Here is a 57,671-nt window from a genome sequence, read left to right as displayed (position 1 = left end):
CAGCATCTTGCCGCGGTTTTTCTCCGTGGCAGCTTCCGCGATCGTGGCCAGCGACACCGGCAGGTCCGATCCGACGCCCAGACCCAGCAAAGCGATGCCAGCAAGCAGGGCCGTGAAATCCGTGGAGAAGGTGGGAGCGAGGCTGCCGATCGCTATGACCGCCATCGTCACGATAAAGACCTTGCGGCGGCCGTAGAGGTCGCCCAGACGACCGCCGAACAGCGCCCCGACCGCCAATCCTGCTGTCACGACGGCCGTAAGTAGGCCTACTTGATCGGCAGTAAGTCCAATCGTCTGCTGGTAAATCACCAGTGCAATGCCGTTGACGGTTAGCGCTGCACCGTCGACGTACGACGCGAGGCCGGCAATGACCGCCACCCGCCAGGGGTGTCTGTATGAGCCCATTTGAGCGCCGGGGGCCGGCGGCAACCCCTTTGCTGCAGGGGTAATCGGACTGGACATCTAATCCTCCTTGATTAATCGTGTCAACCACTCTGATACCAAAGTTATGCGGTAGGCTTAATCGTGTCAAGCACTAGGAGGAAAATGAGTTCCACTGCGTTGACCGTCAGCGACGTCGCGAGAGAAGCCGGCGTCTCCAGGGCGACGGTGAGCTATGTTCTTAATAACCGCCGCGACGTGCGTGTCAGCGAGCCGACCCGCCAGCGTGTCATGGATACTGCCCGCCGGCTGGGTTACGTGGGCTCGCCTGCTGCCCGTGCGCTGCGCAGCGGCCGGGGTGATGTAGTCCTCCTCCTGATCCCTGACTGGGAAGTGTCGGGCCAGCTCGAGCTTCTGTTGGAGGAAATCGGCCGCTTTGTCGCAGCCTATGAATTGGTATGCCTTCGCTACGAAGGCGAGCACTGGCAAGGATCTCTTCATAAACTGCTCTCACGCATCCCGTGTGCATGCGTTGTTACCTTCGACCCGTTGAATGCCGATGATGCCCAAGCTCTCGAATCCGCCGGCGTGCCGGATATATCAGCACGTCTACTCGACTATCCCGGAATGCCGCACAACACCGCGATCGGACAAGACGCCATTGTGGCCGCGCAGGTGGACCACCTGCTTGCGCAAGGGTACAGGCGCCTCGCCTACCTCGCTATTGAAGAGCCGAGGGGTCGCGCTTTCACGCAAGCACGTGTCGCCGCGTTTCACGACATCTGCACTGGGCGCGGCATCAGAGGCGCTGTTTCAGCCACCATTGCCAGCAGTTTGGACGGAATCTCCAGAACCGTGCAGGCATGGTTCGCGCATTCAACTGAACCACTAGGGATCGCCGCTTGGAATGATCTGGCTGCTTTGGGTATCGTCAGCGCGGCGGCATGCCAGCAAATTCCGGTTCCTCAACGACTGGGCGTTGTCGGGGGCGATAACAGTCCCATCGCGGTCCTCGCGCATCCACCCATCAGCAGCGTCAAGTTCAACTTGCAGTCGGAAGCCGAAGCAATAGCAAACCGTATCGCGGACGCCCTTGGGTGCGTCCGGACCGATACCACTGAAAGGCTTGTTGCCGCGGTGGAAGTCGTCGCCCGGCTCTCGTCATCCGGTCCAGGCTGACTGAGCGGTCGGTTACCCGGTCCTAGTTGGGTTGCGCACGAATCTTGAGTTGTTGTTTCTTGAAACGTATACGAAGTGGCGACCGGGTGGGGTTGATGAAGCGACAGTGCGCGGGCAACCGAAGGTGGCCCGAGTGTGAAGCATAACGTTCGGTTGGGGAGCGGGGGCGGGGCGTCCTCAGGACGTCTTCGTGGCTCTAATTCCCTTATTGTTCCTTCAAGCGCTTGACGGATTTCAGTACGACCCAACCGTAAGAAGACGCCGACCCGCAGATCAGCCGCCCGTTCTAACGGGCGGCTGATCATGTTTCTGTGGAGGGTTGGGAAGGCACTCTCAGGGCTTGGGTATGGCAGAGTCGCCCGGAATACGTCAGGCCCTGTGAGGCAGGCTCAACGCCGTACGAGTCGAGCTACAGTCGTGATGGTGCCTTCAGCGGTTCCATCCCGGTTGGCCGCCCGGAGAGTGGCGCTGAGCTCGCCGCTTGTAGTCAGGGTTTGATTCGCCTTTGATGTCAGGCGCAATTGCAGTTGAGCTCTTGCCCCAGGTTGCAGAGCGTAGCTGATTGTGTCGGAGGTGGCATCGCTGCTCAGGGAACCGGTACAGCTGGGGGCGGCGCCGAAGTGCATCTGCGGGCAGCTGATCGTTGCGACCAGGCGGTTGGCGTCAACAGAGACGTCTTCGGCAATGATGGTCGCTCGTGCCCTCCGCGGGCCTGGTGCCGGCAGCGGCGGCTGGACAACTGATGAGCCGGTGAAGAAGGCGTCCTCGGTGCTGCCGCCGTAAGCCTTGTGTTGGATGTCATCTCTGGGGGTCAGGTGCGGGCTGGGTACGGGATCCTGGAGGGCTCCCAGAACCATGTCAAAGAACTGGCGCCGGGTTTCTTGGGAGGTAGGCGTCGCCGTGGCATCGTCTCCGCCGGCCCGCACCACCATGAGATCCTGGGTGGGAAAGACGGTGACGAATTGGCCCGCGGCTCCTTGGAACTCCCACATGTCCGAGGGCAGTCCCAAAAATGGTCCCGGTGCTGCGGTAGTTCCAAACGCTCCGTTGCATTCGGAAAGGGCGGGGCGCCATATGAGCGCGGCCGAGCAGGGGTACGGGGCCGAGGGGTTTATCGCGTACCGGATGTATTCCTGTGACAGGAGCCGTTGGCCCTTCCAGACGCCATCTCGACGAAGGAGCTCACCGAAACGTCCATAATCGTCCACTGTCATTGAGAGTCCGTAATAGCCAGCCGTGTGTCCCTGGCTGTCCCTGAGCCAGCTCCATCGTTCGCGGGGAATCCCAATCGGCCGAACAGCTCGGTTTGTGCGTAGTCTTGGACATCCTGCCCGACAGCCCGGGTAACAGCTTCGGCAAGCAGCGAGACCCCACTTTGCCAGTAGTTGTAGTACTGGCCCGGCTCGTGGATAAGTGGAATGGTTAGGGCGTCACGAATGCGATCGGGCATCGCAACGTTAAAATCATGCGTGAGCGTCTGTTCATTCCCGGAGGTCATGGTGGCAAGGTTGTCAACATTGATTTTGCCGTGTGCATAATCGGCTTCAGGGAACAGCGAGCCCACAGGATCGGCAGGAGATATCAGCCCTTGCGTCCATGCCCTTCCCATCAGCATTGAAGTAATGGATTTGGCCACAGAGTTTGACGGAGTGGGAAGCGCCCGGCCCTCCGGTAAGACCGCATCCTCGGCTACGAGACATCCAAATCTGTACACACGCACGGCGGCAGATCCGCTAAGAGTGGCGTAATTAACCGCTTCCTGGAGCTTCCGAGCATCGAATCCAGCCTCAGATGGGGCCGCTCGCTCCCATGTGCTGCCAGGCTCCCCGCATTGCGTCGTGCTGGCGTCCGCTGCAACAGAGCCGAGGAGCTCGGTCGTGGCAGCAGCCGGCGCCTCGGAGATCAGGTACGACGCTCCCGCAGGTGGAGCGGCAAGAGAAAGAAGAAACGTTGCAGCAACCATTGACGCGCCGGCGCGGAGCAACTTCATTTGGCGCTCTGGAAAGGAGGCACCAGTCATTTTGCTGGGGACGTGTTCACTGGACTGGCGTTGGTCACAGCGTTCAAGCGATTTCTTGAGATGCATGTCGCTCTCGACTCCTTCGTGGATATTCTCTGTGATCACAATCAATTAGGGTTTGGATAGTTGCCACATAGGCTGGACAATCGGGGCCAATTTCGTGGCAGCTTGTCAGCGCAGGAAGCTGACGACGCTGGTGCGCAGGGTGGTTGTGGCGCCGAGGGTGTATTGCTGGTGCTGGTTGGGCTGGCCGAGGTCCACAGTGACGGTGATGCGGCCGGTATTATCGGGCCTCAGGGTCGTGGGCACGCCGTTGACCAGGACTGTGAGGGGTTTGTTCCCGTGGAAGATCGCCGGCGTGGTGATGCGGGTCGCGCCGCTGCCGGTAATGGTGAACCCGGTGTTGGACACGCTGCGCAGGCTCAGGAATTCTGCAGCCCGGTCCGGATCAGCGGTGACGGACCAGTCAAATCGACTGAACTCCGGGTCGGTGGAGCGGTAGTCGAAGGTGGCCGGCGCCGGCGTGTTTCTGGCGAAGACTTCGGTGAAGCGGGGGAGGCTCTCGGCAATTTGCTGCTGGAACATCGCCGGGCTGTGGCAGCCCCAACTGTAAGCGGAGTACTTGTGCGGGATGCCCTGCCCGACGAGTGCGTTATGCAGGCTCTGTGTCTCCGGCAGGATAATGCCGGCCTCAAGCGGGCAGCCAGTCGACGCGGTGGGCTCGCTGATTTCACTTGCACCCAGGATTCCATTGCCGGTGTAGAACTGGAGGTCCACGGTGCGCAGGTTGGCGGCGAGGTCCACGGGGTTGTGTCCGCGCCAGTTGACCTCATTCGTTATCCGGGGACCGTAAATCGAGTCCGGAATCGCCGTGTCCAGGACCGGGCTGATACTGTGCACGGCGGCGCCCGGAAGCCAGTTAGTGTCCACAGCCCCGGAAAGGCTGGACGCTGCCACGAACAGGTCCGGGTTACGGGCCGCAAGCATCAGCGCGCCGTAGCCTCCCGTTGAATCCCCAAGGATGGCGCGATAGGCGCGGTCGTTCAACGTTCGGAAGTTCGCATCAATCAGCGGTATGAGCTGCTTGGTCACAAACGTCTCGTACATAGGCGGACCGCCGGCGCCGTTGTTGTACCAATCACTCCAGTACCCGGCGTCGCCTCTGGAGGCAACAAGGAGCGAAGGATACGACGATGTCAGCGCTTCTCCGTTATATGTGGTGCGGAATAGAGTCTGGTCGTGATTTGTCCCGTTCGTGTAGTACGTGACCGGCCAGCTGCGGGAGCTGTCCTCCCCGTACTCGGTGGGCAGTATCACCTCGACCTGGACCGGAGCGGTGAACGAGGGCGAGGCCACTGTGAACTCCAAGGTGCGCTGGGTGAGCCACCGCTGCCCAATAATCCTCGCTCCCGAGACAGCTGTACTGCCAGGTTCAGCAGGGAGGTCCTCAGCCACCGAAACCGGTGCAGCCACCAAGAGCCCGCTCAGGCCAAGGACAGCGCTGAACGCGACCGCCATTACACCCATCCGGGCACTGTAAACCGAAGTAAATTTCAAAGGCATAGTACTCTCCAAAACAACGCTGGAATGGACGAAGAATGTACTGCTCTCGGGTCCCCGCAATGCGAAACGGGCGACTTTACCCGGATAAATCCTTTTATCAAAGGTAGGGACGCGAACCTTCGCATGTCAAGAGTGGACGGGGGAGCGCCCCGCCAAAGCCAGGACTGGAACCGCCAGGGCCAGGAGCCGCCTTCTGCGCAAACTCTGGTGAAGCCGACATGCGCCGACCGCTACCCGCGGCCGAAGGAGTTGCTCTCTCGTCCGGACCGCGTTGTTCACCCGCCTCGCCGGGAAGGCCGCCGCAGCCGACTTCCCCAGTTTCGAAAATGAACTCTTCCCGCGAGTCTCTAGGAGCGCAACCCCCGGAGACCGCTCGAGGTGCCGCCGGACTGTTTCACCGTCAGGGTCACCACCCAGTTGTGTTAGCAGCGGAAACGGCACCTCTAAGCCGTACGAGCCCTACTGCCACGTTTTCCGGCGAACCTCCTGGATAGCTGGTGGTGCACTGTGGTATCTAAATCCATGTGCGCTGCACCCACAACGAGGATAGGGGTGAGTTTAATGCGTTGTCTCCCAGTAGTTGTGGTCGTGCCGGCCTGATGCGGCGGCTGCTCCACCACCCCTTTTTCTTGTTGCCGACGTTGGCCAAGTCGGAAGGGGTCTGGATTATAGGCATTTGAGGAGGGCCTGCGATAGCAGTTCCGCACGCGGGTCATTCTGGTTTCCTGCCTGGACGGTCTGGTAGGCGAATCCGAGCCGGTGTTGTCGACTGGCGAAGGCCAGCTGGCCACCGGCTCCGTCATGGCCGAAACTGCCGGGTCCGGCCATTCCACGGCGCCGGGAGTGGAGCATGAAGCCCGTGCCCCAGATGTTTCCCTCATCGGTCCAGTAGAACGGTCGGCCCTCGGACAACGGCTGGAGTGCCTCGAGGATGGAAGCGTCATTGAGCAGGCGGGTTCCGTCGATATAACTCACTGTCGCAGCATAGAGGCGCGCCAGATCGCGGGCCGAGGCGACGAGGTTTGCTCCGGGGCTTTCGCTACCGAGGAAGGTCTTGCCATTGGCGCCGTTAAAGAAGTCGGTGTCGTAGGCGCCGGACATGGTCATTGCTTTTTCCGCCACGACCTGAAGTTCGGGCGGGTAGGGCGTGATTTCTTCGGTGCCAGGCGGGAGGATGGGTGCGAAATCCGGGCTGTTCCCGTCGGCACCGAACGTAATGCTCAGGCCCAAGGGTTCAGCAATGTAGGTGGCGAGCCACTCCGAGGGCTTCTTGCCTGTCGTGCGACGCAACACCTCGCCAGCCAGAAAGCCCATAGTAAGGGGGTGGTAGGCGAAGGTTTCGTTGGGGGCCCACTGAGGGGCCTGGCCGGCTAAGGCATCTACAGTGGGCGTCCAGGTGCGAATGTCCGCTGGCGACAGGTGTACGTCGGGGTAAACGAGCCCGGCACGGTGGGCGAGCAGCTGACGGACCGTGATCTTGTCTTTGCCATAATTCCCAAATTCTGGCCAATAGCGCGCCACTGGCAGTTCAAGGTCGAAGTAGCCTCGTTCCGAGGCCATGATGAGGCAGATGGCGGTGATGCCTTTGCTGACAGAGAAGACAACGCTCCGCGTATCCCTTGACCAGGGCGTGTCGGGACGGGCATTTCCGGCGAAGAGGTCAACTACCGTTTTGCCGTCGATGACGACTGCGCACGCTGCGCCAACGTCGCCGTGCTTGTCAAAGTTGGTCTTGAAAGCTTCAGCAACAGGACCAAACTCTGCAGCTACATCCCCGGTGATGTTGAGCATAAGCACCTCTCCGTACAACGTTTTAGCTTAGAAGCTAAAAGGATTTAGCGGATCCTAGTTTCATGTTCAAACACGAATGTGTCAAGGCTTGTCTTCGAGGGAACGTATGACTGGTCACAAGAAAGCGACAGGTCCTCGGAGCACCTTGGCCGATGTGGCTGAGTTGGCAGGCGTTTCCCCGACCGCAGCGTCGTTGATTCTGAATGCCCGCGAAAATACCCGGCTCAGCGAGGATGCCAGGCACCGGGTCTTCGCGGCGGCCGAGACTCTGAACTACCGTCCCAACATGATGGCGCGTGGCTTGCGGATGGAGAAGTCTGCAACCATCGGATTTGTTTCTGATCTCATTGCAACTACGCGCTATGCCGGCCCCATGATCCGCGGAGCGCTGCGGGCTGCTCGGGGCGAAACCATACTCTCTTCGTCACCGAGACCGAAGGTGACCTCCAGGAGCAGGAACGGGCAATTGAAGCCCTGCTGGACCGCCAGGTCGATGCGCTGATTCTGGCCACCGTGACCGGACGAGTCATCGTGCCTCAACGCCGACTGCCTGTGCCGGTGGTGGTCCTCAATGGTAGCACCGGCGCAGGGGAGTACCTTTCGGTCTTGCCGGACGAAGGGAGGCGGGCAGCAAGCGGCCGAGCACCTCATACGTTGGGTCACCGCCGCGTACACATCCTCGGTACGTCCGAGCCGCAGCACTGGACCGTCGCGGTGCGTCGGCGTATCGAAAGTCTCCTTACGGAATTCTCGAAGGCAGGCGTGGACGCAGTCCACGTATCACTGAAGCGACCTTTATGGGACTTTGAGGCCGGGCGGGAGAAAGCTTTCGAAAGGAGTTCCGTCAAGCAGTTCAGCCTTGCGCTCTGAGGAGCAGAATCCATAGCAAGGTTTGCTGCTTCTCGTTGCGCCGGTTGAAAGAGATCCCCCGCACTGGCACGCCAAGTCCAGGACGAGCTGGTGCGCCGTCACGCCTGGCAGCCAATTCGTCGTTATTCTCTTGCCCCAACGGCGGGGCACAGGAGTCCGGTCCAGCTTCTAGCAGGCGGGAACTGGGCAAAGCGGACATAAATATCGGTGTCTTTTTCGATAATGCGCCGTGGAACTGCCCCGTTCTGTTGCAGCCAGAGCAGACCTCCGTCTTGCGTAGCGCAGTCCACCGTCCCGACGTCCACCAATAGCCCGCGATGGTGAATTTCCACTAGGGAGCCTGCCAGAGTACTCCAGTCGTCTGTCGGCCGCGAGCCATGGTGTCCTGCAACGGCACAAGTTTCGGTGACCGACCGGTTCACCGCGGCCGATTGGTCGAGTACCACCGTGATCCTGCCTCGCATTTCTCTTAGTTTCGGTATCTGGGTAGTGCTGTAGCTGCAGTGAAGATTTGCCAGCGGATCAGGGGTGTGTACCGGCTGCACTGTCCGACGCTGCGGCTGTGTGGACTTGGTAGTTCCGCGGCGTGGATAAGTTGGGCGAGGAATGGATTCCGCGCGGCTTGGTCTGGGTAGCTGGCAGTGTCTGCGACGCAGGTGGGGCACCAGTGGCCGGCTGTCAGGACCAGCCGGGGGCTGGCATCGAAGGCATGACCAAATGCGCACCGCCACTTGATGGGCTTGGTGAACTGTCCCGTGGCGATATCCTGGGTCAGCAGTTGTCCGCCTCTGAATTCGGCGGCAGAACGGTAGTCGGTTTCCGTCCATTCGGATGGTTTCTTGGCTTCGTTGTACCAGTGGTCCAGCAGCACTGGTGTCCGACCAGGCACAGGGGGCTGGAATGTGGACCAATCCCCGATCGAGTGCCAGTTTGCAAGGCACCCGAAGTGGGCGTTGATTTCCGTGGGGTTGCCCGACCTCATGGCGTGCATGGTCCCGCGTGGCTGGCGGGTAAGGGGTTTCATGACCAGGTGCTTGATGAGCCAGCCGGGCACTTTCCCGGCAGACTTTACGGCAGGGGGCAGGGAGGCGACGGCCCGGGACAAAGTTTCGGGGAAAGTGTTATGGCGGAAGGGTACTAGCGCTTGAAGGCGGTCGCTGTCGGTGTACCAGTGGCCGTGAAAGTTTCCGGTGGCGAACCAGTTGCGGTCATACCAGCGCCTGATGTCCTTTACTCCCAGCGCATCAGCGATCGCGGTTTGGAGTTCCCAGTTGGTCAACCGCCACGGCGCTCCGCCGCCAATGTTGTAGATTCCTCCGCAGAATTCCTCGGGGACTGTGGGTTCGCAGATGTTGGCAAGCAACCGGGCTGAGTCTTCTACTGATACCCATTCCATGACCCCGTCCAGGGTGGAGTGGGTCATGATGGGGTCGCGGATGGTGAGCATGTCGGGGTGGAATATTCCGGTTTGCCTTAGCCAGGCCCAGCGGGGGAGCCCGGAGTCGACCAGTTCCCGCTCTGCGATGACTTTCGTTTGCCCGTATTCATCGAAGGTGGACACCCGGATCGGGTCCCCGACCCGTGCCCAGTGGTGGGGGATAGCCCGGTTTCCGGTTTCGGCGACTGACCCGACGCCGACCACTTTGATCCGTGAGGGATCTGGCTGGTATTTGATGGCACGGATGATGTTGCGCATGCTCCCGATGTTGACCTTGCGGGCAAGTTCGGGGTGCCGGTCGGCGAGGGGGGATACCACGGCCCCGACGTGAAGGATGATGTCGGCTCCGGCGACGCATCGTTCCACGGCTGCCGGATCGGTCAGGTCGCCCCAGACCACGTCCAGGTTTTCCATGTCGCTGAATTGCTCCAGCGCGGCCCGGTCCCGTTCGGTGGGAAGCACGAGCGCTGTCACACTGATCCGGTCCCCGCGTTCCCTGAATTCCCTGAGCGTGGCCCGCCCCCAGTTCCCTGTGGCCCCGGTGAGGAATACACGGGTCCGGGCAGCCGTCCTGGAGCTGGTTCCCGTCTTGTCAGTGGCCATCAGGCTGCGGTTTCCTTCCTGCTGAGCTCCATCAATGACTGCAGGGCTTCAGGCGGGAAGGCTCCGTTGGTAAAGGCAAGGAATTGCTGCATGGGCATGGACTCGACCATTTTGAGTTGGTCGTTGTTCTCTTGGGCCTGCTTGGCCTGCTCTTCAGTCATGGAAGCGGTCAGTCCTACCATCAGCGCCGGGCCCACTGCAGGGTGCGCGAACCAGTCTCCAACGGTGGAATCCATGGTCAGCTCGCGGATGATGCTGTCCCCGGCGAGGGTCACTTCCTGTTCTGCCAGGACAGTGGATGCATCAGCGCAGACCTGGATGGTGTACCCGCCTGCCGGCACTACCCAACGGTCCAGTTCGATGTCCCAGTACGCGAAGGCTCGGCGGTCCAGTGTCAGGGCCACCTGTCTGCTTTCGCCTGCCTGCAGATCGATTTTAGTGAAGGCACGCAGTTCCCTGGCGGGCCGGCGGACCGGACCCGCTGCTGTTGCGACGTAGACCTGCACCACATGCTTGCCGGCACGGTCTCCGATGTTGGTGACGGTCGCGTGCACGGAATTCCTTAGGTGCGTCGGATCAGCGTCAGAAGGCGAATACTTTTAGGAATAACTGCACCTGCTGCCATAGCGCTCGTGTGAATGCGGATGCTCAATCAAGGTAGAGGTGGTCGCTACTGCTCGGGTCCTCCTTCTGCCTTCAATAGCCACGGAAGCAATACCAATAACGCTGGAAGGACGGCCAAAACATGACAAGTGGAAAGCCCAGGCAAAGAAATCCCTCCGAAGCGCCGTCGCACGTTTTTTCGCTCTGTGACTTACGATCCGTCGAGTTGGGACGCTGCCGCGAATTCACCCAAGGTTTGCATGGCTGGTAAAGATTCTATCCCTGAAAGGGTGCTGAACGCGTTTGAGTCCTTGCTCATAGAGTCGGGGGAGCGGGCCGCCACCCTGGACGCCGTCGCGAGGTTTGCAAGCGTATCGAAGGGTGGCATACTTCACTACTTTTCAAACAGGGAAGCATTGATTTCGGCGCAGCTCAAGCGGTTTGATGATCTGGTATCGGAGGATATCAACTCTATGAGGACAGCCCCGGACGGACCGGCCGCATACTTTATCCGTACATCCATTTGGAGCAACTCGCCGCTGGACAGAGCATTTGTCGCTTTACAGCGGCTCTCGCAGGTGGCGCATAGCGAGACGCAGCGAAGGTTGGTCGACGCCCAGAAAAAATGGCTAGTGGTTCTTGAAGCCGAAGTCGGCCCGGAGACAGCTTTGGCCATCCGCTATATAGGGGATGGCTTGTTCTTCAATGCAGTGTTTCACCAAAGCCAAGGAACAAACCAGAACTGCCGTGGAACGGAGGCTGCTGCCCTGATGAAAACTCTGCGCAAAGTCTCAATGTAATCCAGCGGTTAGGAGATTCCGGTTGGGAGCCCGCACGCAAAGACGGATAGGTGTACTGGATTCGTCTCCATGTGTACCTGGACATTGCTCGCAACGAGCCATCACACCGTCGAGCAGCCAAAAGCCTCACAGAGACGTCGGAACCGACTTGCTGGAAATGCGTCCCGGGTACTCGTGCCTTTTGGAGAACTCCACAGAACCAAAGATGCTGGGCGAATGACCTTTCGCGAACAGGCTTAGCCTGCCACAGGAGGGAACGAGGCTACATGGCGTTGGGTCCTGTGGCCTTACTCTCGATAGTTGACGCGGCGTTGGTGGAGTCCGGCTCTTGTATCTCCGGGTACAACCGGGCTGCTGTCATTCGGTAGCAGTCGGCCCCCGTCAGCAGTTGAGGCTCAACCCATGCTTCGTGATGCTGGGCCTTCTCGGAGACGGCGAGGGAAATTGGCGTCGGAGGCGAGCCAGAGTGCTGAGGTGTCAGGCATTGCTGCTTCGACCTTGCCGGTTCTAATGGTGACGGCATGTTGGCGTATCTCGATGGTTGCCCCAACGAGACGGTTCCAGCCCGTGTATTTGAGGTCATGGGCGCGAATCCGAAGACCGATAACGTGCAAATCTGGCTCTCGAGCGCCATATTGTCATGGCATGCCGAGTTGGTTCCGATATGCAGTGTTCTTGTTGGTGTTCCAGCCTGCGATGATGCCGGCTCCGAGCATGTGGTCGGTGAGGCGGGCGAAGCGGTAGCCGGGGTCGGTGTCGAGGGCGAGCTGGAGGTATTGGTGTGCTTTGGATCCTCGGCCTTCCCACCAGTTGATGTAGCCGATGGTGGTGAGGATGGGTGCTGCGTGTTCTGGGCCTGTGAGGGTGTAGGTGTGGGTGAGGAGTTGTTTGGCCCATTCGATGCGTGACCAGTTTGGAGCTCGGATGGTTTGGGCGAAGAGGATGCGGACTGATGGTTCGTCGATGCCGGGGATGTCTGCCATGAGCCGGTCGCGGATATGCGGGAATTGGTAGTAGGCGATGAGCTTCAGGACGCTGTCGTCAGTGGGGTAGTCCTTGGTCTCCAGCATGGTGGTCCAGAGTTCGTGGGCGTCTTGGGTGGCATTGGCTGGCGGCTGGCTAAGGATGGTTTGTTTGTAGTGTTCGACGGCGGCCGCATGCTCTTGTTTGTCCGTCGCTGTCGGGAGGGTGACTTGGCTGGTGGGTTCGATGGTGCTGCCGCGGTAGATGAATTCGGCGTTGACTTGGGAGTATTCGGTGCTGCTGATGGGTATGGCGATGTCGGGCCCGGGTGGGGTGTCGTAGGGGGAGTAGGTCTTGTCGGTGACGTAGATGCCGTCGCGGATGGTGATGCCTTCCTGGGCGAGGACTCCGGTGAGCGCTGCGATGGTGCTCCGGTATGGCCTTGCTTCGCCTGGTTCTGGGGCTTCTTTGGTGTAGAGGGCGAAGACGATGCAGTTGGCTCGTTCGTCAGTGGTGAGGTAGGCGGCGACGGTGCGGGCGAAGTGGATCTCGTGGCCTGGTTGTTTGGGGAGGTCGATGCGGAGGGTGGCGCCGACTCTGTCCTTATTGAGGGTGATGCAGACGAGGCTTTCTTGTGGCCAGAAGCCTAGGGTGTGGCCGATGAAGCTGAGCAGGTCTGCCGGGTCCTTGATGGTGAGCGCATTCATAGTCCTGTCTCCTCGTCGACTCTCGCTGTTCCTGAGGGGCCCCGTTCTGCTGAGGCTTAGCTATCTATGGACGTTTGACATTCCCTGCACCATGACGGGACCCCGCCGTCTTCGGGAAATCGTGCGCGGGCAAAAGGTTTGGCGTGCGGTTGCCGCGGATGCAGCGAATCGATTGAGCTGCAGTGCAGTCGGCGGTTTCCCTTGAGGGTTGCTTGGACGCGGTCGGTGGCACGGATGCGCCCAGAAGGTTGCCATCGAACGTCTCGCCCCGGTCCTTACCGGACAGCCAGGACCGCGGGAGTGGAGGATTCGAACATATGCGCCGTTATCGGCCGTCCAATTTCTTGGGTGGGCAAATTCGGCCATTCGGACGGCAGCCGGCCGGACGCGAGGCAACGCTGGTCCTGTGCTCTGAATGGCGGCCTGTTCGCTCTGACGTCACCGTTTTATGGGACGGTGTCCTTGAAAAAGGGCGTCTGAACGAAGCGGGACCAGCAGGGGACGATGTTGAGCCCTTGGGGCCAAGTTGACTTGCTCGTCGCCATAGATTGAACTGTGCCGACGCCGCATAGGATGAACAGATGACAAGCGAAGGCAATAGCGACTCTCATTCTACAACTGGCAAAAGCACCACGGAGGTTGATGCTAAAGCATGGTCGCTTCTTCGGGCTGTCATAGTTGGTTTGGGGTCATCGCTCGGCGCGCTAGGTCTTTCGTGCTGGTTCTTTTCATACCAAGCGACTATGGGCACGCCCGCCTGGGTGCTCGTTCCCCCTTTGAGTCAGAACGAAATGTTTGAGGTGCTGCGAAACGCAATAACCTTCGTCGCTGCTTTGGGTGTGGGCGTAACTCTCTTTCTCTCCTACAGGAAGCAACGTGCTACTGAAAGACAATTGGTGTTGACCCAAGAGGCAAACGAAAATGCCGCTGAAATGCTGAAAGTTGCAAGTGCTTCTTTGCAGGCAACGCTTGAACAGCATAGTGTCGACTATGAAGACCGCCTTCGTTCACGATACTCAACTGCTGCACAACAAATCGGAGATGCGAACGCCAGCCTAGCTGCGGCCGGCGTCATTGCCATGGCCGCAGTCGCCGATGAATGGCACAAACTAGGGCGCAAGAGAGATCGAGACGATTGTATCCGCATGCTAATTGCAGCCCTCCCTGCCGACACCCGATCCGCGGAAGACGTGGACGTGCTTCGCTCGACCTTGCAATCAACATTCCGGGGGCGGATGGGGGCTTCGGCTCCGGCAGAGATCGCTTGGTGGCGGGCTCCAATGGATTTCACCGCCACCCGCGCAAAGTTTGGAAGGGTTGATGGGTGGGTGCTCGAGCAGGGACGTGTTCGAATCAAGTGCTCTCAGCTTGCAACTTCCAATGAGACTCGTGTGATTCAGCGCGCTACTGTGGATGGAGGTCTGCTGGATGTCTCCGTGGACGAGGGGGAGTCATACCTGCTCCTCGTAAATGTGGCGCTGCAAGAAGGCGGAATCGATATCAGTTTTGATGGCTCTGTCGCTGAAACGACAAAGACAGTCTTTCGGAACTCGACGTTCTTTAAGGGTCGATTGAAGTTTGAGGAGCCAAACTTTCCGCCAATGAACCGTACCCTCGTCTTCGAAAGATGTCACTTTGAATCACCCTCAATTATCCTGCCGAATGAAAGCCAATATGACGTCACTTTTGAAAGCTGCGTGTTTGCATCTATCCCATTCATTCCCAGCAGAGGAAAGGTGGGTGAAGCAGCAACAGTCAACTTTACTGGCAGGAATGTCTTCACCGGCGGGATGCCAGATTTCTCGGCAGCCCCCCCACGAAATGCTCAGGTGGTCGCGGCCTCGGTGATGCCATCAAGGACTGGCAACTGATCGACACCATCACTGGCTGCACCTCTATCAAGCACAAAAGCTGACGGAGTGCGTTGCAGCGGGCAAACAGCCTCTTTGGACCTTGTGGTGCATTCAAGTCTGCTGAGTCACCCTGATCACGAGATTCGTTGGCACACTCTTGAACGTTCGACGCGCCATGTGGGTCGATGAGCTTACAACCCTCCTCGCCGACGCTATGGCATCCCGCAAGCAATGCTGCGAAACTCGTCAGCCTCCTGCGTCCCCGACGCGGGTGGCGGTACTATGCCAGCGAATATGCATACGTACCGACGTGGGTCATAGAGGCCAGCCCACCGACCCCGCCCCAGCACCTCGTATCCCGAGGTGCTGGCAGCCTAGTCAAAAATACCGGCCCGGTTCGATAATCGCTCGGCATCTCGGCCTGTGGGTGCATGTCCGCTGCCGTGCGCGCGATTGTGACTCTCGTGTCGGTGCCGGAGACCGCCCTGATCTTATTGGACTCGAATGGAGACGCCTGCGTTTGGACTGCTGTCCAGTACGCATTCAGCAACGCCACAGTCCGCCCCCTCGCTCCTGGCGCGGGACTGTCACCGGGTAGAGCCCGTTAGCAAGTGCTGAGAGACGAGACGATTACCCAAGCTGGTTGGCTCTGAAACTTTGGAGGCTCTTCACGGTTGATGGTGAAACGGGTTCCGTGTCTTGAAAGCTGAAGGGCTCGTAGCCCTGCTGTGATGGATGTTCTCTACGCATTCATCAAGTCAGGAGCTACGAGCCTTGATCGAGCCTACTTCCCCGCGCCTCGATGCTGCCACCGTCATCTTCAACCTGCCCGACTACCGCGTCACCGGCACCGAGGTCCTTGCCTTCGGGCAGCGGCGGATCCACGTGGTGGCCACCGCCGAAGCCGGCTGCCCGTCCTGCGGCGTAATCAGCGGCCGTGTTCATTCCCGCCGGTCACAACGCTTGCGTGACCTCCCTATCGCTGGGCCGGTCGAAGTGGTCTGGGCCAAGCGGCGGTTCTTCTGCGATGAGTACTTGTGCCCGCGCCAGACATTCACTGAGGAGACCGCTCAGGTCCCGCGCCGGGCGCGCTCGACCCGTCGGCTCCGCGACGCCCTCGTGGCCGCCGTGATCGGATCCGGCAGGGCGGCCGCCGAGGCTGCCTCCTCTTTCGGTGTCTCCTGGTGGCTCGTGCAGCGGGCCCTGGACTCCGCAGCGCTGACGCTGCCCGATGTTGATGCCCTGGCACCGCGGATGCTGGGTATTGATGAACACCGCTACCGGTCGGTGCGGTTCTTCCGCGACCCGGCCACCAGGGCCTGGAAACGCTACGAGCCCTGGATGACAACGATTGTCGATCTGGACACCGGACAAGTCCTTGGCATTGTGGACGGCCGCGACAGCGACGGCGTCGGGGACTGGCTCTTCGCCCGCCCTCTGGAATGGCGTCTGGGCGTGCAGGTCGTTGCCATCGATCCGTCAGCGGCGTTCCGGAAAGCCTTGCGGATGTGGCTGCCGCGCACCGCTGTTTCAGTCGACGCGTTCCACCTGGTCAAGCTCGGCAATGACATGCTCACCGAAGTCCGGCAGCGTCTCACCCAGCAGGTCCACGGCCGGCGAGGCCGATCCATCGACCCGGTCTGGGCCAACCGGAGGCTGCTCCTGCGCGCCGGCGACACGCTCTCGGACCGCGCCCGGGACAGACTCAAAATGGTGTTCGCCACCGACGATGCCACCGGAAAGCTGCAGGCCGCCTGGCAGGTCAAAGAGCAGCTCCGGACGCTGCTGGGCACCGGGTCCCTCGCCGACGCAGCGGATGCAAAAGACCGCCTGCAAGCACTGGTAGAAAAGGCTGCTCAGCCGGAAACAAACCGGCTCTGGCGCACGATCTGTCGGTGGTGGAAGGAGATCGAAGTCCTCATTGTCACCGGCGCGACAACAGCGAAAGTGGAAGCCAACAACACCGCGATCAAGCACATCAAAAGGACTGGCCGGGGATTCACCAACGTACGCAACTACAAAACGCGTATCCTGTTGCGCAGTGCCGCCAGAACAGCGGCATGAACATCCCTCATGGCAGAACATTCACCACGAACCGCGAAGAGCCACTTTGGACACGTGCCACACGCTTGGTTAGTCTATGCACAGAGTTCACATATGGGGGAGGTAGTCGAGGTTGATTCCCTCGTTTGTTGAAGGTGCAAAGGGGCACCAAGTACTTCCCGCTGGCGCCCACATCCTGACTTGGGCGGAGCTCGTGGATGCTTTTGCCCTAGGTAGGCCGGACGAAGAGTTGAGGCTGTCCCAGCTCGGAGACCTGCGTGACTACGTACGGTTGCTTACTGCGTATGGTCTGAGTGTGGCTAGTGTGATCATTGACGGTAGCTTCGCATCTGGCAAGACGGGCCCTGGGGACATAGATTGCTCTCCCATCATCGACGGCAGCGCCTCAGCACCGATAGCAGAAATCAGAAACAACATCACTGATAACTGGATCGCTCCCAAGGGCCGATACAAACGAACTCCTGTCCCAGGCTTGGGCAGAAATGTCGGTCTCGACATCTATGGTGTTGTAAGGATCCCAGTTGGGCATCCCAACTATGCCGTGGGTATCGAGAACGAGAAGCATTGGCGTAAGTGGTGGCAGTGCGAGGAAGGCTCCAAGGGCACTGTGACCAAAGGATACTTGGAGGTGTTAATCGATGACGCATTCTGACCCGGCTTTGAGCCGATTCCTGCGTGATGTCGAGGAAAACCTCGCTGATGCACGGCTCGTGCCAGGAGACTGGATGTCGGAGGCAACGCTTTCGAGTGTAGCCGCAATTCACGAACAAGTGCAGGACGCGTGGATCGCCCAGCGGAAGGGGCTGCGGACGAGATTTCACGCGGGAGCCGTCGTCGGTCATGCGGGTCCGGCCAATCATATTCTTAAGGCGGTGCTGTCGCTTAACGAACTTATCGTCCATACGGTGAATCGCTCGCTTGAGAGGCCCTACAAAGAGATAACGGATACCGTCCGGGAGCAGCTGGGTATGTGGGTCGTCCCAGCTACTCGTGGTTCGGTAGTACTCGAGCTGGTGTGTCCTCCGCCGGCAGCATCAACCGACGCCCACACGCACAATGCCGCGCCCGGTCAAACCACGTTCGCTGAACTAATCGATGTCTCCACTCCGGCCGACGCTGCAGTCGATACGGTGCTAGCTGTTCTTGACACGGTGGTTGCGACACGCGCTTCGGGGCCGGCGCCTCTCGAGGAGAAGCTGATCGAAATTGGGGCCGCGTCAACGACGCAGTTGAAAAAATTCGCTGAGCGATGCGTTGAGCTCGGCGTCGAAGTCGACGTCGATGATCGTCAGGGCAATCCCGTTGTTACGCTGACCGCGCAAGACAGCCGGTACCTACGCGACACCATTAGAGCTCTCGGCCTTGATCAAGTGACTATAACTCGCGAAGGCGAGTGGCGCACTGGCAGCTTTGAGCGAAACCTCTTCGATCTGAAACTTGAAGATGGCACGCTTATGTCAGGCACGTTGCCCAGGAGCCTTCGCGGACAGTCAGCAGCAGCGCTGGGACGGTTCGTCCAAGTCGAAGTAATCGAATACCATCGCGGAGGTACGGGAAGCTCGTCGATTCGAAGGGTTCTACAGAGCGTGCACGTTTTGGCATCGACTCCACCCCAAGGATGGGGTGAGACCGATAAAAACTCAGCTCAGTAATATGACAGCATTAGGCGTCGGAGGGCCGTAACAGCCTCGCGATGGTCCGTATTTCAGAAATGGATAATTCCATAGAGGTCCCAGAAGACTCGCCGCACCGGTGAGCTAGTCCGGGGGATGCTGGCAGTAGTTATCTCAGAACCGGTCGTGCGTATGCTCACGAGGGAGGCGCGTCACCGGACAGTGGTTGGGGCCTTCTCTAGGCACAGCGTCGGACCTGTCTGCTCGCCGAGCATTTGGCCAAGCCAGCAGTCCGCAATCGCTGCTGATTGCTTCGCTTGCAAACGCGACGGTCTTTCGCGCCTTCGGCTATCTTTATCGTTGGTTCTCATTGGGTTGGGGTGACGACCGGCGCGTCGGCACAAATGAATATTGGATATGATAACTCTATGCGCGGTCCAACAGCAGTCGTCTCCTCGTACATGCTCTTTCATAGTGACGTCCTCCTTGGCAACAACTTGGTGCCCGTACTGAAGCGTGCCGCCATTCTCTGTGACCGCATATTTCTCGACATCAGTGGTCTGGGTGAACCGGGAGGTGAGTACGAGAATTTATTCATTAACAAGTCTTTTGGTGGTAATGCTGAGCGGCACGACCTTGTCAAGGATAAGCAGTTCAAGAAGCTTTTGCTCCGGAAGGTAGACTTAAGTAAAGCCGAGCGTGCCGAGTTTCCACCGCCATCTGAGTACGGGCAAGATCCTATCTACTCACAGGCCCTAGAATTCGTCCGCGGTTTGGAGGACGACTTTTTTCAGCCCCTCGCTCGACCATGGCGTGGCGTTGACTATAAGGATCGTGGTTCGGTGGCGATGCAGATGTCCGAGGACTTGCTGTTTCCATCGCGTATGCGAACCCTTTTTCCGGAGGCTGTCGGGATTCTTTCACCTCTACATAAACAAATGCTAAACACCCTTCATCTGCCGTTCTTGGATGAAGCCGACCCGCTGGTTCAACTGGCAGCCATAGACGTGGTTGACTACGGAGCTTTGTCGTGGCGCGAAATTCTGGAGCTTCGTCGGAGTCCGTTCCTTTCAGAGTTTCGGAATAAGCTGGCTTTGGTCGAGGAGACCGAAGATGTGAATATGCAGCAACTGTTGTGGTCAGATCTTTGGGGTTTTGCTGCAGAAAACAAACCTTCGCCTGGCAAGACTATCCTTTCTGGGCTATTGGCAAACCTGCCCATCAGCCCTGTCAATCCTTTTTCTATAGGTGCGGCCCTAAGTGATACCGCAAAGGCTGACACTCAGAAACGCAAGTACGGTTGGCTCTACTTCGTAATGGAGGCCAACGCCAGTCTCGCCCCGAGAGAATACGAACCTGTGATCCAGATGGACGCTTCATAGTCCAGCACAGAGACCCTTCTTAGCGTGGTTTCGCGAAACCGGGGACAGTCGCCGCTGTAATGTCTACCTCGTGATGAACGAGGGCGCGGTCCATTCGAAGGCTGCTGATTGGTTGTTTCAAGCCGGCCGGGACACCGACGGCGACGTGCTGTTGGCCAGTCCGTTTCTGTCATACGAAATCTGCAAGAGACTGGCCCAAGCTGACATTCAGGCAGGTTCATCGCGTACGCTCTTTACCTGTCTAGATCCGAGTGCGGTAGCCAACGGGTACTTGAGCGTCGACGGTCTCTCGCAGCTCATTGAGTCAGGCTTCTCGGTCAGGCATGTGGACAGGTTGCATGCTAAGGCGTTCGTTCTTGGTTCCCGAGGATTCCTTGGATCAGCCAACCTGACTGGCGCTGGCTTGGGCAGCTCGGCTGCGGCCAACGTTGAACTTGGCGTCGAGTTGGGAGCTGCCCAGGCTGCCTCAGTACGGCAAATGATGGGCGAGTGGGCGTCTCGCACGGTGACACCTGCCGACTTGGACAACCTGATGCAGCGGGCCAGGAAACTGACGGTGGTGGACAGGCTGGCTGCGGAAGGTTTGGACAGTGAGTCGGTCCTTGCTTTGGTTGAGCAGCTCTTGGTGGATGCACGCGATAGTGACCGGACCTTGTGGCTGAAGTCCGAGTACGGTGAGCCGGCACTGGATCAATGGCGCAAGGCCTGGTTCTTTGGCAGTCCGGCCAAGGGGCGCCCCAGCATCAAGGAGGGTGACCTCGTGGTGATCTCGGCAAAGACCAGGGACTGCTACGCCGTTGTTGAGGTGACGTCGGAGCCGCTGCACATTCCGGATGACTACCGCGAAGAGAGGGGCGAGGAAGCCGATCGGTGGCCGTGGGTCAGCCGCACCAAGCCACGCTTCGTTCCGGACGAGCTGTTGGAGCTGAAGGCTCACGAGCTGGTCCGGAGTACAGGAGGCTTGCAAAATGGCCATATCAGGCTCAAGTTCGATCAGTTCACTTATGCGGTGCGTTCCTTGGCCAGGCTTGTAACAGACTGAAGTGTCTCCTCATCGGCTAATGCGTCGGCCCAGCACGTCGGGCGGCCTTAGGCGGCATTCTACGACTACTCGGTGACATCGAATGGCTCTGTGACTAGGGTCATAGCAAGAATACTGGTCGGTCATTGGCATGTCATTGGTGGAAGTCTGACACCATTCAGTTGTCGTAGAGCCTTCAACAACCAATTGGGTCCTGAGATCGACGCTCCGGGGCAGCAACTTGTTACTCGGATGCAGGGTCCTCATGGCTGTTGCTGGCATCTGGGTCACTGGCTGCCGCACAGTGACGAGGCCTGGTTTGTCCAAGCCGCAGCGTCATCAAAGCCAATGGCTGGCAGGTCTTCCGGGCGTCGTAGGCCGGTGGCCGCTACGACGCAGTGTCTTCCGATTGGCTGTGCGTCGTTGCGGAGAAGATGGCCGTTGGCGGATTTTTCAGCTTCAGCAGGGAGTTTGCGCCTTGGCAGCTCCGCCAATCTCCTTTGCTGACCCACAGTAGGCGATCCCGTCGCGATGATTGCTCTCGTCATGTCGCCCGTCGGTCGAATCTCTATGAACATGTGAAAGGAGGAAACTGGATGAAGGCTTCTTGGTCAGCTCTTATCGGTAGTTCCGGTAGCCGCGGTGTACTTGGCGTCGCTACCGTCGTACGTCGCGTTTCCGGGACCATGGGCAGCGACCCGGCGAGCACCGACAGGGGCAAAAATGAAGTGTGGACAATGTCCACACTTCCCGCCCCGAACTGGCCCGTACAGCCGCCGGACTGGGCCGAATTCGGCATGTTTCCGGGAGTTCCCAGCAATGACAAGGCCGGGAATCGCGTTCGAGTCCCACCTCGGGCACGGCATAACCCCTCGTCAGAGGGGTTTTTGCTTTTAAGTGTGTACAAAGCTTGACAAGTGCCTCTGCCTCATCGTCCCGGCTGGTGCCTGGCCGCCGGGTGCGGCCTGTTCGGTTTGGGTGTGGGAGCGGGCTCAGCGTCTTGGCTGGTGGGCGCTCCGCTTGCTGGGATCTGCGGTCAATTTGTGTCCTTTCCTGGGTGTTCCGGCGGCCCCTGTTGGCCGCTCAACACTTCATGGATTCTGGTTGTGGTGTCGACATGATTTGGAGGAGATTGCCTCGGGATTTGTTTGGTGTCTTGAGTGCGCGTCGGTGCCCGAGTCTGTCCGGTGGGCAGTTATGTCCTGCCAAACGGTGTGCACATTTTGTGCACACTTATATCGGTTTATAGTTTTCATGGTGTCCGCCCTGCCTTTGGGTACTTCGGGCTCACACCTTCATGGGCACGGACAAGCGCTCACGACATGAGCTGCGGCCGCTACTTCTGCTGCGCGGACTGGTCATGACTGCTGCGGGTCATTGGTCCTGCAGGCGTCGGCGACGCGCCTATGGCTTTCAGGGCCATAGTTTTGGGACGCATGTTTCGGATTCAGTCACGTGCGAGCGCATTCCCCCCCCGGGGGGTACAGACACGCAGTGCCGTCGAGGGCCAGAGGTGTGAAGCGAAAGGCAGCCCAGGTGGCAGGCGTGCTGCCACCTGCGGCGAGTACTGCTCGCAGCGCCACCTGTTGTCAGTATGCCGACGTAGTCAAAGAGATCGAAGGGCAGGGGACAGGGGTTTCTTTGAGAGTCGTTTTACAGTAGCGGATTGCAAGGGTTCAAAGCTCCCGGCTTTAGTAAGCTAGCGTGTTTTAATGTTGCTCCGCTATTAGGACACCGGGCATGGTTGCTACAACTGCCTTGTAGATGAGGACTATGAACAGGACGGTCTGCCAACAGCTTGGCAATCACCAGGTGACTCCGTGAACAGATCCCTAAACTCGAACTCAAACTATCAGCCGTCATCGGTTGCCATTCGGAAGCGAAGGTAGGACCTGACACCACTCTCACTAACACCATGATCGACGAATCGGATATGACTGCGCTCAACGAGGATACGAACCTTCGAAATCTCGCTCACTGCACGCAACGAACAAGTTGCAGCCGTGGCACGAGTCAACAGCCACCGGTTGACACAACTCGAGGGAGCCCGCCATGGCCAAGCCTGAGCACCATTTCATCCTCAGTGATGAAGACCTCATCAAAGTAAAAGATGCAGCCCGAGTTGTTGAGGAGCTTGAAGCAGCCCGCCCCGCGGAGATGGCCGAATTCTTCTACGCGGGCCATTACTGGGATCTGTGGGACTCCCTCCGCGACGTGCTGGAAATGCTTGACCTTGGAATTACGCCCGAACACGGCGACGGCTCGAACAAGCCATGACTGACTCCAGCTAGCGCCAATGCGAAATGGATCATCGTTTACCAGAGCACTTGTCCACGTCCCGAGCGCACAATGCTACGAGCCTGTCTCAAAAGCGGTAAACAGACTGTGGCACGTATGAACGAGTGCTGCTCGGCGGCACGATGTCGTATTGTCGAGCAGCTGAGCCAATTACCTCGGCTTTAGGTCCACAATTGGACCAGCAGGCGCCGGGGATGCCATAGGCTGACGTCTGAGGCTGATAGGCCGATAAGCACCTATTTGTCGCGCTGACCTCATAGCGTCAGGCTTGGATTCAAGAGCTTCTCCACCCGCTGTCCAGAAAGCCCCGCCTCCGGCCCTAATCTTGGCGAGCTTTCCGCCCCTGTCTGACGTCCGGTTGGAGTGTAGCCAGCTCCCATGTATTACGGGTTTAGCCGTGGGACTTTGCGGTCGTTCACCTCCCATGTGGGAACTTACCGCCACATCCACAGCATCTCGACCAGGACAACGAACCTCGTGCGGCGGCTGGCCCTCGCTGCGGGTCGGATGCCCACATGAATGCCATCTTGTCCTGGGGAAACTGCCAGCCTCAGTCGCACCTCATCGAGCTATGGTGCCGGGAGGAAGTCAGGCGTAGCGTCGATTTTAGCGACGAAGGACGAAGGCTTGAGCGGGACTCGAAGGTTCTCCGTTGGCACCCAACTGACCAGCCGTTGAAGGGACTGCACGTGGCTGGATGGAATGCCGATACATTGGCAGGTACGCCCGGATCCGGAGCCGTTACCTTGGTGGAGGGTTCGTCCTTCTGTATCTCTTCTCCGAATGGGGACATGGATCCGGCACTTCCGCACGGATTGTTTGTCCATGACACGCGGATCATCTCCTGCTGGAATCTCACGATTAACGGATTGGCTCTTGAGCCTCTGGCAGCGGGGGGAAAGGAACCCTATAGGGCCCAGTTTATTTGCCGTGTCCCTCGAACCGACGGCCATGCGGACAGCTCTCTGATTGTCGAACGACTGCGGGAGGTGAGTGAGGGAATGTTGGAGCAGATCACAGTGCGCAACTATTCGTCGGAGCCGTTCCATTGTGTCATTCGGTTTAGCGTAGAAGCGGATTTTGCTGATCTTTTCGAGGTTAAGGAGGCGCGGATTCAGCACCGCTGGGACAAAACCCACCAAGCGAACGAAAATTCACTTCAAATTCGGGCGGCTTGGGAAGAGGTCCGCAGGGGCGTTGACCTTAATACCGCCGGTGCTGTCGTCGAGCCTCGGAGTGTGACTTATCAGGCGGTCGTTTCACCGCGCGATTCCTGGACCACTGGACTGACCGTTGTCCCCGCAGTTGAGGGAAGGGAGTCAATACCGTTCAGAGGATCGGATGAAAAGGGCTTATCCCCCCAGGATCGCCGCCGACAGGAGTGGGTAGCCAAGATCCCGGCAATGCGTATGGGCAACAGTTCTGTTGAACGCACTTTACAGCGGAGCTATGACGATCTGGGCGCTCTGAGGATTGAAGATCCTGATCAACCGGAGCGGGTTGTTGTGGCGGCTGGCGCCCCTTGGTTCATGACGCTGTTTGGACGTGACTCGTTGTGGGCTTCTGAGATGGCGCTTCCTGTGGACCCCTCTCTCGCCCTTGGCACTTTGCAGACCCTTGCCGATCGCCAGGGCAAGGCTGTAGACCCGCTGACGGAGGAAGAACCTGGAAAGATTCTTCACGAAGTCAGGCTCGGTGTCTCAAGTGGATTGTCATTGGGTGGTAAATCCGTTTACTACGGCAGTGTGGACGCCACGCCCCTCTTCGTGAACACCATTGGGGCGCTTAGTCGTTGGGGCTTTGCCTCCGATACGGTAGCTGCCCTGCTGCCGCATGCGGATCGCGCGCTGTCCTGGATTCGCGATTACGGTGACAAAGACGGTGACGGCTTTGTTGAATATGAGCGCCTTAACGAGCGGGGACTGATCAATCAGGGCTGGAAGGACTCGTGGGACGGCATCAACTTCGCCGATGGGACTCTCGCGGAACCTCCCATAGCACTGTGCGAAGTCCAAGCCTACGTCTATATCGCATATCTTTCGCGTGCTTGGATGGCTTACGACGCCGGCGATGACTCTCTGGGGTCCGAGTTGGCGGAAAAGGCTGCGCGACTCAAGAAGCAGTTCAACGAACAGTTCTGGATGCCGGATCGCGGCTATTACGCGATTGCGCTGGATGCAAAGAAGCGGCAGGTTGACGCTTGCGCATCGAACATGGGCCACTGCCTGTGGATGGGGATCGTGGATAAGGATAAGGCGCCCCTCGTTGTCGACCGTCTGATGTCGCCAGAAATGTTCAGTGGCTGGGGGGTACGGACTTTGGCGAGTGACATGGGGGCCTTCAACCCGGCGAGTTACCACAATGGTTCCGTGTGGCCGCACGACAACGCGATCATAGCCACCGGCCTCGTGCGATATGGATTCGTGGCCGAGGCACAGCGTATAGCCGTAGCTCTGTTTGAGGCGGCTGAGTATTCGGATGGCCGTCTTCCGGAGCTGTTCTGCGGATTCGGTCGGGATGAATTTCCGCAGCCCATACCTTATCCCGCCGCTTGTTCGCCCCAGGCGTGGGCTGCCACGACGCCGATACACCTGGTCATGAGCCTGCTGCGCTACGACGCCCATGTTTCCCGAGGGGGCTTGTGGATGGACCCGGCTATTCCGGAGTCATTTGGCGATCTGCACATCATCAACGCACCGACGGGCAGAGGTCCCATCACTATTGACGTCATCGGTTCCCAGGCTACCGTTCAAGGCCTGCCTGAGGGTCTGACGTTTCGACAGGGCCATCGACCCTGGATGACGGAACTGGTCGAACAGGCCCGTCTTTTCGGGGAAGGTCAGCCACGAGGAGCAAGCTAGGGATTACGGGGCAGCTGGCTGGCGATCGCAGTAGCTGGGGCCTTTACCGGCGAAGCGCTGGTCGTTGTTGTGCAGCGCTTGGTGGGTAGGAAAGCCATGCTTGGTAGGCCAGCCAAAGGGCAGCGAAGTCTGCAGAGGTAGAGGTGTCCCGCCCCGTTGTCTCTTTTATTTTGGCAAGCCTGTAAGACAGTGTCTGTCGATGGATGCCCAGCTCAGCGGCAGTTTCGTTCCAGCGGCGGTCATTCTTCAGGAAGCTAAAGAGGGTCTCCCTTAGGGCCGTCGTTTTCGGGTCCAGGTCTGCAAGGCTTCCGAGTACCTGCCGGACAATACTGTCTGCTTCTTTCCTGGATCTTGCCAGAAGCGATACAGGTACGCCGGTGAAGTCGACCCAGTTGTCGTTCGTCCCGCCGGAGGACAGGACTTTGTGTGCTTCCTCGGCTGCGACTTTTGCATCTCGGATGTCCAGGTATGTCGAGGATGCTGCGGCGCGGATCCCGAGATCTTCGAGAAGTTTGCGTATATCCGGAAGGGCCGGTTCCGGCACCATTAGGAAATAGGAGTGCCGCCCTGTTCCCGCGAGTACAGGCAGGGCAGCAATCGAGACTGCCCTCGCTGTTTTCGGACCGTCTTCGGTCTTGATGGCTATTAGTTTGTATCCCTCCGCCATCGCATTCGGTTTGAGGACGTCGTCGATATTCTCAGGTATCCGTCCTTCCAGAATCGCCTCAAGCATGACCTTAGAGCGATCGGCCCTTTCCCGGATTGTGGTCAAAAGTTGACTTACGGCTACGTCAACGACCTGCAGGATGTGAATGAGCAGGAAGCTGCTGACCTCTTCCCCGGGGAATTCTGCAACTACTAACTTCACGCCACGCTCACCAGGAAGTGTATAAGAGCGTTGCCGTGCCGTTGATGTCAGCGTGGGCAATGGTGGTCCTTGTATGATCGTCAATCCGGTCTGGGTGTCAAGTACGGTGAGCCTGGACCTAAAGAGTGCCTGCAGGTCGTCCATCAGGCGTTCTGGGTCCGCATGGGCATAGGTCGAGAGCTGGTAGAGCTTGCTCAGCTTGAGGACCTGGAGTGTCTGGGTGGTGGCCGTGGCGGCTGCAACCGTGCGCCCTATCGCGGCAAACGGTGTTTCCTCGTTTGTCAGCAGGACCGGGAATCCTAATCTGTCGGCCTCGTCGAGGAGTTCTTGTGTCAACGGGGGCAGGCTGGGGTGGTCACCTAGTGCGACGCCTGCCAGCCCGGATTCATTGAGTCTTTGAATGAAGGTGCTCTGCTCCTTGGCACCATGCGGGACGCAGAGCCCGACGGTCATCAGCAATTCATGCGGACCGAGCCACCTTGCCGGGTCGTTAAGTTCGCAGCTATGCGCCCAGAGAACCTGGCGTTCCAAGCCGGCGGCTCCGGCCAGTACGCGGGTGCCCAAGCTTTGAGTGCTAACGAGATCGTTGACGGTCAACACTGACTGTTCCATGCAAAAACCTTACTGCAACACTAATAAGCATCAAATTTCTTACGTCTGTACCATACTTCTCTTGCGTTGCGGTTACTAGTGTGAGTCACACAATAAATAGAATCGTCAAAGGAGATGGCTCCGACATGTCACCAGATACTGCACCTTTCTCCATGCAGCGGACCGCAGTATGGCGAATCGGTGGCCAAGCGCGAACGGCTTTGGTCCACACGATGAACGTTGCATCATGAGCACCCTTCGTCAGGGTTCCCGCATCGCGGTTTTGGGAGCTGGACTTGCAGGCTTGGCAGCTGCTACGCAGCTAAGAGCCGATGGCTTCGATGTGACCGTTCTTGAGGCCAGGGACAGGTCCGGGGGGCGCGTCTGGTCAGAATCAATCACGGCCGGGCGCGAAGAACCCTGCGTTATCGAACGGGGCGCCGAGTTCGTATTGCATGGTTACACGACGATGCGGCGCCTGCTTGATTTGACCGGCTTGTCCCTGGTTGACACCGGCATGAGCTACTACGTTCGTGCTCTGGCGGACACCCCCGACATCAGCACGCAAGACGTGGTAGAAGCAGGCCGAGCAGCTGCCGCCATCGCCCGAACCTACCCCTCACCACCATCCGCAGAAAAGGTCCTGCAACGTTTGGACTGCGATGATCGGCTCGTGGATGCACTTCGCGCTCGTATCGAAATCTCCACCGCTGTCGCGGCAGATCACGTCAGCGCTGACACTCTTGAGCACATTGCATCCTTCGAGCCGCGTCCGAGTTGGAGGATCAGCGGCGGAAACCAGGAGCTTCCTAAAGCCTTGGCTGCCCGTCTCGGCGACTCGGTGCACTACCGGGAAACCATTCACGCGGTTACAGACCTCGGCGAAGAAGTCCTCGTGGAAACATCGGCAGGCAGCGCGACTTTCGACGCCGCCGTCGTAGCGCTCCCATTGTCCATCGTGCGGGACCAAGCGACTCTTGCCCTGTCGGTTCCGGAATGGAAGACCAGCGCACTGAACCGGGTACTGCAAGGGGATGCGGCCAAGCTTCACCTCCCGCTGCGATCCGTCCCGGCAACGAGCGCGGTGATGTCAACGAACGGCCGCTTCTGGACATGGACTGCGCAGGACAATACCGGTTCGGTCACTCCTGTGCTCAATTCCTTTATGGGCTCTCCCGGCGCTTTGGACCGGGCACAAGGCGACGGGGATTTCAACGCGTGGATAACCCATGCCCGGCACATTCGCCCGGAACTGGACTTCAGTGAGAGTGACGCCGTCGCCACGGTTTGGCGCAACGATCCTCTCGCCCGCGGCGCTTATGCAGCTTTCGCCCCAGGCGGAGGAAGAACTGATTCGGAAGAACTGGAACGCCCGGTAGGCAACCTCCTCTTCGCCGGCGAGTACGCTGATCCTGACTTCACCGGCCTGATGGAAGGCGCACTCCGCAGCGGCGAACGAGCGGCGGTCAGGATCAGGAATGCTGTCCAGGGTCTCAAAATTGAGGCGGCCAGCGCATGAACGCGGCCGTAGCAACTACAGACGATATCCAGTGGCCCGAGCAGGTGCCTATAAGCCCGGAGCGCGTCCTCTCCGGTGCCCCTTCGGCAAGCACTCTGGTCCTGTACGGCGACCCTGGCACGGAAGCCGGCCTTTGGAAGGTCACTCCTGGTGAATTCACCACCAAGCTGACTGGCTACAGAGAGTTCATTCACATCGTTGACGGCCAGGGTCAACCTATCGATGACCAAGGGCAGGAAACCAACCTGCGGGCGGGGACAATTGTGGCTCTCCCTGAAGGCTGGGCGGGCCGCTGGAGCGTGCAAACAGAGCTCGTCAAGTCCTACTCGATCGTCCGGGCACAGTAGAGCCGCCGGCAGCGCCCCAACCACTCTTTGCCTATACCAATGAACAATGTAAGGAACCACTCATGAATGCCAATCTCGAATTCGCTCGAGTTAGCAACACCTTCTTCCATAACGGAGAGTACATCCCCGTATCGCAGGGCCGCGATGTCGTGGACCCTTCCAACAATAGAGTCATTGGCCAAATGGCTGAGGTCGGCCACGACGACATTGAAGCCGTCGTTGCTACCGCCAACGCTGCGCAGAAGGCATGGTACGCCTATACGGCACTGGATCGTGCCGAGATGCTGCACAAAGTGGCAGCGGAGATGAAGAAGCTCGCACCCGAAATTGCTGAACTGCTGACCCGTGAAACGGGCAAGCCGTATAAGGAAAGCTCTGACGAAATGGCTTGGTCGGGTTCTGCAGTGGACTATTACGCAGAACTCGGTCGGCACTCGATTGGTTCGGTTCTGGGCACCTCTGTTGTCGGCCAGACCCACTACACCTTGAAGGAGCCCATGGGCACGGTGGTGAGCATCCTTCCTGCGAACTTCCCCATTCTGTTGCTGATGTGGTCCGCGGCAGCTGCCTTGGCAGCGGGCAACTCTGTGATCGTCAAACCCTCGGAAAACGCCTCCCTGACGACTCTTTCCTTCATGCGGGTCTTCCGGAACCTGCCTACTGGGTTGGTCCAGTGTGTCTCCGGTGGTGCCGACACGGCGAAGCAGCTAGTCTCCCACAAGAACACCCACATGATTGCCTTCACCGGAAGTGTAGCGACCGGCCAGGCTGTTTCACGGGCCTGTGCTGAGCACTTCAAGCCGCATCTGATTGAAGCTTCGGGCAGTGATGCTTTCCTGGTTATGCCGTCTGCCCCTATTGACGTGGCAGCCCGCGCGGCTACCTTTGCGTCCTTCTTCAACGCCGGCCAGGTGTGCACCTCTGCCGAGAAGATCCTTGTCCATGAGGACGTTTACGACCAGTTCATGGAAACGTTTGTCGCTAACGTGAAGCGGTTGCGGATCGGCCACGGCCTCGACAAGGTCGATTTCGGCCCGATGGAAAACGCACGTGAGGTTGCCCGCGTAGAGCAGCTGGTCGCCCGGGCCGTTGAGCAAGGCGCCGCCGTCACCATCGGCGGAAACAGGTTGAACCTCGGCGGGGAGCTGCAGGACGGGTTCTTCTACGCGCCCACAGTGCTGGAGGGCCTGCGCCCGGACATGGACATCTTCACCACCGAGGTGTTCGGACCCGTTGCTCCGGTCTATAAGGTCTCAAGCTTCGAAGAGGCCTTGAAGATCGCCAACGACTCGCCTTTCGGTCTCGGCGCTACCTTATACTCCAAGGACATCGAAGAGATCACCCGAGCCACCAACGAAATCGTTAGCGGCATGGTGTGGGTCAACGCGCCGATCCTCGACAACGATGCAGGACCCTTCGGTGGCCGCAAAATGTCCGGCATTGGCCGCCAGCTGGGCGCCGAAGGGCTCGACACCTTCCGTCACACAAAACTCGTCATGATCGATCCGGCAGCTTCCAGCCACGACTTCTGGTGGTTCCCCTATAAGGACAAGGAAGCCTGGCATGGTGCACAGGGCAGCGAAGAAGCTGCCGTCCAGAACTCCCACAGCTACGTAGCCGCTGGAGCCTGACCCCGCAACAAGTGAGGTCATCGGACGACAACAAGTTTTCAAACTTGTTGACAGGACTGGATGGATGACCTTCCAGGTGCAACGGTGCTGGTGAATCCAGAACCTCCTGCCGCCGTGTCTTGACTGGAATTCCTATTCAGAACACGGCGGCAGTACTTTCCCCACGGCTGCCCGGACTGGTTCAACACCGGGACGTTTATCCCCTTTCCCAAAGGAAGAATCCCATGATCTCCACGATCAACCCGGCTACGGGCAAACAACTTCAAACGTTCGATACGCACTCATACTTCCAGATCGACGGGATCCTTACTGCCGCCTTTGACGCGCAGAAGGCCTGGCGGCTGGTGCCCGTTGAGGATCGCGTACAGATCCTCCGGAACACAGCCAAGATCCTGCGTGAAAACGTCAACGAATACGCGCACCTGATCACGCTGGAGATGGGCAAGCCTATTTCCGAGGCTCGGGCCGAGATTGAAAAGTCCGCCGTCGCCGCGGACTTCTACGCCCAAAACGCCGTCAGCTTCTTGGATTTCGAAAGCATAGACGCCGACGTCAAGGAAAGCGGTGTGGTCTACGAGCCGCTGGGCGTCGTGCTGGCCATCATGCCATGGAACTATCCTTTCTGGCAGTTCTTCCGCTTCGCGCTCCCGGCGCTAGTGGCCGGGAACGGCGCGATCCTCAAGCATGCGAACAACGTGCCCCGTTCAGCGTTGGCCGTACAGGACATTCTCGACAAGGCGGGTTTGGCCCCTGGTCTTTGTGCCACGGTCCTGATCGAACCAGAGAAGGTCGCTGCTATTATCGCTGACGACAGGATCGCCGCGGTCGCGCTCACCGGTTCCACTCAAGTCGGCGCCATCGTCGCTTCCCAGGCCGGAGCGGCCCTCAAGAAACAGGTCCTGGAGCTCGGTGGGTCCGATCCGTTCATCGTTTTATCCGATGCGGATATCAAGGACGCCGCACGGACCGCTGTTAGGGCCCGCTTCACCAACGCGGGACAGGCATGCATCAACGCCAAACGCTTCATCGTCGATGAAGAGATCGCCGACGAGTTCGTTGCCGAGTTCGTGATCCAGACTCGGGAACTTATCCTTGGCGATCCGTTGGACCCTGCCACCGACATGGGACCCATGGCCCGAGAAAACCTGCGCGCCACACTTCACGATCAGGTCCAGCGCACCATGGAGGCAGGAGGACGGCTTCTGCTGGGTGGAGAACTGCCTGAGGGCCCCGGGTATTTTTACCCGCCAACGATCATCGACCGGGTCATTCCGGGGCACGCCGCCTTTGACGAAGAGACCTTTGGCCCGGTAGCTGCTATCACCCGCGTCTCGTCCACCGAAGAAGCAATCGCCCTGGCCAACCAGACCGAGTTCGGACTGGCCGCTTCCTTGTGGACCCGAGACACGGACAGAGCAAAGGCAGTCGTGCGCCGACTGGATGCCGGAGCGGTTTTCGTCAACGGAATGGTGGTCTCTGACCCGCGTCTTCCTTTTGGTGGCATCAAGAAATCGGGGTATGGACGCGAACTCGGCCGCCAAGGCATCCGCGAATTCACCAACATGAAGACCGTCTGGATCGGCCCTGACACGACCGGGACGAAGGGGAAGAAATGGGCACAGTGAACCGCCCGTTGGTCAACGAGATCTCCGACTGGACGGACCTCAGCCCGGGTCAACCGGTTCAAGTGGATAACGGTGATGGCCAAGTCTCCCGTGCACTCGTGGATACGCTTTTTGAGGAGGGAAGCATTATCTGGCTCCGCAACGAACCGGGGTCGCGGTCGCTGCACCTGCGAGACGATCCCTTGACCCTCTACGCAATCTGATTGTCCGAACCTGCAGCGCCGGCCTTGGAACGGCCGGCGCTGCAGCGGTTTAAACGCCTCTTCACAGCAGCAGGCTCGGGCAGAGACGAGAGATGCCCCGCTCCCTAAGGGGCGGGGCATCTGTTGCGACGACCTCAATTTTCTTGAGCCGTCGCTGTTCGTCGTGGGCTTGCGCAGGGTTCATGTGGGTGAGCTTTGTTGCGAGCTTCGCCTGCCGACGACGAATCCCTTCTGGTTTACTGTCCGTTCCGAGTTGTTCGTGCGGCTATGTCCACGACATTGACGAGGAGCATGGCCCGGGTCATGGGACCAACACCACCGGGATTCGGTGAGTACCAGCTGGCGACCGCTTCGGCGCCCGTCTCGACATCACCTTGCAGCCTGGACTTACCGGTGGCCCCGTCAACGCTCCGAGACACTCCCACGTCCAGAACAATCGCTCCTGGCTTGAGCTGGGGGGTCTTGACGATAGCGGGCACGCCCGCTGCGGCAATGACAACATCCGCGCGGGCGATCAGTCTGCCCAAGTCAGTTGAGCCCGTATGTGCCAAGGTCACAGTGGCGTTGATGGCACGACGTGTCAGCAACAGGCCCAAGGGCCGTCCGACAGTTACGCCGCGCCCGATCACGAGCACTTCCATCCCGGTCAGGGCAATGTTGTACCGTTCGAGCAGCTCGACAATGGCGCTCGGTGTGCAGGGGAGGGGTGAATCGATGGTTTCTCCGACGTTCAGTACGAGTCGGCCCAGGTTGGTTGGGTGCAGCCCGTCGGCGTCTTTGTTGGGGGCGATCTTTTCCAGGACGGCGTTCTGGTCGATGTGTGCCGGCAAGGGAAGCTGGACGATATACCCGGTGGTGGCAGGGTCCTCATTGAGCTCTAACAGGACTGCTTCGAGGTCTTCTTGTGAAATGTCGGCAGGAAGATCCCGGCGGATGGATTCGATCCCGACCTCAGCGCAATCGCGATGCTTTCCGGCTACGTAGGAGTGGCTTGCCGGGTCGTCTCCGACCAGAACGGTGCCTAGCCCGACAGCGATGCCGGCGTCTTTGAGCGCAGCGACGCATCCGGCCAGTTCTGCCTTGATGCTTGCTGCGGTTGCTTTGCCGTCGAGAAGGCGGCCCGTGCCGCGCGGGGCAACGGATGTTTCACGTTCCATCAGATTCTCTGACAATGGTCAGTCCTTTCGTGTGGCTCATAGGGCTCCGCTGTCCGGGCCCTTGAAGGGGGAGTCCGCAGCTCCCTGAGGGGAACTGCGGACTGCCTCGGGTGTCAGCCGCGCAGACGTTCACCCTTGGGGTCATAGAACGGACGGCGCGAGACGGTGGCCGGGTACAGTCGGCCTTTGCATTGGACTTCGAATGAACCGGTAAGGTCCGTTTCGGGGTCGATTGCTGCAATGCCTACCGCACGGCCAAGTGTGTGGCCGTAGCTTCCGCTGGTCATCCGGCCGACGGGGATGTTGTTGCAATAGACGGTTTCGTCGTGAACAAAGACCGGTTCGGGATCGTCGATGGCAAGATACACGGTGCGATGCTCGGGTGTGGCGGGGTCGAGTTTCAGCAGCGCCTCTTTGCCAACGAAGCCGCCGGGTTTATCCAGGGCAACGGTGAAGCGAAGACCGGCCGAGTAGGGATCGTCAATGGGGCCGATGTCGTGTCCAAGGTGCCTGAATCCCTTTTCGCTTCGGAGCGAATCGAGGGCGTGGTATCCGGCCAGACGGATGCCCAAGTCCTGGCCGGCGTCCCAGAGGGCATCGAAAATGTTCACTGCAAGATCAGCACTGGGGTACAGCTCGTAGCCGAGTTCACCTACGAAGCTGACCCGCAGGCTGTAGGCGTAGCCGTCGGCAATTTCAACGGTCCGGCCATGGGTGTATCCTTGGGCGTCGTCGGACCAGTCCTCCGGTGAAATCCGGGAAAGCAGTTCCCGGCTTTTCGGTCCCATGACTCCGATCGTGGCCAGGCCTGCTGTGCAGTCGAACACCGAGGCGGCCCGGCCCTTGGCCAGTCGCTTCAGATAGGCAAGGGTCTTTTGCTGTGTAAAGGAGGGAGTGACAACGAGAAAGCGTTCCTCTTCGAGGCGCGTGATGGTGCCGTCGAGCTCGATTCCTGCAGCGTCGTTGAGGAACAGGGTGTAGACCGCCTTGTTCACCTCAACGTCGACGTCGGCGGTAGAGGCTTGCTGGCATACAGCCAGCGCGTCAGGCCCGGCCACCTCGAATTTTGCGAAGGGGCTCAGGTCAAAGAGCACGACTCCTTCGCGGGCGGCTTTGTGTTCCTCCGCGACGCGGGAGAACCAGCCAGGGCGGCCGTAGCTATAGTCGTAGGCTGGATACGTGCCGGGGTCTCCGTACCAGTTGGCGCGTTCCCCACCGTTGACCTCGCCAAAGCATGCTCCGAGTTCGGCCAGCCTGGAGTGCAGGGGAGTGCGGCGTACGTTCCTAGCTGTGTCCATTTGAAGGTTTGGCCAGTGCATGGCATAGAGCCGACCAAGCCCTTCCTTGGTGCGGGCTTTGAGGTACCTACGGCTATTCTGGTGCCGGGAAAACCGCTGCACGTCTACGCTGGATGAATCGAAACGGGGCGTCCCTGAGATAATCCACTCTGCGAGTTCCTTGCCTACGCCGGGGGCATAAATGATGCCTTGGGAATTGAAACCGGCTGCGACATACAGATTCGATACCTCAGCGGTCTCTCCGAGGGCGAAATTTGCATCGGGGGTGAAACTCTCGGGAGCGTTGAGAAAGCGGTCATAGCCAGCTGTCGCCAGGGCGGGCACCGTGGTTTCAGCCCTCGCCCGGATGGGAGCGAAGTGGTTCCAGTTGGCGTCGAATTCGGCAAAGCCTGCTGTGGAGATATCCTCGACCGGGCGGGGTAGCCCGTCGGGTTCAAAAGCACCTACCAGCAGCCGGCCTTGTTCATGGCGCAAATAGTAGCTGCTGTCCAGGTCCCGGAATACCGGCAGCTGCGGCGCTGCTCCATCGATCTGCCCGGTCCTGACGTGTACATGCTCGGCTGCGTACAGCGGCACGTGAACGCCAGCTGTTGCGGCCAAATCCCGGGTCCACAAGCCACAGGCGAGGACCACACGATCACAGTGGACGGCGCCCTGGTCAGTGAGGACGCCAACAATCTTGTTGTTCTCACGCAGGATCTTCTCGACCGTGACACTCTCACGGATCTGGGCGCCCAACTGATGGGCAAGCTTGGCGAAGGCTATGGTGGCGTAGCCCGGGTTGATGTGTCCGTCATCCGGCAGCAGAAGCGCACCCAGGACGCCTGCGTGGCTGGCCAACGGCCACACCTCATGGAAACGGTCTTCTGTGAGCCACTCCGTGCGGACGCCTTGCTGTTCAGCTACGTCCTTGGCGTAGAGGAGTTCATCGACGCGGCCGGGCGTGCGGGCGACGCTGAGGGAACCGGACCGTTGGAAGGACACGTCAATCCCGGACATCTGCTCCAACTGGGTGTAAAACTCCAAGCCGTACTTTGAGAGCTTGGTCATTGTGGATGATCCTCGGGCGCCGGTTACGAGGCCTGCCGCGTGCCAGGAGGTGCCGCTGCCGAGAACATTGCCTTCAAGTAAGAGAATGTCGCTCTCGCCCGCAGCAGCCAGGTGGTAGGCGATGCTGCTTCCTACAATCCCACCTCCCACGATGACGGTCCGGACCCGGGGCGGAAGCGGATCGCGGGAGGTCTCGGTGAAGGCTTTGGCGCTGATGGAGCGGTCGACGAGGCGGTCCATAGGAATTCTCACTTCTGTTTGCTCGGTGCACCGCGAGGGGCGCAAGGGTGATTTGTTAGTTGAAAACGACAGTGCGGTTGCCGTTCAGCAGCACCCGTTGTTCGGCATGCCATTGCACGGCACGTGCCAGGGCTAGCCGTTCAGCATCTTGTCCGGTGACTGCCAGTTGCGCCGGGCTGTAGTCATGTCCAACCCGAAGCACTTCCTGCTCGATGATGGGCCCTTCATCAAGCTCGGCGGTCACGTAATGAGCGGTGGCGCCGACCAGTTTCACGCCGCGGTCGAACGCCTGGTGATAGGGCTTGGCACCCTTGAAGCCGGGAAGAAAAGAGTGATGGATGTTGATGGCCTTGCCAGCAAGTTCGCTGCAGAGGTCATCGCTGAGGACCTGCATATAACGGGCCAGGACGGTCAGATCGACCTGATGTTCGGCGATCAAGGCAAGAAGCTTTTCTTCTGCTGCCTCTTTGGTCTCGGGTGTCACAGGGATGTGGAAGAAGGGGATACCGTGCGCTTCGGCCACGGGTTGGAGTGTTTGGTGGTTGGAAGCGATGAAAGGGAAATCGACTTTGAGTTGCCCGGACCGCCACCGGAACAGCAAGTCGTTCAGGCAATGTTCAGCCTTGGAGACAAGGAGTGCGACCCGGGGCCGGTCGGCTGCGTCGGACATGGTCCAGTTCATGCCGAACTTGTCCGCCGTCGTCTGGAAGGCCGCCTTCAGCTCACCAACGGCGACCTCGGAAGGGTAGGTAGCTTGGACGCGCATGAAGAACCGGTTGATGGACGAGTCATCGAACTGCTGGCTGGCGAGAATGTTGCAACCGTGTTCGACCAGGAAGCCTGAGACGGCGTGGACGATGCCCACGGTGTCTTGGCAGCTGAGGGAAAGAATCACTTCGCGGGTGGTGACGTGCTCCACAGTACTCCTAGAGGATTTCGGTGCGCACCTGGGCGGCCAGGAAGCGCCCTCGGGTAATTGGCAAGAGAGCATCGGATAGACAAGCCATATCCGGTAGCTGAACAGACTCGAACTTACGCGAGCAAGACCACTGCAGCGATGCTGAAAATGCCACAAAAGATCATCCTTTTCATATCAATGCCGGATCCGTCGATTTAGTGGAGGGGGTGAGCCCGTGGCAAAGAAATGTTGGAGCCATCCAGCCTCGACACACGAGCCCTTCACTCTGGGATCGTTCCCATGTCCCAGCGCCGAAGTCCCAAACCCGTGGCCTGAACCAGGTCTGCCGTAACGCACGGCTAGCCTTAGACATCCGTATGAAAAAAATCAAAGATATGTAACTTGCCACTATTGGTCTGCTGTAGGTCAGGTGGTGTTCTTGATGTAAGAAATGAGACCCAGCGCACATTCGATCAGCCGGTACACCACTAACGGCGTCGGTGCCGACCTAGAGAACACGAGCATCAGCTGATCCTGAGGAGCGTACGGGTAGGCAGCGCACACAACATGTCGAGACGCAGCCCGGCCGGCCATGCCGGCATCGACTGCATTCCCTCCGCAGCAAGGCCCGGCTTACCCCGGCCATAATTTTTGGAGCATAGAAATGACAACTGTGAATGAACAGAAAGAAATCCCTGAATCGCCGCCTGGGGAAGTGGCGACGAAACGGCTTACCGGCAATCTGACAACATCGGGGATTGTCTTCACCGTCCTGGCCTTCAATGCGCCTCTTACTGTCTTCGTGGGCCTGATACCCTTCATCATCGGCTCCGGGAATCAACTCGGAACCCCCGTCACATACTTGGCGGCGTGCGCGTTGGTGCTTTGCTTCGCTGTCGGATTCACGAGCATGGGCAGGCGCCTGTCCAATCCAGGTGCGTTCTACGCATATATCACTGCAGGACTCGGCAAACCGCTCGGACTCGGCGCATCGTTCCTGGCCCTTCTGGCTTACTTCTTTTTCCTCGCAGGCGCGTTCGCATTTGGTGGCGTATCCCTGGAGTCGTTGGTCACGGACGTGTTCTCTGGACCTGACATCCAATGGTGGGTGTACACCTTCGTCTTGATCGCCATCGTCGGAGTGCTCGGTTACGTCGAAATCTCCCTCTCGGCCAAAATATTGACCGTCTTCATGATCTTCGAAGTTGTCATCATCGTTGCCTTCGACGTGGCTTCGTTCGTCAATGGCGGCCCCGAGGGTGTGAGCGCCGCGCCTTTCCTGCTGTCGAACATTTTCTCCGGAAACGTGGGCCTGGCTGCTCTGCTGGGCGTCATGTGTTACGCCGGTTTTGAGGCTACGGCAGTCTTCCGCGAAGAGGCGCGCAATCCAGAACGTACGATTCCGCGGGCAACTTACATCTCCATCTTGTCCATGGGATCCATGTATGCGATCAGTGCCTGGGCCCTTATCACCGGAGTGGGGGCAAGCAGCGTCGTTGCCGCATCTGCAGAAGACCCGAGCGGAACCGCCACCGGGGCTGTCGCACTTTACCTTGGCAAGATCGCCTTCGATGTCGTCCTGGCCCTGGTTTGCACCAGCATTTTCGCGGCCATGATTGCCACGCACAATATCAGTGCCAGGTACATGTACTCCCTGAGCATGGACCACGTATTCCATGCATCCCTACGGAGGATCCACGTGAAGCATGGTTCCCCCCATGTGGCCTCACTTGCCACGAGTCTTGTCGCTCTGGTCTTCATCGCGGTACTGGCAATTGCCGGAGTAGATGGAACGTCCTTGTTCGGCATTCTCGAAGGGATCGCTGCTTATCCGCTGATCCTCCTGATGCTTCTCACCAGCGTTGCTGTCATCGTCTACTTCCGCCGGAATCCGCAGTATCAGGTGGGGGTATGGAGGAGCTTGCTGGCCCCAGGTCTGGCCGCTATCGGGTTTGCCGTGGTGGCCGTGATCGGCACGCAGAACATAGCCCTTTTGATCGGGGGCAATGAGGTCCTGGCCGGCATACTTCTGACGTTGTTCTATGGTTCGCTCATAGCAGGTATCGCTCTCGCTCTGATCTATCGCAGAAAGAACCCCGGGGTCTACGCCCGAATCGGCCGGCAGGGAGCCTAACCCGGCCAGCTGCCCCTCGAGGCCTCTCAAATCAACGAACACCTCCCGCTGAAGGGCCAGTGTCGACGCGCAAGCGTTTGCCTGGCCCTCAGTCATGCGCAGGTACAAGAAATCAGCCAACCAGACGTGCCCAAGAAGGCTCCTGTCACGGATGCGGCCCTAATAGAAGCGCGTGTCGATACTCGTCCGCTTTTCCACATCGGCATCAAGGGCCAAAGTTGTCACATCGTATGACCGCGCCTCACTGAGTACGGTGGGTCAGAAAGCCACCGTGGACCCAACTGCGAAGAACTTGGTACACATGCCGGATATGGCACTGAAATTCTTGCAAACGTACTATTCGAAGGGTCCTCGCCTAGGCGTAAGGTGAATCACATTGAGAGCTACTGAAGGAGATCACTGTTGGATGGGTGTGGGCCACGCTGGTTCCTTGGCCCTGCCCCGCGAGAGATCGAACTCGGCGTGCGGAAACACGTGAAGTTCGGTCATAGATAGATCAGTCTATGTGTACCTGTTTCGCGAAGATGCAGCGAACTACTAGCCAGCACGCCGCTGCAGCAAGGCTGTCGCAGATCGGCCAAACGGCAGACGGACTTAACTATGAGTGTTTGCCAACTATGAACCCAAAAGTTGAGGCCATCTGTGGTCTCAAAACCACCAGCCGGAACCCCGCCAGGCTGCCACGTCCGATCAACAATCGCCGTGAACAGTGTGTTGACGGGCTGGCTCGTCGCTGAAGTAAGAACAAAGAGGAGATGACCAAAATGGAGTCATTTGATGTCGTTGTCGTTGGATGTGGATTCGCTGGTGCAATCGCAGCCCGCGAATCAAGGGCTGACGGGAAGTCCGTGCTTGTGCTCGAAGGCCGCGAACGCCTCGGCGGACGCACCTGGTACAGGAAGTTCCAGGGAACAGACCAGGGAGTTGAAATCGGCGGCACCTGGATTGCCCCCGACCAGCAGAAGTTCGTACAGGCGGAGCTGGAACGCTATAAGGTCCAGACGTTCCAAAGCCCCGTGGCATCAAACTTTGGCTGGGGCCTCAACGGTGAGATGCTGAACACAGCCTTCCCCATCCCAGCCGACGAATGGGCCGCGCTGGAGCACGCCATCGTGCAGATCGACAAGGACGCAGACCGCATCCGCTTTTATGAAGCACCCCTTGGGCAACCAGGTTTGGAAGACCTGGACATACCGTACTCGGCTTACGTTGATGCCCTCAACGTCCCGGCCAAGACACGCGACTTCCTTCTGGCTTGGCCCACCTTCTACTTCGGCGCCTACCCTCAAGAGCTCTCCGCCCTTCACGTCATCTCCTGGGTGAGCGGCTTCGGAAGCTCCGTGGGCTGGTACACCCTGCTGACTGACAAATTCGTCGGGGGAACGAAGAGTCTTATCGAACACATCCTCGCCGAAGCTGAAACCGAGGTGCGCTACAACACGGTTGTGGCATCGATCGCGGATGAGGGTACGCAGGTACGAGTCGTCACCCGGGACGGCCAGACGATCCTCGCCAGGTCCATCATCGTAACCGCCCCCCTCAACACCTGGGAACGAATCAACTTCGTCCCCGAACTCCCCCACGCGCACCGTGCCATGGCCACCGAAAAGCAAGCAGGACAGTCCGTGAAAGTCTGGGCACTTGTGCCCAAGTTGGAAAGGGACTTCTACGGCATCGGCATCGACACCACATTCAAATGGATTGCATCGGAATACACAACCGATGACGGGACCTACCTTTGCTGCTTCGCCAGCGCCGAAGCTGACATTGATGCAACGGACCTGGACGCCGTTACCAATGCCGTACGCCAATTCCTCCCCGAAGCAACCGTCCTCGCGGTGGACTCGCACGACTGGAACAAAGACGAATTCTCTTTGGGAACGTGGATGGCGTACCGGCCAGGCCAAGTCATGAAGTACTCCAACCATCTTCAAGTACCCCACGGGCGCATTCACTTCGCCAATTCAGACTTGGCCTCCGGCTGGGCCGGGTGGATTGACGGTGCAATAGAATCCGCATTCACGGCAGCAAATGCGTCGAACCTCATGCTGGCCTCCGAGCGCATGCACATTCCCAATCCTCCGAAGCAGGCGAAAGTACCAACCCCGTAGGGCAGACCAGTGACGGGAATGCCAGCACTAGCCCTCTTCCGCTGCGGCTCCCATTGGAAAGAGTACCCGGATCGTATCTCGACAGGTCCGGGCGCTCTTCCCCGGCTGGCATCCTGCACTGCGAAGTCGTTAGCTCCCCCGCAAAGCCATGTGCAGGCTGAACTGGACCACTTACGGTTTCGTGCGGCGAGTGTTTCAAGCCAACATTCGCCCCACCAACCATCGCCAAGGCGCTCCACGCCGTAGCGACAATTAGCACTACTGACGGTCACCGAATGCAGGGATGACTTAGAGAGAACTCATCCCATTTTACAAATATTCTGCGATTCTTAGCCATTAGGCCGCACGAAGCTCCCGAGGAAGTCGATGTGGTCGACGTCGAGACCAGCCGGTCCAGCGCGGTCGAACGAGCGCGGCAACGATGGTGGTCCGGAAGGCTGAACAACCCGGCCATTGGGCGGCAGGATCGTCCCGGACGCCGTCATCGACCACTGCTATCTGACAGGGGCGGAGTCCGACCGCGCCGCCAACGCGCTGAAACTCGCCCAACTGACCGCTGAGGCCGCCGGGCGCGGGACCCTGCGGCGGTTCGACGTCGATCAGGCCACCGGCGAAGTGCACTCCAGTACCGTCACCAACTTCGAATAGAACAGTCACGGTGCCGGCGCTGGCGTCAGAATCGAACTGAATTCGGTTTCCCGGACGGCCGCTCATCATCTTCTTCCATCTCATCCCGACAGTCGAATGGTAAGAAAATGAGATGGAGCAGGGCCCGCGAACAGGGAAGTAGCCCAAAGAACACGGACTTGATGAGTCCACTTCGAGCCGCTCGGTAGGCATGCACACATCCTGACTGGTCGGACCCCTGATAAATATGAGAGTCTCGCCGCTAGCCAAGTCCGCCCCACGTCAGACCACCTTGACGTCAGTTTGGGGTGTAAATAACCAAGGCGGGGGCTTCTGGCCAAGACGCTTCCTCTGATACTTATGCTTTGGCCGCGGCACGGGACTGTGTGCATAGCGCGGGGCTGAAGCTCGGAGAGTCCGGAGAACCGTCGTCGCACCTCTCCAACCTGCGCGTTACCAGGGTGAGCCCCGGCGGGAGTCCTACCCGGGCCGGAGAGCGTCATTGGATGGCGGCGGACGGATTCCAATTTCCTGGCCACGGCGTGGGTTCCCAGCGTCGACTAGACCCTAGCTCCCATTTCGCTGCCGGCCGACTCGACTGAAGGCTTACTACTACGAGGGGATGAGATTTCCCGGGCGCCGTCACCCCTTGGATGCTCTACCGCTGTGCAGGAAGGACACTCGTTGTGGTGCGTTAGTGCGACCACGCACCACAACGGGTGTCACCGGGCGGCCGGTGCACAATCAGCTGCCGCGTCCATTTTCGGACTACAGTTGCAAGTCGCTGGTGTTGGAGGGTTTGCCGACATGCTGCTTGGGTAGTTTGCCGAGCGGGTACTTGAGTGGTTCCGTCTTCTCGACGTAGTTCCGCAGGGCATCACGAACGGCGAAGTACGCCGGCTTGGGGTTGTAGTTCTCGTCGAACAGGCACGGTTTCGCTCCCGGGAGCCATGTGTAGAGGTGCTTGTCCGTGAAGCCCCAGACGCTGATTTCCTTGATGCCGGCGTTGAGCGCCTCAGTGACGATGTTGCCGTAGATCTTTGCTTGGGAGACGGGGTCGTATGTGTGCACGTCCAGTTCCGCGATGGAGACTTCGAGTCCCAGCCCGTGGAAGAAGTTGGTCATCTCGGTGATGGCTCCGGGCGGAGGCCCCTGGAGTGTTTCGTGCATCTGCAAGGCCACGCCGTTGATCGGCACCCCGTCGGCAACGAGACCGGAAACGAGGTCGTACAGTTCCTGCCGCTTCCCTGGGAGTGATTCCACAAGGTTTTCGTTCAGGAACAGCTTGGCCTTCGGGTCCGCATCATGGGCGATCCGGAACGCGTCTGCGATGTAGCCTGGGCCGAGGGCGTTGTAGAAGTCGTTGTGCTGAAGGCCCCCACCCATCGTCTCCAGCGCCTCGGTTACGACGTCCCAGCGGTCCATCTTGTTCTTGTAGCGCTTCATGATCGTATTGAAGTGATTGACCATGGCGGCGCGGAACGCGACAGGGTCATTGACCTTAGATACAAGGTAATCGGGGTTGCAGCAACCCGAGATCAGGCCGTGGCCCTTGACCTGCATGTCGTTCGCTTTACCGAAGGCTGCCAGTCGGTCCAGGCCCTCGAAGTCGAAGATGCCCTCTTGCGGCTCAACGAATTGCCACTTCAGGTCGTTCTCGGGGGACAGGCTGTTGAACTGCTCGGCCAGCACCTCCGCGAACTGAGGTTCTGCCAGGTAGTTCGAGGGCCGGCCATCGGCCGTTGATGTCATGCCCTTGATTGAACCGGATCCGATGATGAGGCCAGCCTTCACGGCCTCCTCCCGGAGCGAGCCTATGCCACCCTCGGCCCCCACTGCGGGAAGCGCGTCTGAGGTTGGGCTTGGCGTCGTCGTGGCGGTTGCAGCCTGGCTGGCGAATGCCGACATCGTCAGGCCAAGACTGACCGTGGCGAGCATGGCTAGAGTTTTTCGCGTCTTCATTGGGGCGAATTCCTTCGAGTAAGTGACTGCCAACAGCGCGTTCGGCCGCAAGGTGACTGCTCGAAATACGAGCCAGCTTCCGGTGCGCTGGGATGGTTTCTGACCCCGGGTGGGGGCAGCCGTGCTATTCCGCCGCGGCCCGGTAAGGCGGCGGCACCGAGTTCTGCTTCGGTGGTGAAAAGGTAACCCGAAATTGTGACGGGTGCAACAATTTCTTTTGTTTGCTTGCCTGCGCACGTTGATTTGAAGCGCTGAAGACATGCGTGGGGTTCTTGCGCAAGGCGCGGGGGTCAGGGGGCCCGATCCGGAGGAAGAGGCCCCTGATCTGCCTCCCGAGGTTCAGCGCGGAACCTGTGAACCCGCCATTGTCTGTGTCGTCGGGGTCGGCGCAGCCGTGTTCCGGACGTGCTTTCCGGGTATGCCGATTGCCTTGGGGTCTATCTGCTGGCGTCGTCGTGTCGCTGGCGGATCAACCCGAAGGGGACAGCGGGATGAGCACGCACGATATATCTGCCCGTCTCGATCCGTGTCACGAGGATCCCTATCCGGTGCTTGCGTGCGGCCTTCTGCACGACGGATATCGCCTCTTCCAGAGCGTTATCCACCTCAGAGGCGTCCTTGACCTGTACCTCCAGCATGCCGGGCTGTTCCAGCTCTCCGGTCGTGATTTCCATGTGTTCCTTTCACCGCATCGAGTGCGGCGGTGCGAGGCGAAGCGAGGGGCGCTACGGCGGACGTGGGCCAAGCTTGATGCAGCATCCAGCGGTTTGCAGGGGAGCCGGGGTCAAGAGCCCTTGGACTGGTGGGGCGTCGGGGTGAACGGGTGGGTGGCCCCGAGGGAGCTGTTTACAGAGGTGCTTTGTGTCCGGCCGGGTAAAGACATTTATCGGCTGCGAGGCCAGTGTCCGGAGCGACGGTCCGGACGTCGTTCATTGCCATTGGCAGTGCGATTGGCAGCCGTCCGACTGGTGTGATTTCGCCACTGAGGACCCGCGATAATGCAGAATCGGATACTCCAAAACTGGCCGTGAGCGCGGATGTGATCGTTGAGATCGGGGTAAGGATGGCGCCACGGTCAAGGGCGACATCCACGATCAGGGGTATGCGGGAGGATATCGCGTTCAATCGGTAGATGAGGCCGGGCCGGAATTCGAGCCCTCCCTGGTGAAAAAATGATTCGAGGAAAAGGTCGTCTCTGGCGTCGAATGGTGCAGTGATTCTGATAATTGCTAGATCTGCTTCCTCCGGCGTGGGGACGATAGTTCCGAGCGTGCCGGCTATGGCGGGATCGATTCCCTCTATGTAGAGACGTTGGCCCGGTGCAACGGGAAGGGTCGGTTCAGTTCCGTGGAGCTTGTTCTCGAGGACACAAACGGAGCGTGATTGCGCCAGCTCGCCCGCGGCACGGTGTTGCGGGCTGCCAACGACGCGGGCCGCTGTATCTTCGTCGACGAAGGGGTTGTCGAAAAGCCCGAGCCGGAACTTCACCAGCAGCAGTCGTCGAGCCGAAGCGTCGATCCGGGATTCCGCTACGAGACCTTCATCGACCAGGCTGCGGAGAATTTCGACGCATTCTTCGCCGCCGAACTGGTCCGCTCCTGCTTCAAGGATTTTCAACATGCGGCCCCGGGCGTCGAGGTGTTCTACTCCCCAGGCCCGGGCGGGTAGGACCTGGTCGCCAATAACGTTGTCGTTGACGAGTTCCCAGTCCGTCACAATGACACCTTCAAAGCCGAGGTCCTCGCGCAGGAGTTCCTGAAGTATCTGGCGGTTGTAGCCGAAACCTACTTCTTCCGCCGGTTGCCCGTTTATTTCAAGACCCACCGGCATCCCGTAGTACGGCATGATTGCCGCGGTGTCATGCTCGATGGCAGTCCTAAAAGGTGCCAGATGGTCTTCGAATCGGCCGCCCGGGTACACCTGTTCGCGGCCGTAGGGGAAGTGGGCGTCCTCGCCGTCCTTTTGCGGTCCCCCGCCCGGGAAGTGTTTAGTCGTGCAGGACACGCTGCCGGGACCGAGCGTGGCGCCTTGGAAGCCATCCAGGTAGGCGGCCGTATGGACTATGACCCGATCGAGGCGGGAACCGAAAGTTTGCAGTTGGCGCCCCCATCGGGGCTCGGTGGCTAAGTCGATTTGCGGGTGAAGCGCAGCACGGATTCCGACCGCAGTGTATTCGGCGCGGGCGATCTCGGCGAACTGGCGGGTGGTTTCAGGTTCATCGATCGCGGCCAGGCCCAGCCCTTCCGGCCATTGCGAAAACGGGCCTGCGGAAAATCCGACGCCGACGTTTTCGGCGAATGCGTGGCGAGGGTCCGTGGAGATTGTGACGGGAATTCCGTGAGGCGTTTGAGCTGCGAGTTTTTGCAGGGCGTTGTTCCACCGGGCGGCTTCGCGTGCGTCGTCGAGTCCGTGGACATTGAAGTGGGTCATCTTCTTCGCCAGAACCACTACCGAGGTTGGTGATTTGCTGATGTGCCCGGCTGTCTCCAGCAAGGAGCCGCCTGGTTCTGATTCGATGACGGTCTGAAACAAGAGGCCGATTTTTTCGTCTAACGAGAGCCGGTTGAGAAGGTCTTCGGTGCGCTCTTCGGGTGTTCTCCGCGGGTCCTCAAAGGGGTCCATGATCCCGTTCCCGTTCAGGTCGCGGTACTGGATTCCGTCAGGTGTTGTTGCCAGATTTAAGTGGGTCATGTGGATCCTCTCCTGGATGGGCGGTTTGATTCTTCGTTTCGGCGAAGACGCGCCGAACCCCGAGATCGGAGCGAGTTAGTGCGCTTTTAGTGAGAAGGCGAGGGCACGTCCGGCAGTGTCTTTGCCGTAGTGATCGTGGAAATGGACTTCACTACCCGTCCCGCAGCGAACTCACCACTACCCCTGCGAGCCGTGCGGGCGATCCACACGCACGCTGCCCGGTTCCGGCCCGCTCATGGAAGGATCTCCTCGTTGAGGGGTCACGATGTCGTCGCGACAGCACAAGCGACATCGCCCACCTTACGACGAAATTGGAACGACTGTTACATTTTTCGGAGTTATGGTTCCGCTAAGGCCGCACTAACCACCCGGCACTGGAGCGGGGTAAAGAAGGATCGGGCAGGTTACCGGGCGGCAGGTCGGTCCGGAACGCCGGGGAGATCCTTCACCGATTCCGGAAGGGCCCATTCAAAGAACGCCCTCATGGATCTGGTCATGTCGGCGGTCGGGTCGATGAGCCATTGCAGCTGTATGCCGTCCCACGTGCCAATGAGCAGGCGGCTGAGGGTGTGTGGGTCCCGGGCCGGGTTGATTCTGCCTGCGGCCTGGTCGTAGGCGAAGGCGGCCGAAAGCTCTTCCGTTTTGCGCCGGTAACGGGCGACAAACCAATCATGCGCAGGGTGCGTGGGGGTGGAGGATTCCGCTGCCAGAATAGCGAAGAGGCGCAGCAGTTCAGGCCGCTCGATGCTTGACTCCACCCGCTCCAATGTGGCGGACGCGACCCCCCGCTCCGCGCAAACGGCATCGAAGTCGAACTCCTCGTTCCCAGAAGTGGTCCTGTCGGCCCGCTCGAGCACGGCCTCGAGAAGCTCGTACTTGGACCCAAAATGGTGGACGATGCTGGTAAGGCTCAGGTTGAGGGCACGTGCGATGTCCCGCAATGAACCGCCATGGTAGCCGTTCGTGGCGAACACAGTGGCGGCGGCATCGAGGATGTCACTCGATCGCTGCGCCGACTTCGCATACGGGCCCCTGGCACCGGGACTCTTCTGTTCACTCATGCTAGTGACCTTACTAACTATCGCCGGCGCCTTGGACAACACCGGTCCTTTGAAACTTCTTAAACAAAATTGTAGCAACTGTTCCGTTTTCGTGTAATGATGATCACGATCACCAAGGCGACCCGGTTCCGGGCGCCCCATGTCACAAGGAGGTAGACATGCCCAAACCAGCAGCAACATTCAAGCGGCGTACCTTTGTCGCAGGCTCGTTCATTGCAGCAACAGCCCTACTTGCCGGGTGCACCGCCGGCGGCGGTGGCGCCAGCAGCCAGTCGGGGGAGACCACTTTGACCGTCATGGTCGGAGCCAAGGATCTCAGCGCGGAACAGGTTGCCGAGTTCGAGAAGAACAACCCTGGCATCAAGATCAACCAGGTTCTGTTCGATGCGACCCGACTGAACACCATGCTTGCTTCGGGCAACCCGCCCGACATTACTGTCGGCGCCGCCGTCGGCAGCGCCAACTTCAACGCGCGGGGATTGGCTACGGACCTCACCCCATACCTGAAGAAGAGTGAGGTGCTTAAGGAAGACGACCTTCAGCCCGTCAACAACAGCTTCCGCTGGAACGGCACCAAGAGCGGCGAAGGTCCCCTCTACGGCATCGTCAAAGACTGGAGCCAGGACTCGACACTCTGGTACAACACCGCCCTTTTCGACAAAGCCGGCGTCCCCTACCTGAGTGACACCGAGGCAACCAGCTACGACAACCTCCTGGACATCGCCAAAAAGCTCACTGTCACCGAGGGCACAACAACGAGGACCTTCGGACTGGGCGTCGAATGGGACTGGTCCCTCTCCCAGCCCATGTCGGCGATGGTAATGCAGCAAGGTGGGCAGCTGTACAACGAGGACCTGACCAAAATCGACTTTACCTCGGCTGCCGCCAAGCGCGCCTTCCAGTGGTACGTCGATTTCGGGAAATCAGGGGTGGGCCCGACGTCCCTGAACCCGCTTCCGGACGGCTCTGACTACTCGACCTTCGCCGCACAGCGCATGGCGATCAGTCAGGATGGCTATTGGTATGGCGGCAACTTCGCCGCCCCCGATGCGCTGCAGACTGTCCGGATGGCTCCTTCACCTGTAATGGGGGACACGCGCGTCGCGCCGACGTTCTCCGGGCAGGGTTGGTGGATCCCGGAGAAGGCGAAGAACAAGGATGCAGCTTTCAAGCTCATGGAGTATTACATGGCCGGCACGCCGGCCAAGGAGCGTGCCGCGAGTGGTTGGGGCCTTCCGGGGCTGAAGTCGCTGAGCGATAAGTTGCCGCAGGATCTTCCATTCCAGAAGCAGGCGTACCAGGTCGCGCAGAACGAACTGCAGTATGCGAAGCCCCTGCCCGATTCGCCCTACATCTCCGTGGACCTGATGCAGAGCACGTTCAAGACGTACCTCGAGAAAGCCATCAAGGGTGAAATGAGCGTTGATCAGGCATGCGCGGCGCTCACGGATGAATTGAACAAAGCCCTCGCGCAGGGCAAGAAGCAGATTGGTTAACTAGTTATGGCACGCAAGTGGTCCCGCTACCCCAAGAAAGCGTTCTACGCATTCGTCGGGCCCTGGGTAATAGGTTTCGTGCTGCTGACGGCGTTGCCCATGGTGTTCGGGTTGCTTGTGAGCCTCACCAACTTCGACGGCAGCTCTCCCCGCTTCAAGTGGGTTGGCCTGGATAACTACGTCGAACTGTTTACTGACGGCGAGGCGTGGATGGCGCTGCTGAGGACGTTGCTTTTCACTGCCATCGTTGTCCCGCTGACCATCGGCGGATCTCTTGGCCTGGCGATGATCATCAACCGGCGGCTGAGGGCATTGGGACTGTGGAGGACGCTGTTCTTCCTGCCCTCAGTCGTCCCGGTTGTAGCCATGGCAATCATGTGGAAGCTTGTCTTCAACAGGGATTCAGGAATCCTCAACGCCATCCTGGGGGTCGTCGGCATCCAGCCGATCGCGTGGCTTCTGGACCCTACCGCCTTCTACGCTCTGGTGATCCTGATGCTCTGGGGTCTGGGCGCAGGCATGATCATCATGCTCGCCGCTCTTCAGGGCGTTCCGGCCGAGCTCGAGGAAGCGGCCACCATCGACGGCGCGGGACGATGGTCTGTCTTCCGGCACGTGACAGTACCGATGATTTCGCCCATCCTCTTCTTCCAGGTGATCACGGGCGTAATTGCGGCGTTGCAGGTCTTCATCCAGCCCCTGCTCCTGACCAGCTCGGCCGGGATCTCGAAGGTCAGTGGGGTGCCGGACAGCAACAACCTGTACATGGTGCAGGTGTACAAGGAGTTCTTCCTCAGCAACCGTTTCGGCTACGGATCGGCAATGCTGTGGATATTCTTCCTCATCATCCTCGGTCTGACGTTGCTCTTCCTGCGCTCGAGCCAGTCATGGGTGTACTACGAAGTCGACACGGAAGCCGAGAAAGAAGGAGCAACCAGATGACCACGACCGAGCGTGAAACACCCGCCGGGCTGGCACCCGAGGCCAAACATATCCGGAAAGCCGAAAAGGTCCGGAAGGACAAGCGGCCCCCGGCGATCCTCTACATTTTGATCCTGCTCCTGTCGGTGTTCTTTATCGGCCCATTCCTGTGGCTGATACTTGCGGCGCTGAAGACACCCGCTGAATGGGCCTCGTTTCCGATCCAGGTCCTGCCTGATAAGGCGCAATGGAACAACTTTGTCGACGCCGTTACCCAAATGGACTTTCTGGCCTACACGGCCAACTCTTTATTCCTCGCGACAACGTATTCGGTGCTGATCACCATATCGAGCGCTACGGTCGGCTTCGGTTTCGCCCGGCTAAGGGCCCCCGGGAAAAAGGCCCTGTTCCTGGTTCTGCTCTCAACCATGATGATCCCGCAGATTCTGACGCTGCTGCCAACGTACGTTCTCTTCTCGCAAATCGGGCTGGTGAACACCTACTGGCCCTGGATTTTGTGGGGGCTGGCCGCATCACCGTATATGGTGTTCCTCTTCCGCCAGTTCTTCTCGTCGCTCCCGCGCGAACTCGAAGACGCGGCAATTATGGATGGTGCCGGCTGGCTGAGAATCTTCGTCCAGATCTTCCTTCCCCTCTCCCGCCCGGTGCTGATCACTTCGTTCCTCCTGTCGTTCACGTGGACCTGGGGCGATTACATTGGACCCGCACTGTTGTTGGACACGGACCACACGACCCTCGCGGTGGCCATCACCGCGTGGTATCAGGACCCTAACGGAAACACCATTCCCACCGTGCAGGCCGCTGCTGCCGTGCTGTACATCCTGCCCGTCCTGTCGATTTTCTTCTTCGCCCAGCGCTACTTCGTCCGCTCCACCGTCTCCTCCGGAGTCAAGGGCTGAAGTCCGGGCCAAGTAGATACGTCGGCGGCCGGTAGCGACTCCTCCCCGACGTTGGCAACCGGCCCGGCCGCCACACCACGACAGCAGATGCCTCGGGCTGATCACCGTCCAAGCGAGAGGCCACCTCGGTGAGCCACACAGCAAGAAACTTTAGGAGCAAAAAGTGGAGGAAGCGCGCTTACGGGCCGTCGATCTGATCAAACGAATGACAATCTCCGAGAAGGTCGCACAACTATCTTCGCTGGTGCCGACGATGCTGTTCGACGCAGATGGCATTCGCCCCGGAATCGCCGCCACCAAGCTCGGTGATGGGATCGGGTACGTGGAACCCCATATGGGGGGATTCCCGCGGACTGCTGCCGAGGTCGCGCGGCTCAATAATGAGGTTCAGCGATACCTGGTAGAGAATACCCGTCTGGGGATTCCCGCCATCATGCACGTCGAGGCACTGAATGGTGTCAACGCACCGTCATTTACCTCGTTCCCCACAGGGATCGGCCTTGCGGCGACGTGGGATCCAGAAGGGGTCGGTGAGATGGCCGCCCTGACACGCCGGCAGATGCGCTCGGTTGGTTTCCACCACGCGCTTTCGCCGGTCCTTGACGTTGCAAGAGATGCAAGGTGGGGGCGAGTACACGAGACGTATGGCGAGGATCCCCACCTCGTGAGCGCTTTTGGAGTCTCGTTCATCCGCAACCTGCGTGGAGCGTCACTGAAGGATGGGGTGATTGCCACTGGCAAGCATTTCCTTGGTTACGCGATGAGTGACGCAGGGCTAAACATGGCGTCCGTGACCCTAGGCGAGCGAGAGCTCCGGGAGGTTTATGCGCGTCCGTTCGCTGCCGCCATCACACTGGCCGGCCTGGATTCGGTCATGAATTCCCTCTCCGATTGGGATGGCGTGCCCGCTGCGGCTGACCCGCGGATATTCCGCCACCTGTTGCGGGACGAACTGGGCTTCGAGGGGACAGTGGTCTCCGACTGGGGATCAATCGAGAACCTGGTCGTCCACCACCGGGCCGCGAGCAATGCGCGCGAAGCAGCGGTGCTGGGACTTCGCGCTGGCATTGACGTAGAGTTACCGGCTCCCTTCGGGTACGGGGAAGCCCTTATCTCCGCCATCCAGGACGGGGAGATCAGTGAGGCACTTGTAGATGAGGCGGTCTTGCGGGTCCTCACTCACAAGTTCGAGCTCGGCCTGTTCGAGAATCCGTATGTGTCCACCGATCAGGTCACGGTGATGTCAATTGCCAAGGAGGGCCGCGAGCTCTCGTCGCGGCTGGCGCACGAGTCGGTCACGCTGTTAAAGAACGACGGTGTCCTGCCCGTCGGCAATGCACAACGCATAGCCATCATTGGTCCTCACGCCGATGCGGTGGGTACCGCATTTGCACCATATACGTTTCCCGCATTCATCGCCCTGACCCGCGCTCTGCGCAGCGGAGTAGCCAGCTCCATGGTCGGAGTGGATGAAAGTACATTCCAGCCCGATAACTCCTACGTTGAAGGCGAGATCGGCGACCTCCTGGCAATGGGCGAGGACGAATACGCACAAGCCCAGTACGACGCCGTGTCGCTCAGCGAGGCCCTGCGGACCGCACTGCCGAACGCGACGATAGCGGTATCCGAAGGTTGCGATGTTGACGGCGGCATCGACAAAATCCCAGCCGCGGTTGACGCGGCACGCGGCGCGGACGTCATCATCCTGGCACTCGGCGGACTGGCCCGCTGGTTCTTCGCCGAGCGAACCGAAGGCGAAGGCGCAGACACCTCCGATCTGCGACTTCCCGAATCACAGCGCAAACTCGTCGATGCGCTCCACGCCCTGGACACACCGATGGTGGGCGTCCTCTTCTCAGGCAGGCCCCTCGCGTTGGGCGACATCGAACCAAAGCTGAACGGGCTCGTGCTCGGATACTTTGGCTCCGAATTCGGCACACGTGCCGTCGCGGACGTTCTCACCGGCGCCAGCGAGCCGCAAGGACGACTCCCGTATACCATGCCGCGATCAAGCGGTCAGGTACCAATCCACTCCAGCCAACGATTCGGCAGCGGCTACCGCCGCCGCGAAGGCGACGACCATGGCGGATATGTCGATGAGGCCGCCACACCACTGTTTCCGTTCGGGCACGGTCTTACCTACACCTCCTTCACGTACTCAGCACTGGCCCTCAGCACGCCATCAGTCGCCACGGACGGAGAGGTCGAGGCGACGGTCACGGTGACCAACAGCGGCAACCGCACCGGCACCGAAGTGGTCCAGCTGTACGTCGAGGACGAAGCACTCGGAATCTCACGACCTGCGCTTCAACTTGCCGGCTTCCAGCGCATCACGCTGGAGCCTGGCCAGGAAGCAACACTGGTCTTCACCCTGCAGCTGGCGCTCCTGGCCTACCTCTCGCTTGAAGGCAGGTGGATCGTTGAGCCAGGCCCAATGTCCATTTCAGTCGGCGCGTCTTCGGACGACCGCCCACTGCGCACTCTGCTGGACGTTACCGGCGGAACTGCGGACGTGACGGACAGCAGGGCATACCTGACTGAATCGAAGTCTCTGACCCTCACCGCGGATTTGCCATGAACCAGCCGCTGCATCGGAACCAACGCGGTCACACCACCGACGCGAAAGGACTGACCATGTACCACGGTCTCCTCGATACCGGACACATCGATTTACCGCCCTCGTTCATTCTTGGCGCCGCGACCGCCGCCTACCAGATTGAGGGCGGCGCAACCGAAGGGGGACGGGGCCCCTCCATTTGGGATACCTTTAGCCACACTCCAGGGAAGACCGAAGGGGGCGCCACGGGAGACGTCGCCGCCGACCACTACCACCGTGTCGAGGAGGATCTCGGGTTGATGGAGGCCCTGAACCTAACCGCTTACCGGTTTTCGATCTCGTGGTCCCGTGTCATGCCGACCGGTGAGGGCGAGGTGAACGCTGAGGGCCTACAGTTCTATTCACGCCTCGTTGACAGTCTGCTGGCGCGCGGAATCCAACCGGTCGTAACGCTCAACCACTGGGACCTTCCACAAGCGCTGGAAGACAAGTACGGCGGCTGGCGCGAACGCGAGACCGCCTTCGCCTTCGAAAAGTACGCAGAGATCATGGGCGCTGCTCTCGGTGACCGCGTCTATATCTGGTCGACCCACAACGAGCCTTGGAACAACTCCTTCTCCGGATACGGCAGTGGAGCGTTTGCACCCGGTGGAACAAGCCATGAAGATGCGCTCATCGCAGCGCACCACCTCAACCTTTCGCATGGACTTGCCGTCAAAGCGCTCCGGCGAACCATCACCCGGATCGACGCGCGAATCTCTGTGGCGCTGAACATCTTCCGCGTAGCCGCTGAAACCCCGGAAGACGCAGAAGCTGCGCGCCTGTTCGACGCGGTGGCGAACCGCGTCTTCACCGGGCCCATGCTGAACGGGCAGTACCCTGCCGACCTTCTCGCCGACACACGGAAATTCACGGACTGGAGTTTCGTCCTTCCCGGGGATTTGGAAACCAGTCATCAACCGATCGATCTCCTGGGCGTGAACTATTACGAAGTCATGCATGTGCGCCTGAACCCCGCCTATGACCCGGAAACCGAAAAAGACGGCGGCACCGCCTTCCCGGGCTCGGAAAGAATTGAGTTCCTTCGACGAGGAGACCTCGAGCGGACCGGGATGGACTGGGGGATTGAACCCCAAGGCCTCGAAGACCACCTCGTGGCACTTTCTGCTCAACATCCTGGTTTGCCGATCATGGTGATGGAAAACGGAGCAGCTTTTCCCGACACCGTCACCTCGCTGAATGGCAACAACGTTGTCCTAGATTTTGACCGTACCCGCTTCCTCATCGAACACGTCACGGCAACTGACCGCGCCCGCCACCGCGGGGCCAACGTTGTTGGCTACCTGGTCTGGTCACTCCTGGACAACTTCGAGTGGGCCGCCGGATACGGACCGCGATTCGGCATCATTCACGTCGATTACGACACCCTCCAGCGGACCCCGAAACTCAGCTCCCACTGGTTCTCTCAACTCTGCGCATCAAAAACCATCCCAACCCTGCGCGAGTTCTCACTCGACAGCAGGCCCGATCAGAGCCGGGCGCCTACTACTCACACAGAGGACGCCCTCGTGGCCAACCTGAGTAAGGATTAGGAATGCCGTGATCTTCCACGGCGTGGATTACAACCCCGATGTGGCGTATGTCCTCCTGCACGAGGACATACGCCACATGCAGCAAACCGAAGTCACCATGGCCACGGTCGGCTTGTTCTCCTGGGCACAGATTCAACCGAAGCCGGGCGTTTGGGATTTCACCTGACGCGACACCGTGCTCGGCCGACACAATGTTGACGGCGTCTGGATGCCCCTGGCCACCACCGCGAAATCCCCGCCGGTGGATGGAACCGCAAGCTCCGGGCGCCTCTTCCTGAAGTATTTGGACCCCCACCTGGTCAAAAGGAGAACAACATGGACGTTACCGACAAGGTCTTCGTCGTCACGGGAGGCGGCAACGGCATGGGCCGACAGGTCGTGCTGGAGCTGTCGCATTGCAACTCCTGCACACCGGATTCTTCAAAGACATCGCCCTCATCATGTCGGGCGTGCTCATCTCGGTCGTGCCGTTGCTGGTGCTGTTCTTCATCCCCGGCAAGCAACTCGTCGCTTGCGTTATGCACGGAGCCGTCAAGGGATGGGGCAGCAATCCGCACATCAAAAGACTGAAAGAACGCCCCGTAACAGCCGAAACAGGCTTCCGGGGTTCCCCGGAACAACAGCTAACCCCGATGTTTCAGAACGACCCGCAAAAGGAAGAACAATGTCCTATTCAATTCAGCTCTACACCCTCCGGGATGCTATCTCCGAAGACCTCCCCGCAACTCTCAGGAAGGTTGCGGAGATCGGCTTCACCCACGTTGAGCCCTACAACTTCGTCGCTACGGCCAAGGAGCTCGGCGCCGCGCTGAAGGACAACGGCCTAACGGCGCCCTCCGGCCATGCGCCGCTGCTGTCCCAGGACCAGGATGAAATTTTTACCGCGGCGAAGGAACTGGGCATCAGCACCGTCATTGACCCTTACCAGCCAGCGGACCAATGGCAGAACGCCGAAACCATCCAGGCCACTGCGGCCAAGCTCAACGCCGCTGCGAAGAAGGGCGCCGAGTATGGCATTCGCGTGGGTTATCACAACCATGAGTGGGAACTCGAGTCCATTGTTGACGGGCGAACGGCGCTGGAATACCTCGCCGAGCACCTCGATCCCGCGGTAATCCTGGAGGTGGATACCTACTGGGTGGCCGTGGGCGGCCACGACCCCGTGGATATCCTCACAAAGCTCGGCGACAGGGTGAAGTTCATCCACATCAAAGACGGTCCCATAAACAAGGACAACAAGGCACAAAAAGCAGCAGGGCAGGGCAACGTCCCGGTCCTGGAGGTGATCGCCGCGGCACAATCCCTCGAAGTTGGCGTGGTGGAATTCGATGACTACTCCGGCGACATCTTCGACGGCATCGCGCAGAGCCTGGCCTTCCTGAACAGCAACGCGGCCAGCGCCGGTACGGGCGCTACCGAAGGAGCCAACGCGTGAGCATCCCCGCAGCATCCAGTCCGTCCACCTCGTCTTCCCTTCGGGGGCCGGTGGGCGTCGGCGTCATCGGCGCAGGCAACATCAGCAAGGCGTACCTGGACAACCTCACGGTTTTTCCGGACCTGAAGGTTCTGGTCATCGCCGACCTCTTCGAGGACGCCGCCGAGGCACGCGCCAAGGAGTACGGCGTCCCCGGGTGGGGCGGCCCGGAAAAGGCGCTGTACCATCCCGACGTCGAAATCATCGTGAACCTGACCATCCCGGCAGCCCACGTCGAGGTCGCCACCGCGGCGGTCAACGCGGGCAAACACGTCTGGACGGAGAAGCCGTTCTCCCTGGACCGCGAGTCTGGACTGGGCCTGTTGAAGGCAGCCGACGCTGCGGGGATGCGGCTTGGCACGGCGCCGGACACCTTCCTCGGTGCGGGCCTGCAAACCGCTCGGAGGATCATCGAGCGCGGGGACATTGGCACCCCGTTGACCGGGATGACCACGTTCCAGACGCCGGGCCCGGAGTCCTGGCACCCGAACCCTGCGTTCTTGTTCCAGCACGGCGCCGGCCCGTTGTTCGACATGGGCCCGTACTACCTGACGGCCCTGGTCCAGACCTTCGGCTCGGTGCGTAAGGTAGCCGCCGTCGGCTCCTCAGCGAAGGCGACCCGGATCATTGGTTCCGGTCCGAAGGCCGGGGAGGAGTTCGCCGTCGAGGTCCCCACACACGTCTCCGC

44 protein-coding genes (1 of these 44 running past the window's edge) are annotated in these 57,671 nt (G+C 59.6%); 28 read left to right on the top strand and 16 right to left on the bottom strand.

The window, feature by feature from the left end:
• Window positions 1-462, bottom strand: partial view of an MFS transporter gene (locus ACFX4T_RS06615; RefSeq protein WP_377651195.1) — the 5' end (the start) only. 873 nt of this gene lie to the left of the window's left edge; the window shows 462 of its 1,335 coding nt (coding positions 1-462); its start codon is at window positions 460-462; the stop codon falls past the left edge of the window.
• A gap of 84 nt (window positions 463-546) precedes the next feature.
• On the opposite strand from ACFX4T_RS06615, the gene ACFX4T_RS06610 reads away from it, so the two are divergent.
• On the top strand, window positions 547-1,560 hold the full coding sequence (locus ACFX4T_RS06610; RefSeq protein WP_377651194.1) for a LacI family DNA-binding transcriptional regulator: 1,014 nt from the start codon (window positions 547-549) through the stop codon (window positions 1,558-1,560).
• Window positions 1,561-1,949: 389 nt separating this feature from the next.
• Here ACFX4T_RS06610 and ACFX4T_RS06605 read toward each other — a convergent pair whose 3' ends face one another.
• The 4 genes from ACFX4T_RS06605 to ACFX4T_RS06590 all read right to left on the bottom strand — a co-directional run bounded on the left by ACFX4T_RS06605 (window position 1,950) and on the right by ACFX4T_RS06590 (window position 6,934).
• The gene (locus tag ACFX4T_RS06605; protein WP_377651193.1) at window positions 1,950-2,774 is read right to left on the bottom strand and encodes a hypothetical protein; all 825 of its coding nucleotides are present in this window, start codon (window positions 2,772-2,774) and stop codon (window positions 1,950-1,952) included.
• Entirely contained in the window at window positions 2,771-3,646 is an 876-nt protein-coding gene (locus ACFX4T_RS06600) for a serine hydrolase domain-containing protein (protein ID WP_377651192.1), read from the bottom strand. Before ACFX4T_RS06600 ends, ACFX4T_RS06605 begins: the two co-directional genes overlap by 4 nt.
• Window positions 3,647-3,751: 105 nt before the next feature.
• Window positions 3,752-5,143 (bottom strand): alpha/beta hydrolase, encoded by a 1,392-nt coding sequence (locus ACFX4T_RS06595; protein ID WP_377651191.1) that lies wholly within the window; start codon window positions 5,141-5,143, stop codon window positions 3,752-3,754.
• Window positions 5,144-5,809: 666 nt separating this feature from the next.
• The gene (locus ACFX4T_RS06590) at window positions 5,810-6,934 is read right to left on the bottom strand and encodes a serine hydrolase domain-containing protein (protein ID WP_377651190.1); all 1,125 of its coding nucleotides are present in this window, start codon (window positions 6,932-6,934) and stop codon (window positions 5,810-5,812) included.
• 106 nt (window positions 6,935-7,040) lie between these two features.
• Here ACFX4T_RS06590 and ACFX4T_RS06585 point away from each other — a divergent pair, with 106 nt between their 5' ends.
• Both ACFX4T_RS06585 and ACFX4T_RS06580 read left to right on the top strand, forming a co-directional pair.
• The gene (locus ACFX4T_RS06585) at window positions 7,041-7,436 is read left to right on the top strand and encodes a LacI family DNA-binding transcriptional regulator (RefSeq protein WP_377651189.1); all 396 of its coding nucleotides are present in this window, start codon (window positions 7,041-7,043) and stop codon (window positions 7,434-7,436) included.
• Between the two features lie 11 nt (window positions 7,437-7,447).
• The gene (locus tag ACFX4T_RS06580) at window positions 7,448-7,804 is read left to right on the top strand and encodes a hypothetical protein (RefSeq protein WP_377651188.1); all 357 of its coding nucleotides are present in this window, start codon (window positions 7,448-7,450) and stop codon (window positions 7,802-7,804) included.
• A gap of 469 nt (window positions 7,805-8,273) precedes the next feature.
• Here ACFX4T_RS06580 and ACFX4T_RS06575 read toward each other — a convergent pair whose 3' ends face one another.
• The gene (locus tag ACFX4T_RS06575) at window positions 8,274-9,845 is read right to left on the bottom strand and encodes an NAD-dependent epimerase/dehydratase family protein (protein ID WP_377651187.1); all 1,572 of its coding nucleotides are present in this window, start codon (window positions 9,843-9,845) and stop codon (window positions 8,274-8,276) included.
• Window positions 9,845-10,399 carry a fibronectin type III-like domain-contianing protein gene (locus tag ACFX4T_RS06570; RefSeq protein WP_377651186.1) on the bottom strand — a complete coding sequence of 185 codons (555 nt, stop codon included), beginning with the start codon at window positions 10,397-10,399 and terminating at the stop codon, window positions 9,845-9,847. Before ACFX4T_RS06570 ends, ACFX4T_RS06575 begins: the two co-directional genes overlap by 1 nt.
• Before the next feature lie 309 nt (window positions 10,400-10,708).
• On the opposite strand from ACFX4T_RS06570, the gene ACFX4T_RS06565 reads away from it, so the two are divergent.
• Window positions 10,709-11,248, top strand: coding sequence for a TetR/AcrR family transcriptional regulator (locus ACFX4T_RS06565; protein WP_377651185.1), 540 nt, complete (start codon window positions 10,709-10,711; stop codon window positions 11,246-11,248).
• Between the two features lie 638 nt (window positions 11,249-11,886).
• On the opposite strand, the gene ACFX4T_RS06560 is transcribed toward ACFX4T_RS06565, so the two are convergent.
• Window positions 11,887-12,918, bottom strand: a complete 1,032-nt coding sequence (locus ACFX4T_RS06560) for a DUF4192 domain-containing protein (RefSeq protein WP_377651184.1) — start codon at window positions 12,916-12,918, stop codon at window positions 11,887-11,889.
• A gap of 743 nt (window positions 12,919-13,661) precedes the next feature.
• Between ACFX4T_RS06560 and ACFX4T_RS06555 the strand changes: the two genes are divergently transcribed.
• The 8 genes from ACFX4T_RS06555 (at window position 13,662) to ACFX4T_RS06520 (ending at window position 26,010) form a co-directional block, all read left to right on the top strand.
• The gene (locus tag ACFX4T_RS06555) at window positions 13,662-14,789 is read left to right on the top strand and encodes a hypothetical protein (RefSeq protein WP_377651183.1); all 1,128 of its coding nucleotides are present in this window, start codon (window positions 13,662-13,664) and stop codon (window positions 14,787-14,789) included.
• Window positions 14,790-15,545: 756 nt separating this feature from the next.
• A complete protein-coding gene (locus tag ACFX4T_RS06550) occupies window positions 15,546-16,835 on the top strand; it encodes an ISL3 family transposase (protein WP_377651182.1) in 1,290 nt (429 codons plus the stop codon).
• Between the two features lie 112 nt (window positions 16,836-16,947).
• On the top strand, window positions 16,948-17,487 hold the full coding sequence (locus ACFX4T_RS06545; RefSeq protein ID WP_377651181.1) for a DUF6932 family protein: 540 nt from the start codon (window positions 16,948-16,950) through the stop codon (window positions 17,485-17,487).
• The gene (locus ACFX4T_RS06540; RefSeq protein WP_377651180.1) at window positions 17,474-18,487 is read left to right on the top strand and encodes a hypothetical protein; all 1,014 of its coding nucleotides are present in this window, start codon (window positions 17,474-17,476) and stop codon (window positions 18,485-18,487) included. The genes ACFX4T_RS06545 and ACFX4T_RS06540 overlap by 14 nt, the downstream gene beginning before the upstream one ends.
• A gap of 389 nt (window positions 18,488-18,876) precedes the next feature.
• On the top strand, window positions 18,877-19,830 hold the full coding sequence (locus ACFX4T_RS06535) for a hypothetical protein (protein ID WP_377651179.1): 954 nt from the start codon (window positions 18,877-18,879) through the stop codon (window positions 19,828-19,830).
• A gap of 70 nt (window positions 19,831-19,900) precedes the next feature.
• Window positions 19,901-20,872, top strand: a complete 972-nt coding sequence (locus ACFX4T_RS06530) for a hypothetical protein (protein ID WP_377651178.1) — start codon at window positions 19,901-19,903, stop codon at window positions 20,870-20,872.
• Window positions 20,873-22,903: 2,031 nt separating this feature from the next.
• Window positions 22,904-23,128 (top strand): hypothetical protein, encoded by a 225-nt coding sequence (locus ACFX4T_RS06525; protein ID WP_223948813.1) that lies wholly within the window; start codon window positions 22,904-22,906, stop codon window positions 23,126-23,128.
• 710 nt (window positions 23,129-23,838) lie between these two features.
• Window positions 23,839-26,010, top strand: a complete 2,172-nt coding sequence (locus ACFX4T_RS06520) for a glycogen debranching N-terminal domain-containing protein (RefSeq protein WP_223948814.1) — start codon at window positions 23,839-23,841, stop codon at window positions 26,008-26,010.
• 43 nt (window positions 26,011-26,053) lie between these two features.
• On the opposite strand, the gene pmfR is transcribed toward ACFX4T_RS06520, so the two are convergent.
• The gene (pmfR, locus tag ACFX4T_RS06515; RefSeq protein ID WP_223948815.1) at window positions 26,054-27,490 is read right to left on the bottom strand and encodes a transcciptional activator PmfR; all 1,437 of its coding nucleotides are present in this window, start codon (window positions 27,488-27,490) and stop codon (window positions 26,054-26,056) included.
• A gap of 226 nt (window positions 27,491-27,716) precedes the next feature.
• Between pmfR and ACFX4T_RS06510 the strand changes: the two genes are divergently transcribed.
• From ACFX4T_RS06510 to ACFX4T_RS06490, 5 genes are all read left to right on the top strand, one after another.
• Window positions 27,717-28,988, top strand: a complete 1,272-nt coding sequence (locus ACFX4T_RS06510) for a flavin monoamine oxidase family protein (RefSeq protein WP_377651177.1) — start codon at window positions 27,717-27,719, stop codon at window positions 28,986-28,988.
• The gene (locus ACFX4T_RS06505; protein ID WP_377651176.1) at window positions 28,985-29,335 is read left to right on the top strand and encodes a cupin domain-containing protein; all 351 of its coding nucleotides are present in this window, start codon (window positions 28,985-28,987) and stop codon (window positions 29,333-29,335) included. The genes ACFX4T_RS06510 and ACFX4T_RS06505 overlap by 4 nt, the downstream gene beginning before the upstream one ends.
• Before the next feature lie 62 nt (window positions 29,336-29,397).
• Entirely contained in the window at window positions 29,398-30,966 is a 1,569-nt protein-coding gene (locus ACFX4T_RS06500; protein ID WP_223948817.1) for an aldehyde dehydrogenase, read from the top strand.
• Between the two features lie 224 nt (window positions 30,967-31,190).
• Entirely contained in the window at window positions 31,191-32,591 is a 1,401-nt protein-coding gene (locus ACFX4T_RS06495; RefSeq protein ID WP_223948818.1) for an NAD-dependent succinate-semialdehyde dehydrogenase, read from the top strand.
• The gene (locus ACFX4T_RS06490) at window positions 32,579-32,794 is read left to right on the top strand and encodes a hypothetical protein (RefSeq protein ID WP_223948819.1); all 216 of its coding nucleotides are present in this window, start codon (window positions 32,579-32,581) and stop codon (window positions 32,792-32,794) included. Before ACFX4T_RS06495 ends, ACFX4T_RS06490 begins: the two co-directional genes overlap by 13 nt.
• A gap of 236 nt (window positions 32,795-33,030) precedes the next feature.
• On the opposite strand, the gene ACFX4T_RS06485 is transcribed toward ACFX4T_RS06490, so the two are convergent.
• The 3 genes from ACFX4T_RS06485 to purU form a co-directional block, all read right to left on the bottom strand.
• Window positions 33,031-33,951, bottom strand: a complete 921-nt coding sequence (locus tag ACFX4T_RS06485) for a bifunctional methylenetetrahydrofolate dehydrogenase/methenyltetrahydrofolate cyclohydrolase (RefSeq protein ID WP_223949271.1) — start codon at window positions 33,949-33,951, stop codon at window positions 33,031-33,033.
• Window positions 33,952-34,064: 113 nt separating this feature from the next.
• Window positions 34,065-36,539, bottom strand: coding sequence for an FAD-dependent oxidoreductase (locus ACFX4T_RS06480; protein ID WP_223948820.1), 2,475 nt, complete (start codon window positions 36,537-36,539; stop codon window positions 34,065-34,067).
• A gap of 55 nt (window positions 36,540-36,594) precedes the next feature.
• Window positions 36,595-37,458, bottom strand: coding sequence for a formyltetrahydrofolate deformylase (gene purU / locus ACFX4T_RS06475; protein WP_223948821.1), 864 nt, complete (start codon window positions 37,456-37,458; stop codon window positions 36,595-36,597).
• Between the two features lie 643 nt (window positions 37,459-38,101).
• On the opposite strand from purU, the gene ACFX4T_RS06470 reads away from it, so the two are divergent.
• The 3 genes from ACFX4T_RS06470 (at window position 38,102) to ACFX4T_RS06460 (ending at window position 42,330) form a co-directional block, all read left to right on the top strand.
• Window positions 38,102-39,571 carry an APC family permease gene (locus tag ACFX4T_RS06470; protein WP_223948822.1) on the top strand — a complete coding sequence of 490 codons (1,470 nt, stop codon included), beginning with the start codon at window positions 38,102-38,104 and terminating at the stop codon, window positions 39,569-39,571.
• 764 nt (window positions 39,572-40,335) lie between these two features.
• Complete coding sequence (locus tag ACFX4T_RS06465; RefSeq protein WP_223948823.1) at window positions 40,336-41,682, top strand: NAD(P)/FAD-dependent oxidoreductase; 1,347 nt, start codon at window positions 40,336-40,338, stop codon at window positions 41,680-41,682.
• Between the two features lie 453 nt (window positions 41,683-42,135).
• Entirely contained in the window at window positions 42,136-42,330 is a 195-nt protein-coding gene (locus ACFX4T_RS06460) for a hypothetical protein (RefSeq protein ID WP_223948824.1), read from the top strand.
• A gap of 747 nt (window positions 42,331-43,077) precedes the next feature.
• Here ACFX4T_RS06460 and ACFX4T_RS06455 read toward each other — a convergent pair.
• From ACFX4T_RS06455 to ACFX4T_RS06440, 4 genes are all read right to left on the bottom strand, one after another.
• Window positions 43,078-44,271 carry an endo-1,4-beta-xylanase gene (locus tag ACFX4T_RS06455; protein WP_223948825.1) on the bottom strand — a complete coding sequence of 398 codons (1,194 nt, stop codon included), beginning with the start codon at window positions 44,269-44,271 and terminating at the stop codon, window positions 43,078-43,080.
• A gap of 437 nt (window positions 44,272-44,708) precedes the next feature.
• On the bottom strand, window positions 44,709-44,945 hold the full coding sequence (locus ACFX4T_RS06450; RefSeq protein ID WP_223948826.1) for a hypothetical protein: 237 nt from the start codon (window positions 44,943-44,945) through the stop codon (window positions 44,709-44,711).
• 172 nt (window positions 44,946-45,117) lie between these two features.
• Window positions 45,118-46,962 carry a glycoside hydrolase family 3 protein gene (locus ACFX4T_RS06445; protein WP_223948827.1) on the bottom strand — a complete coding sequence of 615 codons (1,845 nt, stop codon included), beginning with the start codon at window positions 46,960-46,962 and terminating at the stop codon, window positions 45,118-45,120.
• Window positions 46,963-47,366: 404 nt separating this feature from the next.
• A complete protein-coding gene (locus tag ACFX4T_RS06440) occupies window positions 47,367-48,023 on the bottom strand; it encodes a TetR/AcrR family transcriptional regulator (RefSeq protein WP_223948828.1) in 657 nt (218 codons plus the stop codon).
• Between the two features lie 158 nt (window positions 48,024-48,181).
• Here ACFX4T_RS06440 and ACFX4T_RS06435 point away from each other — a divergent pair, with 158 nt between their 5' ends.
• The 8 genes from ACFX4T_RS06435 to ACFX4T_RS06400 all read left to right on the top strand — a co-directional run.
• Window positions 48,182-49,519, top strand: a complete 1,338-nt coding sequence (locus ACFX4T_RS06435; RefSeq protein ID WP_223948829.1) for a sugar ABC transporter substrate-binding protein — start codon at window positions 48,182-48,184, stop codon at window positions 49,517-49,519.
• A 6-nt stretch (window positions 49,520-49,525) separates the two neighbouring features.
• Entirely contained in the window at window positions 49,526-50,461 is a 936-nt protein-coding gene (locus ACFX4T_RS06430; RefSeq protein WP_223948830.1) for a carbohydrate ABC transporter permease, read from the top strand.
• Window positions 50,458-51,360, top strand: coding sequence for a carbohydrate ABC transporter permease (locus ACFX4T_RS06425; RefSeq protein ID WP_223948831.1), 903 nt, complete (start codon window positions 50,458-50,460; stop codon window positions 51,358-51,360). Before ACFX4T_RS06430 ends, ACFX4T_RS06425 begins: the two co-directional genes overlap by 4 nt.
• 163 nt (window positions 51,361-51,523) lie before the next feature.
• The gene (locus tag ACFX4T_RS06420; RefSeq protein WP_377651175.1) at window positions 51,524-53,938 is read left to right on the top strand and encodes a glycoside hydrolase family 3 N-terminal domain-containing protein; all 2,415 of its coding nucleotides are present in this window, start codon (window positions 51,524-51,526) and stop codon (window positions 53,936-53,938) included.
• Window positions 53,935-55,509, top strand: a complete 1,575-nt coding sequence (locus ACFX4T_RS06415; protein ID WP_377651174.1) for a GH1 family beta-glucosidase — start codon at window positions 53,935-53,937, stop codon at window positions 55,507-55,509. Before ACFX4T_RS06420 ends, ACFX4T_RS06415 begins: the two co-directional genes overlap by 4 nt.
• A gap of 7 nt (window positions 55,510-55,516) precedes the next feature.
• Window positions 55,517-55,675 carry a beta-galactosidase gene (locus ACFX4T_RS06410; RefSeq protein ID WP_223948834.1) on the top strand — a complete coding sequence of 53 codons (159 nt, stop codon included), beginning with the start codon at window positions 55,517-55,519 and terminating at the stop codon, window positions 55,673-55,675.
• Between the two features lie 498 nt (window positions 55,676-56,173).
• Window positions 56,174-56,944 (top strand): sugar phosphate isomerase/epimerase family protein, encoded by a 771-nt coding sequence (locus tag ACFX4T_RS06405; protein ID WP_377651173.1) that lies wholly within the window; start codon window positions 56,174-56,176, stop codon window positions 56,942-56,944.
• Between the two features lie 2 nt (window positions 56,945-56,946).
• A partial coding sequence (locus tag ACFX4T_RS06400) for a Gfo/Idh/MocA family protein (protein WP_377651341.1) occupies window positions 56,947-57,671 on the top strand: 725 nt, incomplete at its 3' end.

It is taken from the genome of Paenarthrobacter sp. YIM B13468 (assembly GCF_042788025.1).
Lineage (GTDB): Bacteria > Actinomycetota > Actinomycetes > Actinomycetales > Micrococcaceae > Arthrobacter > Arthrobacter aromaticivorans.
This window is presented reverse-complemented; position numbering and strand designations above follow the sequence as displayed.

What these genes read in the sequence shown, in the direction of transcription:
- ACFX4T_RS06445 (WP_223948827.1), bottom strand. Translation starts at nt 46,962, where the DNA reads ATGACCCACTTAAATCTGGCAACAACACCTGACGGAATCCAGTACCGC.
- ACFX4T_RS06585 (WP_377651189.1), top strand. Translation starts at nt 7,041, where the DNA reads ATGACTGGTCACAAGAAAGCGACAGGTCCTCGGAGCACCTTGGCCGAT.
- ACFX4T_RS06495 (WP_223948818.1), top strand. Translation starts at nt 31,191, where the DNA reads ATGATCTCCACGATCAACCCGGCTACGGGCAAACAACTTCAAACGTTC.
- ACFX4T_RS06605 (WP_377651193.1), bottom strand. Translation starts at nt 2,774, where the DNA reads ATGACAGTGGACGATTATGGACGTTTCGGTGAGCTCCTTCGTCGAGAT.
- ACFX4T_RS06430 (WP_223948830.1), top strand. Translation starts at nt 49,526, where the DNA reads ATGGCACGCAAGTGGTCCCGCTACCCCAAGAAAGCGTTCTACGCATTC.
- ACFX4T_RS06560 (WP_377651184.1), bottom strand. Translation starts at nt 12,918, where the DNA reads ATGAATGCGCTCACCATCAAGGACCCGGCAGACCTGCTCAGCTTCATC.
- ACFX4T_RS06455 (WP_223948825.1), bottom strand. Translation starts at nt 44,271, where the DNA reads ATGAAGACGCGAAAAACTCTAGCCATGCTCGCCACGGTCAGTCTTGGC.
- ACFX4T_RS06505 (WP_377651176.1), top strand. Translation starts at nt 28,985, where the DNA reads ATGAACGCGGCCGTAGCAACTACAGACGATATCCAGTGGCCCGAGCAG.
- ACFX4T_RS06540 (WP_377651180.1), top strand. Translation starts at nt 17,474, where the DNA reads ATGACGCATTCTGACCCGGCTTTGAGCCGATTCCTGCGTGATGTCGAG.
- ACFX4T_RS06600 (WP_377651192.1), bottom strand. Translation starts at nt 3,646, where the DNA reads ATGCATCTCAAGAAATCGCTTGAACGCTGTGACCAACGCCAGTCCAGT.
- ACFX4T_RS06465 (WP_223948823.1), top strand. Translation starts at nt 40,336, where the DNA reads ATGGAGTCATTTGATGTCGTTGTCGTTGGATGTGGATTCGCTGGTGCA.
- ACFX4T_RS06525 (WP_223948813.1), top strand. Translation starts at nt 22,904, where the DNA reads ATGGCCAAGCCTGAGCACCATTTCATCCTCAGTGATGAAGACCTCATC.
- ACFX4T_RS06610 (WP_377651194.1), top strand. Translation starts at nt 547, where the DNA reads ATGAGTTCCACTGCGTTGACCGTCAGCGACGTCGCGAGAGAAGCCGGC.
- ACFX4T_RS06425 (WP_223948831.1), top strand. Translation starts at nt 50,458, where the DNA reads ATGACCACGACCGAGCGTGAAACACCCGCCGGGCTGGCACCCGAGGCC.
- ACFX4T_RS06590 (WP_377651190.1), bottom strand. Translation starts at nt 6,934, where the DNA reads ATGCTCAACATCACCGGGGATGTAGCTGCAGAGTTTGGTCCTGTTGCT.
- ACFX4T_RS06405 (WP_377651173.1), top strand. Translation starts at nt 56,174, where the DNA reads ATGTCCTATTCAATTCAGCTCTACACCCTCCGGGATGCTATCTCCGAA.
- ACFX4T_RS06435 (WP_223948829.1), top strand. Translation starts at nt 48,182, where the DNA reads ATGCCCAAACCAGCAGCAACATTCAAGCGGCGTACCTTTGTCGCAGGC.
- ACFX4T_RS06500 (WP_223948817.1), top strand. Translation starts at nt 29,398, where the DNA reads ATGAATGCCAATCTCGAATTCGCTCGAGTTAGCAACACCTTCTTCCAT.
- ACFX4T_RS06480 (WP_223948820.1), bottom strand. Translation starts at nt 36,539, where the DNA reads ATGGACCGCCTCGTCGACCGCTCCATCAGCGCCAAAGCCTTCACCGAG.
- ACFX4T_RS06535 (WP_377651179.1), top strand. Translation starts at nt 18,877, where the DNA reads ATGCGCGGTCCAACAGCAGTCGTCTCCTCGTACATGCTCTTTCATAGT.
- ACFX4T_RS06565 (WP_377651185.1), top strand. Translation starts at nt 10,709, where the DNA reads ATGGCTGGTAAAGATTCTATCCCTGAAAGGGTGCTGAACGCGTTTGAG.
- ACFX4T_RS06555 (WP_377651183.1), top strand. Translation starts at nt 13,662, where the DNA reads ATGGGCACGCCCGCCTGGGTGCTCGTTCCCCCTTTGAGTCAGAACGAA.
- ACFX4T_RS06490 (WP_223948819.1), top strand. Translation starts at nt 32,579, where the DNA reads ATGGGCACAGTGAACCGCCCGTTGGTCAACGAGATCTCCGACTGGACG.
- ACFX4T_RS06510 (WP_377651177.1), top strand. Translation starts at nt 27,717, where the DNA reads ATGAGCACCCTTCGTCAGGGTTCCCGCATCGCGGTTTTGGGAGCTGGA.
- ACFX4T_RS06415 (WP_377651174.1), top strand. Translation starts at nt 53,935, where the DNA reads ATGAACCAGCCGCTGCATCGGAACCAACGCGGTCACACCACCGACGCG.
- ACFX4T_RS06470 (WP_223948822.1), top strand. Translation starts at nt 38,102, where the DNA reads ATGACAACTGTGAATGAACAGAAAGAAATCCCTGAATCGCCGCCTGGG.
- ACFX4T_RS06485 (WP_223949271.1), bottom strand. Translation starts at nt 33,951, where the DNA reads ATGGAACGTGAAACATCCGTTGCCCCGCGCGGCACGGGCCGCCTTCTC.
- ACFX4T_RS06575 (WP_377651187.1), bottom strand. Translation starts at nt 9,845, where the DNA reads ATGGCCACTGACAAGACGGGAACCAGCTCCAGGACGGCTGCCCGGACC.
- ACFX4T_RS06595 (WP_377651191.1), bottom strand. Translation starts at nt 5,143, where the DNA reads ATGCCTTTGAAATTTACTTCGGTTTACAGTGCCCGGATGGGTGTAATG.
- pmfR (WP_223948815.1), bottom strand. Translation starts at nt 27,490, where the DNA reads ATGGAACAGTCAGTGTTGACCGTCAACGATCTCGTTAGCACTCAAAGC.
- ACFX4T_RS06450 (WP_223948826.1), bottom strand. Translation starts at nt 44,945, where the DNA reads ATGGAAATCACGACCGGAGAGCTGGAACAGCCCGGCATGCTGGAGGTA.
- ACFX4T_RS06440 (WP_223948828.1), bottom strand. Translation starts at nt 48,023, where the DNA reads ATGAGTGAACAGAAGAGTCCCGGTGCCAGGGGCCCGTATGCGAAGTCG.